This is a genomic window from Antarcticimicrobium luteum, assembly GCF_004358185.1.
Lineage (GTDB): Bacteria > Pseudomonadota > Alphaproteobacteria > Rhodobacterales > Rhodobacteraceae > Antarcticimicrobium > Antarcticimicrobium luteum.
In genome coordinates this window covers 1-55205 of the sequence record NZ_SMUV01000071.1, presented here as the reverse complement: position 1 = coordinate 55205, position 55205 = coordinate 1, and the positions used below count along the sequence as shown (strand labels likewise).

57 protein-coding genes and 1 pseudogene (1 of these 58 running past the window's edge) are annotated in these 55205 nt (G+C 67.6%); 34 read left to right on the top strand and 24 right to left on the bottom strand.

Annotated features, from left to right (window positions below; genetic code table 11):
- The 4 genes in view from pgsA to E1832_RS16000 are tightly spaced (at most 9 nt apart) and all read left to right on the top strand, a layout consistent with a single transcriptional unit that may run on beyond the window.
- On the top strand, window positions 1-337 hold the 3' portion of the coding sequence (gene pgsA, locus E1832_RS16015; protein WP_133360782.1) for a CDP-diacylglycerol--glycerol-3-phosphate 3-phosphatidyltransferase. Its footprint begins 335 nt before the window's first position; 337 of the gene's 672 nt are visible here — the last part of the coding sequence; its start codon lies beyond the left edge, outside the window; the stop codon is at window positions 335-337.
- On the top strand, window positions 337-582 hold the full coding sequence (moaD, locus tag E1832_RS16010) for a molybdopterin converting factor subunit 1 (RefSeq protein WP_133360781.1): 246 nt from the start codon (window positions 337-339) through the stop codon (window positions 580-582). The genes pgsA and moaD overlap by 1 nt, the downstream gene beginning before the upstream one ends.
- Before the next feature lie 3 nt (window positions 583-585).
- Window positions 586-1029 (top strand): molybdenum cofactor biosynthesis protein MoaE, encoded by a 444-nt coding sequence (locus tag E1832_RS16005; RefSeq protein WP_133360780.1) that lies wholly within the window; start codon window positions 586-588, stop codon window positions 1027-1029.
- 9 nt (window positions 1030-1038) lie between these two features.
- Window positions 1039-1596 carry a GNAT family N-acetyltransferase gene (locus tag E1832_RS16000; RefSeq protein ID WP_133360779.1) on the top strand — a complete coding sequence of 186 codons (558 nt, stop codon included), beginning with the start codon at window positions 1039-1041 and terminating at the stop codon, window positions 1594-1596.
- Window positions 1597-1615: 19 nt separating this feature from the next.
- On the opposite strand, the gene E1832_RS15995 is transcribed toward E1832_RS16000, so the two are convergent.
- From E1832_RS15995 to ubiA, 3 genes are all read right to left on the bottom strand, one after another.
- On the bottom strand, window positions 1616-1936 hold the full coding sequence (locus tag E1832_RS15995) for a hypothetical protein (protein WP_133360778.1): 321 nt from the start codon (window positions 1934-1936) through the stop codon (window positions 1616-1618).
- Window positions 1933-4098 (bottom strand): OmpA family protein, encoded by a 2166-nt coding sequence (locus E1832_RS15990; RefSeq protein ID WP_133360777.1) that lies wholly within the window; start codon window positions 4096-4098, stop codon window positions 1933-1935. The genes E1832_RS15995 and E1832_RS15990 overlap by 4 nt, the downstream gene beginning before the upstream one ends.
- Before the next feature lie 64 nt (window positions 4099-4162).
- Complete coding sequence (gene ubiA / locus E1832_RS15985; protein WP_133360776.1) at window positions 4163-5137, bottom strand: 4-hydroxybenzoate octaprenyltransferase; 975 nt, start codon at window positions 5135-5137, stop codon at window positions 4163-4165.
- Window positions 5138-5149: 12 nt separating this feature from the next.
- On the opposite strand from ubiA, the gene E1832_RS15980 reads away from it, so the two are divergent.
- The 4 genes from E1832_RS15980 to lfb1 all read left to right on the top strand — a co-directional run bounded on the left by E1832_RS15980 (window position 5150) and on the right by lfb1 (window position 8302).
- On the top strand, window positions 5150-5872 hold the full coding sequence (locus E1832_RS15980) for a 16S rRNA (uracil(1498)-N(3))-methyltransferase (RefSeq protein ID WP_133360775.1): 723 nt from the start codon (window positions 5150-5152) through the stop codon (window positions 5870-5872).
- The gene (locus E1832_RS15975) at window positions 5869-6408 is read left to right on the top strand and encodes a hypothetical protein (RefSeq protein WP_133360774.1); all 540 of its coding nucleotides are present in this window, start codon (window positions 5869-5871) and stop codon (window positions 6406-6408) included. The genes E1832_RS15980 and E1832_RS15975 overlap by 4 nt, the downstream gene beginning before the upstream one ends.
- A gap of 67 nt (window positions 6409-6475) precedes the next feature.
- Window positions 6476-7846: a glutamate--cysteine ligase gene (locus E1832_RS15970; protein WP_133360773.1), complete on the top strand. Its 1371-nt coding sequence runs from the start codon at window positions 6476-6478 to the stop codon at window positions 7844-7846.
- A 102-nt stretch (window positions 7847-7948) separates the two neighbouring features.
- Window positions 7949-8302, top strand: a complete 354-nt coding sequence (lfb1, locus tag E1832_RS15965) for an LIC10280 family protein (protein WP_133360772.1) — start codon at window positions 7949-7951, stop codon at window positions 8300-8302.
- A 47-nt stretch (window positions 8303-8349) separates the two neighbouring features.
- Here the strand turns inward: lfb1 and plsY are convergent, their stop codons facing one another.
- From plsY to E1832_RS15935, 6 genes are all read right to left on the bottom strand, one after another.
- Complete coding sequence (gene plsY / locus E1832_RS15960; protein ID WP_133360771.1) at window positions 8350-8955, bottom strand: glycerol-3-phosphate 1-O-acyltransferase PlsY; 606 nt, start codon at window positions 8953-8955, stop codon at window positions 8350-8352.
- Complete coding sequence (gene pyrC, locus E1832_RS15955) at window positions 8955-10238, bottom strand: dihydroorotase (RefSeq protein ID WP_133360770.1); 1284 nt, start codon at window positions 10236-10238, stop codon at window positions 8955-8957. Before pyrC ends, plsY begins: the two co-directional genes overlap by 1 nt.
- Window positions 10235-10618: a hypothetical protein gene (locus E1832_RS15950; RefSeq protein WP_133360769.1), complete on the bottom strand. Its 384-nt coding sequence runs from the start codon at window positions 10616-10618 to the stop codon at window positions 10235-10237. Before E1832_RS15950 ends, pyrC begins: the two co-directional genes overlap by 4 nt.
- Window positions 10618-11154 (bottom strand): hypothetical protein, encoded by a 537-nt coding sequence (locus tag E1832_RS15945; RefSeq protein WP_133360768.1) that lies wholly within the window; start codon window positions 11152-11154, stop codon window positions 10618-10620. Before E1832_RS15945 ends, E1832_RS15950 begins: the two co-directional genes overlap by 1 nt.
- Entirely contained in the window at window positions 11151-12092 is a 942-nt protein-coding gene (locus tag E1832_RS15940) for an aspartate carbamoyltransferase catalytic subunit (RefSeq protein ID WP_133360767.1), read from the bottom strand. The genes E1832_RS15945 and E1832_RS15940 overlap by 4 nt, the downstream gene beginning before the upstream one ends.
- Window positions 12093-12210: 118 nt before the next feature.
- The gene (locus E1832_RS15935; protein ID WP_133360766.1) at window positions 12211-14247 is read right to left on the bottom strand and encodes a hypothetical protein; all 2037 of its coding nucleotides are present in this window, start codon (window positions 14245-14247) and stop codon (window positions 12211-12213) included.
- A 137-nt stretch (window positions 14248-14384) separates the two neighbouring features.
- Between E1832_RS15935 and E1832_RS15930 the strand changes: the two genes are divergently transcribed.
- The 6 genes from E1832_RS15930 (at window position 14385) to E1832_RS15905 (ending at window position 21929) form a co-directional block, all read left to right on the top strand.
- Window positions 14385-15194, top strand: coding sequence for a uracil-DNA glycosylase (locus E1832_RS15930; RefSeq protein ID WP_133360765.1), 810 nt, complete (start codon window positions 14385-14387; stop codon window positions 15192-15194).
- Window positions 15195-15200: 6 nt separating this feature from the next.
- Window positions 15201-15800 carry a metallophosphoesterase family protein gene (locus E1832_RS15925; protein ID WP_133360764.1) on the top strand — a complete coding sequence of 200 codons (600 nt, stop codon included), beginning with the start codon at window positions 15201-15203 and terminating at the stop codon, window positions 15798-15800.
- On the top strand, window positions 15797-16417 hold the full coding sequence (locus E1832_RS15920) for a LysE family translocator (protein WP_133360763.1): 621 nt from the start codon (window positions 15797-15799) through the stop codon (window positions 16415-16417). The genes E1832_RS15925 and E1832_RS15920 overlap by 4 nt, the downstream gene beginning before the upstream one ends.
- Before the next feature lie 5 nt (window positions 16418-16422).
- A complete protein-coding gene (gene moaB, locus E1832_RS15915) occupies window positions 16423-16965 on the top strand; it encodes a molybdenum cofactor biosynthesis protein B (RefSeq protein WP_133360762.1) in 543 nt (180 codons plus the stop codon).
- A 107-nt stretch (window positions 16966-17072) separates the two neighbouring features.
- Complete coding sequence (locus E1832_RS15910) at window positions 17073-18530, top strand: efflux RND transporter periplasmic adaptor subunit (protein WP_133360761.1); 1458 nt, start codon at window positions 17073-17075, stop codon at window positions 18528-18530.
- A gap of 3 nt (window positions 18531-18533) precedes the next feature.
- Window positions 18534-21929, top strand: a complete 3396-nt coding sequence (locus E1832_RS15905; protein WP_133360760.1) for an efflux RND transporter permease subunit — start codon at window positions 18534-18536, stop codon at window positions 21927-21929.
- Between the two features lie 140 nt (window positions 21930-22069).
- Here the strand turns inward: E1832_RS15905 and E1832_RS15900 are convergent, their stop codons facing one another.
- Complete coding sequence (locus tag E1832_RS15900) at window positions 22070-22504, bottom strand: NUDIX hydrolase (protein ID WP_133360759.1); 435 nt, start codon at window positions 22502-22504, stop codon at window positions 22070-22072.
- A 6-nt stretch (window positions 22505-22510) separates the two neighbouring features.
- A complete protein-coding gene (locus tag E1832_RS15895; protein WP_133360758.1) occupies window positions 22511-23317 on the bottom strand; it encodes a protein-disulfide reductase DsbD domain-containing protein in 807 nt (268 codons plus the stop codon).
- Between the two features lie 150 nt (window positions 23318-23467).
- On the opposite strand from E1832_RS15895, the gene E1832_RS15890 reads away from it, so the two are divergent.
- Window positions 23468-24025 carry a YqgE/AlgH family protein gene (locus tag E1832_RS15890; protein WP_133360757.1) on the top strand — a complete coding sequence of 186 codons (558 nt, stop codon included), beginning with the start codon at window positions 23468-23470 and terminating at the stop codon, window positions 24023-24025.
- Window positions 24026-24032: 7 nt separating this feature from the next.
- Here E1832_RS15890 and E1832_RS15885 read toward each other — a convergent pair whose 3' ends face one another.
- Window positions 24033-24980, bottom strand: a complete 948-nt coding sequence (locus E1832_RS15885; protein ID WP_133360756.1) for an L-threonylcarbamoyladenylate synthase — start codon at window positions 24978-24980, stop codon at window positions 24033-24035.
- A gap of 130 nt (window positions 24981-25110) precedes the next feature.
- Between E1832_RS15885 and E1832_RS15880 the strand changes: the two genes are divergently transcribed.
- From E1832_RS15880 to E1832_RS15860, 5 genes are all read left to right on the top strand, one after another.
- Entirely contained in the window at window positions 25111-26829 is a 1719-nt protein-coding gene (locus E1832_RS15880) for an acyl-CoA dehydrogenase family protein (protein WP_133360755.1), read from the top strand.
- 4 nt (window positions 26830-26833) lie between these two features.
- Entirely contained in the window at window positions 26834-27880 is a 1047-nt protein-coding gene (locus E1832_RS15875) for an MBL fold metallo-hydrolase (protein ID WP_133360754.1), read from the top strand.
- 5 nt (window positions 27881-27885) lie between these two features.
- Window positions 27886-28338 (top strand): DUF6173 family protein, encoded by a 453-nt coding sequence (locus E1832_RS15870; protein WP_133360753.1) that lies wholly within the window; start codon window positions 27886-27888, stop codon window positions 28336-28338.
- A 129-nt stretch (window positions 28339-28467) separates the two neighbouring features.
- Complete coding sequence (locus tag E1832_RS15865) at window positions 28468-28602, top strand: aa3-type cytochrome c oxidase subunit IV (RefSeq protein ID WP_133360752.1); 135 nt, start codon at window positions 28468-28470, stop codon at window positions 28600-28602.
- A gap of 36 nt (window positions 28603-28638) precedes the next feature.
- Complete coding sequence (locus E1832_RS15860; protein WP_133360751.1) at window positions 28639-29277, top strand: hypothetical protein; 639 nt, start codon at window positions 28639-28641, stop codon at window positions 29275-29277.
- Here the strand turns inward: E1832_RS15860 and E1832_RS15855 are convergent.
- The 4 genes from E1832_RS15855 to E1832_RS15840 form a co-directional block, all read right to left on the bottom strand.
- Entirely contained in the window at window positions 29269-29610 is a 342-nt protein-coding gene (locus E1832_RS15855; protein WP_133360750.1) for an AzlD domain-containing protein, read from the bottom strand. The genes E1832_RS15860 and E1832_RS15855 overlap by 9 nt on opposite strands.
- Window positions 29607-30323, bottom strand: coding sequence for an AzlC family ABC transporter permease (locus tag E1832_RS15850; RefSeq protein WP_133360749.1), 717 nt, complete (start codon window positions 30321-30323; stop codon window positions 29607-29609). Before E1832_RS15850 ends, E1832_RS15855 begins: the two co-directional genes overlap by 4 nt.
- A gap of 205 nt (window positions 30324-30528) precedes the next feature.
- On the bottom strand, window positions 30529-31296 hold the full coding sequence (locus E1832_RS15845; protein WP_133360748.1) for an IclR family transcriptional regulator: 768 nt from the start codon (window positions 31294-31296) through the stop codon (window positions 30529-30531).
- The gene (locus tag E1832_RS15840; protein ID WP_133360747.1) at window positions 31293-31727 is read right to left on the bottom strand and encodes an acyl-CoA thioesterase; all 435 of its coding nucleotides are present in this window, start codon (window positions 31725-31727) and stop codon (window positions 31293-31295) included. The genes E1832_RS15845 and E1832_RS15840 overlap by 4 nt, the downstream gene beginning before the upstream one ends.
- 94 nt (window positions 31728-31821) lie before the next feature.
- Here E1832_RS15840 and E1832_RS23135 point away from each other — a divergent pair, with 94 nt between their 5' ends.
- The 6 genes from E1832_RS23135 to E1832_RS15810 all read left to right on the top strand — a co-directional run bounded on the left by E1832_RS23135 (window position 31822) and on the right by E1832_RS15810 (window position 39214).
- Window positions 31822-34542 (top strand): benzoate-CoA ligase family protein, encoded by a 2721-nt coding sequence (locus tag E1832_RS23135; protein WP_133360746.1) that lies wholly within the window; start codon window positions 31822-31824, stop codon window positions 34540-34542.
- 83 nt (window positions 34543-34625) lie between these two features.
- Window positions 34626-35801, top strand: a complete 1176-nt coding sequence (locus E1832_RS15830; protein WP_133360745.1) for an ABC transporter substrate-binding protein — start codon at window positions 34626-34628, stop codon at window positions 35799-35801.
- A 70-nt stretch (window positions 35802-35871) separates the two neighbouring features.
- Window positions 35872-36795 (top strand): branched-chain amino acid ABC transporter permease, encoded by a 924-nt coding sequence (locus E1832_RS15825; protein WP_133360744.1) that lies wholly within the window; start codon window positions 35872-35874, stop codon window positions 36793-36795.
- Complete coding sequence (locus tag E1832_RS15820) at window positions 36795-37769, top strand: branched-chain amino acid ABC transporter permease (RefSeq protein WP_245514011.1); 975 nt, start codon at window positions 36795-36797, stop codon at window positions 37767-37769. The genes E1832_RS15825 and E1832_RS15820 overlap by 1 nt, the downstream gene beginning before the upstream one ends.
- Entirely contained in the window at window positions 37766-38509 is a 744-nt protein-coding gene (locus E1832_RS15815; RefSeq protein ID WP_133360743.1) for an ABC transporter ATP-binding protein, read from the top strand. Before E1832_RS15820 ends, E1832_RS15815 begins: the two co-directional genes overlap by 4 nt.
- 3 nt (window positions 38510-38512) lie before the next feature.
- Window positions 38513-39214, top strand: coding sequence for an ABC transporter ATP-binding protein (locus E1832_RS15810; protein WP_133360742.1), 702 nt, complete (start codon window positions 38513-38515; stop codon window positions 39212-39214).
- A gap of 370 nt (window positions 39215-39584) precedes the next feature.
- Here E1832_RS15810 and E1832_RS15805 read toward each other — a convergent pair whose 3' ends face one another.
- From E1832_RS15805 to E1832_RS15790, 4 genes are read right to left on the bottom strand one after another with little or no spacing between them, the layout of a single operon-like run.
- On the bottom strand, window positions 39585-40358 hold the full coding sequence (locus tag E1832_RS15805; RefSeq protein ID WP_133360741.1) for an enoyl-CoA hydratase/isomerase family protein: 774 nt from the start codon (window positions 40356-40358) through the stop codon (window positions 39585-39587).
- Window positions 40359-40371: 13 nt separating this feature from the next.
- Window positions 40372-41499: a CaiB/BaiF CoA transferase family protein gene (locus E1832_RS15800; protein WP_133360740.1), complete on the bottom strand. Its 1128-nt coding sequence runs from the start codon at window positions 41497-41499 to the stop codon at window positions 40372-40374.
- Window positions 41496-43643 carry a 3-hydroxyacyl-CoA dehydrogenase NAD-binding domain-containing protein gene (locus E1832_RS15795; RefSeq protein ID WP_133360739.1) on the bottom strand — a complete coding sequence of 716 codons (2148 nt, stop codon included), beginning with the start codon at window positions 43641-43643 and terminating at the stop codon, window positions 41496-41498. The genes E1832_RS15800 and E1832_RS15795 overlap by 4 nt, the downstream gene beginning before the upstream one ends.
- A gap of 14 nt (window positions 43644-43657) precedes the next feature.
- On the bottom strand, window positions 43658-44866 hold the full coding sequence (locus tag E1832_RS15790; protein WP_133360738.1) for an acetyl-CoA C-acetyltransferase: 1209 nt from the start codon (window positions 44864-44866) through the stop codon (window positions 43658-43660).
- A gap of 234 nt (window positions 44867-45100) precedes the next feature.
- Here E1832_RS15790 and E1832_RS15785 point away from each other — a divergent pair, with 234 nt between their 5' ends.
- The 8 genes from E1832_RS15785 to E1832_RS15750 all read left to right on the top strand — a co-directional run bounded on the left by E1832_RS15785 (window position 45101) and on the right by E1832_RS15750 (window position 52802).
- A complete protein-coding gene (locus E1832_RS15785) occupies window positions 45101-45769 on the top strand; it encodes a TetR/AcrR family transcriptional regulator (RefSeq protein WP_206021068.1) in 669 nt (222 codons plus the stop codon).
- 43 nt (window positions 45770-45812) lie between these two features.
- Entirely contained in the window at window positions 45813-46880 is a 1068-nt protein-coding gene (locus E1832_RS15780; RefSeq protein ID WP_133360736.1) for a C4-dicarboxylate TRAP transporter substrate-binding protein, read from the top strand.
- 49 nt (window positions 46881-46929) lie between these two features.
- The gene (locus E1832_RS15775) at window positions 46930-47496 is read left to right on the top strand and encodes a TRAP transporter small permease subunit (protein WP_165978912.1); all 567 of its coding nucleotides are present in this window, start codon (window positions 46930-46932) and stop codon (window positions 47494-47496) included.
- The gene (locus E1832_RS15770; protein ID WP_133360734.1) at window positions 47493-48803 is read left to right on the top strand and encodes a TRAP transporter large permease; all 1311 of its coding nucleotides are present in this window, start codon (window positions 47493-47495) and stop codon (window positions 48801-48803) included. Before E1832_RS15775 ends, E1832_RS15770 begins: the two co-directional genes overlap by 4 nt.
- Before the next feature lie 17 nt (window positions 48804-48820).
- Window positions 48821-49597, top strand: coding sequence for a cyclase family protein (locus E1832_RS15765; RefSeq protein WP_133360733.1), 777 nt, complete (start codon window positions 48821-48823; stop codon window positions 49595-49597).
- Window positions 49598-49601: 4 nt separating this feature from the next.
- Window positions 49602-50519 (top strand): fumarylacetoacetate hydrolase family protein, encoded by a 918-nt coding sequence (locus E1832_RS15760; protein ID WP_133360732.1) that lies wholly within the window; start codon window positions 49602-49604, stop codon window positions 50517-50519.
- On the top strand, window positions 50516-51025 hold the full coding sequence (locus E1832_RS15755; RefSeq protein ID WP_133360731.1) for an OsmC family protein: 510 nt from the start codon (window positions 50516-50518) through the stop codon (window positions 51023-51025). Before E1832_RS15760 ends, E1832_RS15755 begins: the two co-directional genes overlap by 4 nt.
- Window positions 51026-51170: 145 nt before the next feature.
- Window positions 51171-52802 (top strand): GMC family oxidoreductase, encoded by a 1632-nt coding sequence (locus tag E1832_RS15750; RefSeq protein ID WP_133360730.1) that lies wholly within the window; start codon window positions 51171-51173, stop codon window positions 52800-52802.
- Window positions 52803-52808: 6 nt separating this feature from the next.
- On the opposite strand, the gene gph is transcribed toward E1832_RS15750, so the two are convergent.
- The 4 genes and pseudogenes from gph to E1832_RS22985 all read right to left on the bottom strand — a co-directional run.
- Window positions 52809-53468 carry a phosphoglycolate phosphatase gene (gph, locus tag E1832_RS15745; RefSeq protein WP_133360729.1) on the bottom strand — a complete coding sequence of 220 codons (660 nt, stop codon included), beginning with the start codon at window positions 53466-53468 and terminating at the stop codon, window positions 52809-52811.
- A complete protein-coding gene (locus tag E1832_RS15740) occupies window positions 53465-54022 on the bottom strand; it encodes a thioredoxin family protein (protein ID WP_133360728.1) in 558 nt (185 codons plus the stop codon). The genes gph and E1832_RS15740 overlap by 4 nt, the downstream gene beginning before the upstream one ends.
- 15 nt (window positions 54023-54037) lie before the next feature.
- Complete coding sequence (locus tag E1832_RS15735; RefSeq protein WP_133360727.1) at window positions 54038-54964, bottom strand: MBL fold metallo-hydrolase; 927 nt, start codon at window positions 54962-54964, stop codon at window positions 54038-54040.
- 81 nt (window positions 54965-55045) lie between these two features.
- A pseudogene (locus E1832_RS22985) lies at window positions 55046-55205 on the bottom strand (ribulose-phosphate 3-epimerase); the annotation flags it as partial.

The window sequence follows — 55205 nt, the reverse complement described above, 5'->3', positions numbered from 1 at the left end:
GCGCGAGTTTCTCGGCGATACCGCCGGCACGCTCAGGGTCACCAAACTCGCCAAATGGAAGACCACGGCGCAGATGATCGCCATCGCCACCCTTTTCTCGCAGGGCATTTTCGAACATCATCTGGTGATGAATTCCTGGGGCATGGACGAGGCGCTGTTGCAGCGGATTCTGAACGGCGAGGTCGAGGATCTGCACAGGCTGCGTCTGATGTACGAGGGCATGATCTGGTCGGGGCGCGCCGGGCTGTGGCTGCTGTGGATCGCGGCGGCGCTGACATTGATCACCGGCCTCGATTACCTACGTAAGGCATTGCCGCATCTGAGGGAGACGCGCTGATGGAGGTTCTGTATTTCGCCTGGGTCCGCGAACGGATCGGCCTGCCGCGCGAACGGGTCGAGACCGAGGCCGCCACCGTCGCCGATCTGGTCGCGGAACTGCGCGCCCGCGAAGAGCGTTATGAAGCCGCCTTCGCCGATCTCTCGGCGCTGCGCGTCGCGCTCGATCAGGAACTTGCGGAGTTCGACGCGCCGCTCGAGGGTGTGCGCGAGGTGGCCTTTTTCCCGCCGATGACGGGGGGCTGAGCCATGCGGATTTCGGTTCAGACCGCCCCCTTCGATCTGGGCGAGGAGGCCAATGCCTTTGCCGCCGGCGTCGCCGGTGCCGGGGCCGTCGTCACCTTCACCGGCGTCGTCCGCGATCTGCCCGGCGGCGGCTTGCAGGCGATGGAGATCGAGCATTACCCGGGCATGACCGAAAAGGCGATCGGCGACATCGCGCAGCAGGCCGCCGGGCGCTGGTCGCTGGCCGATGTGCTGGTGATCCACCGCTACGGGCGGCTGGCGCCGGGCGCACCGATCATGATGGTCGCCACCGCGGCCCCGCACCGCAAGGACGCCTTCGAGGCCGCCGAATACCTGATGGACTACCTCAAATCCCGGGCGCCGTTCTGGAAAAAGGAACTCACGGCCGAGGGGGCCGACTGGGTCGCCGCCAAGGACGCGGATGAAGACGCTCTGCACCGCTGGTGAGGCGGAACGATGAAGCGATGCCCGCTGTCCGTTCGCCCCGCCCGCGCGGATGATCGCGACACGCTGCGCGCCCTGCACTGCGCCGGCTTCGGGCCTGAAGAGGGGCCGGTGATCGCCGATCTGGTCGGGGCCCTGCTGGACGATCCCACGGCCGCGCCGCGGCTGTCGCTGCTGGCCGAACATGCCGGCCAGCCGCTGGGGCATATCCTGTTCACGCGTGCCACGCTCGCGCCCGATCCGGGCGGGACAGAGGCGCGGTTGCTTTGCCCGCTCGCCGTGCGCCCCGACGCGCAGGGCACCGGCGTCGGCGGCAGGCTGATCCGCGACGGGCTGGCGCGGCTGCGGCAGGCGGGGGCCGGGCTGGTCTTTGTTCTCGGCCATCCGGGGTATTATCCGCGCCACGGGTTCCGCCCCTGCCGCGCGGTGGCCGCGCCCTATCCGATCCCGGCTCGGCACGCCGACGCCTGGATGGCGCAGGAGTTGACCCCCGGTGCACTGGAAAGTGCCGCGGGCAGTACCCTCGGCTGCGCCGCGGCGATCGACCGGGCAGAGTACTGGAGCGAATGACGAAGCGTGCGGCGCGGCCCTATTTCGCCCGGCTGACCTGCGCGCGCAGCTCTTCGGCCTCCTGGCGCACATCGCGCAGCCCGTCCATCGCGGCCTTCAGCTCGGCCTCGGTCTGCGCAAGCTGATTGCTCAACTCCGCTTCGCGCTGCTGCAGATAGGTGATCGCCTGATCGCGGGTTTCCTCGGCCTCGTGCAGCTCCTGGCTCATCCGGTCCAGGTCCGCGACGTCGCTCTGCTTCACGCGGGTGAACCGGTGCAGCAGCCAATGGGCAAACCAGCCGACGACAAAGGCGATGAACAGGATGATCGCCGTGGTGATGATGAACTCGGTTCTGTTCATTCGCTTTTCTCCCCGCTGGTGCCGGCCGCTTCGTCCTTCGGCGCCGTCTCAGGCGCTGCGCCGGTCGCATCGCCACGCGCCTCGGCCGTTTCGGCGTCCGCGTCTTCAGAAGGCGCCGCCGTTTCCGGGTTGTCGCTACCCGCCTCACCAGCGCCGGCCTCACCGGTGCCAGTGTCTTCCGCATCCGGCTGCCCGGTGGCGACTTCGGTGCCGGTCCCGTTGCCGGTCCCGTTGTCGGCCCCATTGTCGGTTCCGGTGTCGGTTCCGGCGCCCGTCTCGGTCCCGGACGCCTCCGCCGCGACCGGGGTTTCCTCGGCAACCGCGTCGAGCGTGCTTTCCTCTTCCGCCGTCGGCGCCGGCCGGATCAGCCGGAACTCGATCCGGCGGTTGGCCTCGCGCCCCTCTTCGGTGTCATTGGGGGCGATCGGGCGGTTCTCGCCATAGCCCACCGCGACAAAGCTCGAGGTCAGCACCCGCCGCGCGCGCAGCTCGTTCAGCACCGACTGCGCCCGGGCCTGGCTCAACTTGAGGTTCATCTCCTCGCGGCCCTGGCTGTCGGTGTGGCCCTGGATCTCCAGCCGGATCTCCCTGCACTCGGTCAGAATGTCGGCGATCCGGTTCATGATATCCTGCGACGCCGCCGCGATGGTGGCCGATCCGGGCTCGAAGGTGATCTTGCCGTCCTTCTGCACCACGCTCAGACGGCGCTCGCATTCCTCGGGGTCCGGGGTGGTATCGACCGGCTCGGGCGGCGCGCGATAGGTGATGTCGAGGGTGAAATTCTCGGCCTCGCCCAGCTTGTCCGAGAGCAGCCTGGCGATCTCGGCGCTGGCGTCCTGCTCATGGGAAACGCCGGTCAGCTGCACCGCATCGGGCAGCACGGTGACGACGCCGTTGGCCAGTCTCGACAGCGCCTCAAGCCCGGCCAGCACCCGCACCGGCCAGTCTGCCGGCAGCCCCTCGACCACCCGGGCGGCGGTATAGACGCTTTCCGATCCGAACCGCGCCCGGGCATAGCTGTCGGCCATGCGCCGCAGGTTGTCGTCGCTCAGCCGCCCGCGCAGCTGCACCAGCCCCTCGGGGCTGCGGGTGGCGACGAACTCGGGCGGCCCGCCGGCCCCCTCATCCTTGGGCGCCGGCAGCACCGCATGCAACGCAAAGACCTCCGGCAGGGCGTTTTCCAGCTCGCCCACCGCCTCGTCGAACAGTCCCTCATTGGTGCCCTGGGCGGCCACCAGGGTAATATCGGCATCGGCAAAGGTGACCGACCCCGCGCCCAGTTTCGCCAGCGCGGCCAGGCTTAGCTCGGCGGCGCGCGCCCAGTTGGGCGACGGAACGCCCATGCCGATGGTACAGCTCGCCTCGCCGGTCAGCCCGGCGGCGCGGGCGGCGGTCAGGATGCGGTCGCGCGCGGCCTCGGTCTCGGCCGAACAGGCGTCGAACCGCCCGCCCGTCTCGTCGATGATATAGCGCAGCGAGAACGGCGTAATCACCGGCCGCGGCGCGGCGATCTCGAGCCCCAGTCGCAGTCCCGGCGGGGCGGCGCGGTTCAGCTTGCGTTCCAGTGCCTTCTTCGCCTCGCGGCTGTCGGCGATGGCGGTGATCTTGACCTGTCCGGCGCTGACCGACACTTTCGAGCGCGGCAATTCGGCCAGCGCGACCACGGCGAACTGCAACGCCTCGTCCCAGCCCTCGGGCACCGGGTAATCGGCGCTCTCCAGCAGGTCGGCCACCTTTTCGGCGCCGGCGATGCCGGTCAGCTGCTCGACCAGGTCGGCGCGGTCGGTGGCGGCGGGCACCAGCCCGATGATCGAGATGCCGCTGTCATTGCGCAGCACCTCTGCCGAGAACCGCGGCGGCGTCAGGTCGGCGGTGGGGGCGATTCCCATCTGGTCGATGACGCGGGCGGCGTCGACCACGGTGGCGGCCACGGTGATGGCGTTAAACCGCGTGGCCTCGTCCGGCGCGGTGCCGCTCAGTGTCACCCGCAGCCCGTCGGCCTCGACCTCGGTCCAGTGATGCCCGGCGCCGTCCAGCGATTGGCGCACCCCGATTTCCGTCGACTCCTCCACCGCGGTTACCGCGAACCCTGCCGCGACAAGGCTCAGAATGGCGGCGGCGAAAAAGGCCAGGCCGACGGCGAACAGTGAGGATAGGCGCATCAACGGATCGGTCTTCTGCTTTTTGGGGTGCCGTTGTCATAACGCCGGGGCTGCCCGGGTGCAATCATGCCAGCACCGCGGCCAGAAAGAAGATGAGCGGAATCAAGCCGGTGTCGCGGTTGGCCCGGAACAGACGAAGCAATGTGGGATTGTCGTCCGGGTCGAACCGGCGCAATTGCCAGCCCATGTGCAGGCCCATCGCGCAGGGGCCGGCCAGCGCCACCGCCAGCGCCGCGCCCGTGCCGCGCGGCGCCGCCGCCGCGACCACCGCCAGCGCCAACAGCGCCACCGTCAGCAGCTGAAACGCCCGCAACCACTGCGGGCTGGCCTCGCCGAAGAGGCGCGCGGTGGACTTCACCCCGATCAGCGCGTCGTCCTCGGCATCCTGGTGGGCATAGATGGTGTCGTAGAACAGCGTCCAGCAGATCCCGGCGACATAGAGGATCACCGGCGCCCAGTGCAGCGATCCGGTATGCGCCGCCCAGGCCAGCAGCGCGCCCCAGTTGAAGGCGAGGCCCAGAAACACCTGCGGCCACCAGGTGAACCGCTTGGCAAAGGGGTAGATCGCCACCGGCAGCAGCGACAGAAAGCCCAGCGCGATGGCGGCGGCGTTGAAGGTCAGCAGGATCGCAAAGGCCACCAGCGCCTGCGCGCCCATATAGGCCAGCGCCTGTTTCACGCTGACCTGCCCCGAGGGGATCGGGCGCGAGCGGGTGCGCTCGACGCTGCCGTCGATGTCGCGGTCGGTGATGTCGTTCCAGGTGCAGCCGGCCCCGCGCATCAGCCAGGCGCCGAGGCCGCAGCCGATGAAGATCCACAGATCCTCCCACCTCGGCGACTGGTCCCAGAGCATCCCCAGCGCCAGCCCCCACCAGCACGGCAGCAACAGCAGCCAGGTGCCGATCGGCCGGTCGGCGCGGCTCAGCCGCAGATAGGGCCGCGTCGCCTCCGGCGCCAGCCGGTCCACCCAGTTGCCGCGCACCGCATCGGCCACCTGTCCGCTGGCGGTCGCATCTGGCGTAGGGCTCTGAGGTTGCATATGTAGTCTCGCATGAAGGCAAAGGTCAGGCTGTATGTAGAGCACCCGCTGGGGGCGGGGCAATCGGTTCCTCTGACGCGGGAACAGGCGCATTACCTCTTCGGGGTGATGCGGCTGGGCGCGGGCGACGCGGTGGCGCTGTTCAACGGGCGCGACGGCGAATGGCTGGCCGAGGTGGCCGAGGCGGGCAAGCGCGGCGGCACGCTCGCCTGCGCCGAACAGAGCAAACCCTTGCAGATGCCGCCAGACCTCTGGCTGCTGTTCGCGCCGATCAAAAAGGCGCGCACCGATTTCATCGTCGAAAAGGCGGCCGAGATGGGGGCGGCCAAGATCATCCCGGTGCAGACCGATTTCACCAACTCCGAACGCATCCGCCAGGACCGGCTCCAGGCCCATGCCATCGAGGCGGCAGAGCAATGCGGCGGCACCTATGTTCCCGAGGTGACCGACCTGCAAAAGCTCGACCGCCTGCTGGCCAACTGGCCCGAGGACCGCCACCTGATGTTCTGCGACGAGGCCGAGGCCGGCGCGACCGGTGGGCTGACCGGCGCCGCCCCCGGCCCCTGGGCGATCCTGATCGGACCCGAGGGCGGCTTTTCGGAAGCAGAGCGCAGCCGCCTGACCGCCCTGCCGCAGGCCCGCGTGGTGGCGCTGGGCCCCCGCATCCTGCGCGCAGATACCGCCGCCGTGGCCGCAATGACCCTCTGGCAGCAGGCGCTGGGGGACTGGCGATGAGCTTCATCCGCCCCGAGGCCCGCGCGGCGCTGCACCGCTGGCGCGAGGCGCTGACCGGCGCCGCCCTGGTGGCGCTGGGCCTCTACTGGGCGCTGGTGACGGGCGGGCTGCTGGGTTGGATCGGCTGGCTGCTGATCCCCGCCGGCGCCGGCATCGCGGTTATCGGGGTGCAGCGCGCCCGGTTCCGCGCCACAGGTCCGGGCAGGGGGCAGGGCCCCGGCGTGGTGCTGGTGGACGAGGGCGAGATCACCTATATGGGCCCGCTTTCCGGCGGCTCGGTCTCGGTCCCGGATCTGGAACGGCTGGTGCTCGATCCCTCCGCCCGGCCGGCCCATTGGGTGCTGGAGGAGCCGGGCCGTCCGATCCTGCATATCCCTGTCAACGCCGAGGGCGCGTCGGCGCTGTTCGATGTCTTCGCCGCCCTGCCGGGCCTGCGCACCGAACGGATGCTGGCCGAGCTGAACCGCGGCGGCGCTCATGCGGTTGTGATCTGGGAACGCCGGCCCCTGCGCCCCGCGCACCAAAGGCTGCATTGACAGTCCCGCCATTTCGCCGCACCACTGCCCCCCGGAAACGAGAGCAAAGCAGCAGCGGAGTGCGCGAATGTCCATCCCCCAGTCCGGCGGCGGCCCGATCGAACGGCATGAACAACTGGCCGAATACCTGGCCGACGGCTGCAAGCCGAAATCGGACTGGCGCATCGGCACCGAGCACGAGAAGTTCGGCTATTGCAAGGACACCCACAAACCGCTGCCCTTTGACGGCCAGCGGTCGATCCGCGCCGTGCTTGAAGGGCTGCGCGACCGCTATGGCTGGGCCGAGGTCCGCGAGGGCGGCCACCTGATCGGGCTTGAAAAGGACGGCGCCAACGTGTCGCTGGAACCCGGCGGGGCGCTGGAGCTGTCCGGCGCGCCGCTGGAGACCATCCATCAGACCTGCGATGAGGTGAACGAGCATCTGCGCGAGGTCAAGGATATCGCCGACGAGATCGGCGTCGGCTTCATCGGGCTGGGCGCCGCGCCGATCTGGACCCATGACCAGATGCCGCTGATGCCCAAGGGCCGCTACAAGCTGATGAACGCCTATATGGACAAGGTCGGCACCACCGGCACGACCATGATGCGGCGCACCTGCACGGTGCAGGTGAACCTCGATTTCGGCTCCGAGGCGGACATGGTGCAGAAAATGCGGGTCGCCATTGCGCTGCAACCCGTCGCGACCGCGCTGTTCGCCAATTCGCCGTTTTTCGAGGGCAAGCCCAACGGCATGAAATCCTACCGCTCCTGGGTCTGGCAGCATCTGGACCCGGCCCGCACCGGCATGGTGCCCTTTGTCTTTGACCAGGGCTTCGGGTTCGAGGCCTGGGTCGAGTACATGCTCGATGTGCCGATGTATTTCGTCTACCGGGACGGGCAGTATATCGACGCGCTGGGCCAGTCGTTCCGCGATTTCCTCAAGGGCGAGCTGCCGGCGCTGCCGGGCGAGAAACCCACGCTCAGCGACTGGGCCGATCACCTGACCACCGCCTTTCCAGAGGCGCGGCTGAAGAAATTCATCGAGATGCGCGGTGCCGACGGCGGCCCCTGGCGCAGGCTCTGCGCGCTGCCGGCCTTCTGGGTCGGGCTGACCTACGATCAGGGCGCGCTGGACGCCGCCTGGGATCTGGTCAAGGGCTGGGACACCGAGACCCGCGAGGCCTGGCGCCTGGGCGCGGCCCGGGACGGCCTTCAGGCCGAGGTCGGCGGCCGCCGGATGAACGATCTTGCGGTGCAGGTGCTGGAAATCGCCCGCTCGGGGCTGAAGGCGCGCGCGCGCCCCGGTCTGGGCGGCATGGTGCAGGACGAACGCCATTTCCTGCACGCGCTGGAGGACAGCGTCGAAACCGGCATGACCCCGGCCGACGAGCTTCTGGAACAGTACAACGGCGACTGGAATGGCGACCTCGACCGGATCTACGAGGCTTTCGCCTACTGATCCGCCCCGCCGGGCCGGGCGCTCCGACGCCAGTGGTGACATAGGGCCCGATCCGGGCCACACTGTCGCCGATGTCGGAGTTCCGGAAGGGGAGAGTGTGGCATGAGACAGGCGAAATGGGGCCGCCGTGCGGTCATGGGCGGGCTGGTGGCGGGGCTTGCCATGCTGGCGCCGCCGCTGGCGGCGCAGTCGATTTCCGGCGGCTACCGCGCCGAGGGGCGCAACCCCGACGGCTCGGCCTATCGCGGCACCGTCACGATCCGCGAGGAGGGCGGCATGGTCTATGTCTCCTGGCGCGTCGGCAACCAAAGCTATAATGGCACCGGCACCCGCAACGGCGATATCATCTGGGTCGATTGGGGCAGCAATTATCCGGTGGTTTACGTCCGCATGCCCAGCGGCGAGCTGCACGGTACCTGGGGAAACGGCACCGCGCTGGAACGGCTGATCCCCTGAGGCACGGCCGGGGTGCGACCGGGCCCGTCGCCCGGATCGCGCCGCCGCTATTTCTGTCCGATCTTCGGTTCGGTTCCGGCACGGATGCGGGTGATATTGGCCCGGTGGCGCCAGAACACCAGCAGGGTCAGCGCCGCCCCCGGCACAAACGCCTCGCCATATCCCAGCGCGATCGCCCAGGGGGTCGAGGCCGCCGCCGCCGCCAGCGCCCCCATCGAGGAGATCCGGCTGAGCAGCGCCGCGCTCAGCCAGGTCAGGCAGCAGGCGATCCCCACCGGCCAGGCCAGCGCCAGCCAGAGCCCCAGAAAGGTGGCCACACCCTTGCCGCCCCTGAATCCCAGCCAGACCGGATAGCAGTGGCCGATAAAGACGGCGAACCCCGCCAGCATCACCGCATCCTCCGCCGCAAAGGCCCGCGCCAGCAGCACCGCCGCCGCCCCCTTGCCGCCGTCGAGCACCAGCGTCAGCGCGGCGGCCGTCTTGTTGCCGGTGCGCAGCACGTTGGTGGCGCCGATATTGCCCGAGCCGATCTCGCGCAGATTGCCCAGCCCCATGATCCGCGCCAGCACCATGCCGAAGGGGATCGCGCCCAGTCCGTAGCCGATCACGGCCCACAGGATCAGCGTCGCGGCGGTGGATGTGATCTCCGGCATCAGTCCCTCCGATAGACGGGTGCGCCGCCCACATAGGTCGCCAGCACGCGGCCCTGCATCCGTCCGCCGTCGAATGGCGTGTTCTTGGATTTCGAGCGCAGCGTAAAGCGGTCCAGCACAAAGGGCGCATCGGGATCGAACAGCACCAGATCCGCCGGGGCGCCCTCACTCAGCCGCCCGCATGAAAGCCCCAGACGTTTCGCCGGGTTCAGGCTCATGGCGCGGAACAGGGTCGGCAGGTCCAGATCGCCCGCATGGTAAAGTCGCATCGCCGCCGGCAGCAGCGTCTCCAGCCCCACCGCGCCGCTCGCCGCCTCCTCGAAGGGGAGCCGCTTGCTCTCCTCGTCCTGCGGCGTGTGCATCGAGCAGATCACATCGATCAGCCCGCTGCGCACCGCCTCGATCACCGCCTGCCGGTCGTCCTCGGCCCGCAGCGGCGGCTTCAGCTTGAAGAAGGTGCGGTAGTCGGCGACGTCGAATTCGTTCAGCGTCAGGTGATGGATGCCGACGCCGGCGGTGATGTCGAGCCCGTTGGCCTTGGCCCGCTCCAGCGCCGGCAGCGCCCGGGCGGTGGTGATCTGGTCGGCGTGATAGCGCGCCCCGGTCATCTCCAGCAGCGCGATGTCGCGGTCGAGCCCCATCCGCTCGGCCATCGGCGTGACGGAGGGCAGCCCGCGCAGGCTGGCGAATTTTCCGCTGGTGGCCGCCGCGCCGTCCGACAACCCCGGCTCCTGCGGGTGGCCGATCACCAGCGCCCCCAGTGCCCGGGCATAGCTCAGCGCGCGCGACAGCACCTTGGTGTCGGCGACCACATGGTCGCAATCGGTAAAGGCCACCGCGCCGGCATCCATCAGAAAGCCGATCTCGGTCATCTCGCGGCCCGCGCGCGCCTTGGTCAGCGCCGCCATCGGCACCACGTTCACCGGGGCGTCCGCCTGTGCCCGGCGGGTGACGAATTCCAGCGTCTCGGGGCTGTCGATGGTGGGATTGGTGTCGGGCCTGGTGACGATGGTCGTCACCCCGCCCGCCGCCGCCGCCAGCCCGGCGCTGCGATAGCTTTCCTTGTGCCGCTCGCCCGGCTCGCAGACCTTGACGCCCAGATCGACGATCCCGGGCGCGAGGCATTTGCCGCCGCAATCGACGACGGTCACGTCCTCTTCGGACAGGCCCACCTCCTGGCCCTGCGCCACGATCCGCCCGCCGCGCACCAGCAGAGCGCCGAGCGCGTCGGTGCCGGCCTCGGGGTCGATCAGACGGGCGTTGGTGAAAAGAAGATCGCTCATGCCGCTGCCTTTCTGATGGCCGCCACGGTGGCATCCGGGTCGGCCTGATACTTGATCAGGTGCTTGTCCCCGCCGCAGGTGATGACCTGTACAAAACTGCCCATTTTCCGTACGGTTTCGATCTGGTTCAGCGGCACCCGCCGCCCGCCGGGGCCGGTCAGCGCGCCGTCGCTCACCTCCCAGACCGCCGCCAGTTCCTCCGAGGCCAGATACCAGCCCCGCACCCCGATCGCCGCCAGGCCCGCCACCGCGCCTGTCCAGACATGCGCGTTGCCCATCGCCCAGAGCAATGCCATCGCCCCCGCCATGGCCAGTGCCGCCAGCCAGGCGTTGGTGCGCAGATAGGCGGTGCGGTCGGCGGTGAAACGCTGCTCTGCCATCAGACCGCCACCGCCCAGATCAGCAGCGCGATCAGGATCATCACAACCGCGAACAGCCCGCCGCCGATGCGCCGCGCCCGCGCCCGCGCCGCCCGCGGAGCGGAGCGCGGGGCCGAATAGGGCTCGGCGCTGGCGCTGCGGACCGGTTCGGCCCGCCAGTCGGTGTCCGGTTCGTCATAGCTGGCGATCAGCCGGACCTCGGGGTCCGGTGCCAGCACGGCGGCCGCGCCTTGGAACGCGCGGCTGCGCAGAACCAGAACGTATCCCTCCAGCCCCTCCAGCAGGGCGCGATCCGGCAGGATCTGCTCTTCGGTCAGCCCGCAGCCCTCGGTCAGATACCCGGTCAGCCCCAGACCCTCCAGATCGGCAATGCGGATCACGTCGATCTGCGCCGGGTCCAGCCCGGCCAGCCCCAGCACCTGATCGGCGGCGCCCGGCTCGCGCAGGAACTCGGCCTGTTCCGGCCGCATGTCGAGTGCGAAGACGCGGATGCGTCCATGTTCCCCCTCCGGCACGATCAGCGCGTCGCCGCTCATACCGCCGCCCCCGTCGCAAGGTTGCGCGCCAGAAGCTCCATCGCCGCCATGCGTACGGCGACGCCCATCTCGACCTGATCCTGGATCACGCTGCGGTTGATGTCGTCGGCCAGCGTGCCGTCGATCTCGACGCCCCGGTTCATCGGGCCGGGATGCATCACGATGGCGTCCGGTTTGGCCAGCGCCAGTTTCTCCGCATCCAGCCCGTAGCGGTGATAATATTCCCGCTCAGAGGGGATGAAACCGCCGTCCATCCGTTCCTTCTGAAGCCGCAGCATCATCACCACGTCCACGTCCTTCAGGCCCGCGCGCATGTCGTCAAAGACCTCGACCCCGAACTCGGCGATGCCCGACGGCATCAGCGTCGGCGGACCGATCAGGCGGATGCGGTTTTCCATCTTGCCCAGCAGCAGGATGTTCGACCGCGCCACCCGGCTATGGGCGATGTCGCCGCAGATGGCGATGTTCAGCCGGTGCAGCCGCCCCTTGGCCCGGCGGATGGTCAGCGCGTCCAGCAGCGCCTGGGTCGGGTGTTCGTGGCGCCCGTCGCCGGCGTTCAGCACCGCGCAGTTGACCTTCTGCGCCAGCAGGTCCACCGCGCCCGAATGCGGGTGGCGCACCACCAGCAGGTCGGGATGCATCGCGTTCAGCGTCATCGCGGTGTCGATCAGGGTCTCGCCCTTTTTGATCGAGCTGGCCTGCATCGCCATGTTCATCACATCGGCGCCCAGTCGCTTGCCCGCCAGTTCGAAACTGGCCTGGGTGCGGGTGGAGTTCTCGAAGAACATGTTGATCTGGGTGAGTCCCGCCAGCACATCGGCATGTTTGTCCGATTGGCGGTTCAGCGCGACATAGGTCTCGGCCAGGTCCAGGATCGTGGTTATTTCCTGCGGCTGGAGCGGTTCGATCCCCAGAAGGTGGCGGTGTGCAAAGGTCATGCGGGCGGCGCTCCGGCTTGCTGCTGGCCTGCTTATAGAAAGCCGGGGCAGGCGGGGCAACATCGCGTGCGCCCCGCCGGTCCGGTCGCCGGCGGTTCAGCCGCCATTCCGTCGCCAATCAGTCCGCGCGCGGCCCGCATTTCTTTTCGGGCCGGCATTCCTGATCGGCCTCGCACCAATATCCGCCGCCGCAATAGGTCTTGCCGGCGGGATAACAGTGGTCGTCGCCGCCGCATTCCTCGTCCGGGTCGCAGACCAGCCCGCTGTCGCAGAGCTTGGCGCCCGGTTCGGAGCACTTGCCGCCCTGCAGGCAGATCGAGTCTCTGGGGCAGATCTGGCCCCCTTTGCAGAGCTTCATGTCGGGTTTCGAGCATTTGTTGTCCGGCAGGCACAGCGTGCGCGGCGGGCAGACGCCGCCATCCTCGCAAAGCACCGCGCCGGGTTCCGAACAGCGCCCCTCGCTCAGGCAGATGGTATCCCCGGGGCAGGTGGTGCCGCTGGGACAGACCTTGTGCCCCTCGGGCGCGCAGCCGCCACCCGGCAGGCATTCGCGGCCCGGCGCGCAGACGCTGTTGCTCTCGCAGAGCGTGGCGCCGGGGGCCGAGCACTTGCCGCCCTTGAGACAGATCTCGTCCTCGCCGCAGATCTGGCCGCCGGCACATTTCTTTGCCCCCGGTTCGGAACAGCCGCCGCCCGGCAAGCACAGCCGGCCCGGCCCGCACACCTTGTTGTCGTCGCACAGCGTCGCGCCGGGATCGGAGCATTTGCCGCCCTTCAGGCAGATCGTGTCCTTGGGGCAGGTGCTGCCGCCGGCACAGACCTTGTGTCCCTCCGGCGCACAGCCGCCGCCGGGAATGCACTGACGGCTGGGCGGGCAGATCTTGCCGTCGTCGCATTTCTCCGCGCCCGGTTCCGAGCAGCGCCCGCCCTTGAGGCAGAACGTTCCCTTGGGGCAGGAGGTGCCGCCCTCGCACAGCTTGTGCCCGGGGGGCGAGCATTTCTTGCCCGGCAGACAGACGGTGTCGGGCGGGCAGATCACGCCGCTGCTGCATTTCACCGCATCGGGCTTGGAGCATTTGCCGCCCGCCAGGCAATAGCTGCGCGGCGGGCAACTTTTGCCGTAACCGCAATCGACGCGGTCCTTCTGGACGCAGCCGCCGCCCTTGGAGCATTTTTGCGCCGGGGTGCAGATGTCTCCGCTGGAGCATTTGGTCGATCCGGGGGCCGAACACTTGCGGTTGCCCAGGCAAAAGGTGCCACCCTTGCAGTAGACACCATTGCCGCAGTCGTCGGTGCCGACCGGCACGCAGCCGCGCCCGCGCGAGCAGGTGTAGCCGGGGTTGCAGATGCTGCCGCTGGAGCATTTGACCGCGCCGATCTGCGAACAGCCGCCACCGCTAAGGCAATAGGCCCCCGGCTTGCAGTAGGATCCGCCGCCGCAGTCCAGTACGTTGTTCGGCACGCAGCCGCCGCCCGAGGCGCATTTGTTGCCCGGGTTGCAGATCGACCCGTCGCGGCACTGGATGGCCCCCACCGCCGAGCAGCGATTGCCGGTCAGGCAATAGGCGCCGGGGTTGCACCAGCGGCCGCGGCCGCAATCGACCTTGCCGCGGGGAATGCAGCCGCCGCCGCGCGAACAAAGGGACCCCGGCGCGCAGCTGTTGCCGCGACCGCAATAGCTGTAGCCGGGGCGGATGCACCATTGCCCGTCGCGGGCGCAGCCCCAGCCGTTCGGGCAGCAATAGGTGCCGCCGCCGCAATAGCCCTGACCCGGCGGGCAGTCGAACTGATAGCCGCCGTCCGAGATCCGCAGCAGGCGCGCCGCGCCGGTATTGCCGGGCGCCTGCGGCATCGGCGGCAGCAGGGCGGCAGGGTCGGTCCGGACCGGTTCGGCCGGTGCGGCATTGCGGATCAGATCGACAACCGGAACGACCTCTGCCTCCGCCTCGGCCGCGTTCCCGGTGGTCCGGAGGGCCGGCGCCTTCTCGATCTGGCCTGCGGCGGTGCTGCGGGCGAGGTCATAGAGCTTTTTCAGGATCGGTCCCGGTTCGGCTTGCAGTGGTGCCGCCAGCCCGACGACCAGAATCAGGAGGGCGGACAGAGAGAACAACGGTGCGAATATCGCCGATCGCCGGGCCGGCAATTGGATCTGCATGGTCTGTCCTCCCCTTCGTGTCGGCCCCATGTTTTTGGGTAATCTTTCCCGGCACAAGGATTTTTGCCCCCCGTACCGGCAAAATGCGCTGCGCTATGCGCTTTTTCGGCACCGGTTTCGGCGCTAGGGTCCGGGCTATGGAATCGCAGATCGACTATCATACGGCCCGCGCGCTGCTGGAATGGCAGGTGGAGCTGGGGGCGACGGACGCGGTGGGCGATACGCCGGTCAACCGCTATGAGTTGCCGGACAAGGCGGCGCCCGCGCTCAAGGCGCCGGGCGCGGCACCGGCGGCAGTCGCCGCCAATGCCCCTGCCAGTGCCGCCGCCGCCTCAGGTCCCGCGCCGGCGCCGGCGCTCGACCCGGTGGCTGTGGCGCGCGCCGCCGCCGAGGGCGCGGGTACGCTGGAGGCGCTGCGCGCCGCCATGGAGGCGTTCGGCCACTGCGAGTTGAAGAAGGGCGCGAGAAATCTGGTGTTTTCCGACGGTGTGCCGGGCGCGCCGGTGATGATCATCGGCGAGGCGCCGGGCCGCGACGAGGACCGCGAGGGGCGCCCCTTTGTCGGCCGCGCCGGGCAGTTGCTCGACCGGATGCTGGCGGCGATCGGGATGTCGCGGCAGCAGAACGTCTATATCACCAACGTGCTGCCCTGGCGGCCGCCGCAGAACCGCGATCCGCGCCCGGACGAGATCGCCATGCTGAAACCGTTCCTGGAGCGGCACGTGGCGCTGGCCAACCCACGGGTGATCGTGCTGATGGGCAACATCAGTTGTCAGGCGGTCCTGGGCAGGCGCGGCATCACCCGGCTGCGCGGAACCTGGGATCAGGCTCTGGACAAACCGGTGCTGCCGATGTTCCACCCGGCCTATCTGCTGCGCCAGCCCTCGGCCAAGCGGCAGGCCTGGGCCGATCTGCTCGAGCTGCAGGCCAGGCTCAGGGAGTGTTGAGAGTCGATGAAAATCCTGGCCTTTTCCGATCTGCATCTGGCCCGCCGCGCGGCGGCGGACCTTGTCAGCCACAGCGCCGGGGCCGATCTGGTGATCGGCGCGGGGGATTTCTGCAATGCCCGTCAGGGGCTCGATCAGGCGATGGAGCTGCTCTCGGGCATCGCCGCGCCGATGGTGATGGTGCCCGGCAACGCCGAAAGCGCGGATGAGCTGCGCGCCGCCGTGCGGCCCGGCACCACCGTGCTGCATGGGCAGGCAGCTGAAATCGGCGGCCTGCGCCTGTTCGGCCTGGGCGGCGGGGTGCCGCCGACCCCTTTTGGCGCCTGGTCCTGGGATCTGACCGAAGAGGCGGCGGCAGCGCTGCTGGCGCCCTGCGACGGGGCCGACATCCTGATTACCCATTCGCCGCCCAAGGGTGTGGCGGACTGCACCTCGCAGGGGCAGTCGGTGGGCTCGGCGGCGATCCGTGCCGCGATCGGGCGGATTCAGCCCAGGCTGGCGCTGTGCGGCCATATCCATGACTGCTGGGGCGAGCGGGGCCGGATCGGGGGCTCCGAGGTGGCCAATCTGGGGCCGGCGGGCGCCTGGTTCGAGATCGGCGCATGATGGATCCCCTGATACTCCTGACCTTTGTTCCCGCCGCGCTGGCGCTGAACCTCACGCCCGGAGCCGACATGATGTTCTGCCTCGGACAGGGGCTGCGCTCGGGGCGCGGCCCGGCGGTGGCGGCCAGCGCCGGGATCGCCGCGGGCGGCATGGTTCACGTGACGCTGGCCGGGCTGGGACTGGGCGCGGCGGTGGCGGCGCTGCCCTGGCTGTTCGATGTGATCCGCTGGGCCGGGGTGGCCTATCTGCTCTACCTCGCCTGGGGGGCCTGGCGCAGCGGACCGGCGCGCGACGGCGCCCCGCCGGTTCCGGCATCGCGGGCCTTTCGCGCGGGATTCGTGGTCAACCTGACCAATCCCAAGGTGATCCTCTTCGTGCTGGCCTTCATCCCGCAATTCGTCACCCCGCAGGCCGGGCCGGTGCTGGCCCAGTTCCTGATCTTTGGCGCGGTGCTCTCGCTGGGCGGGTTCGTGGTCAACGCGCTCGTCGGCCTCTTTGCCGGGCAGGCGGGGGAGCGGCTTTTCGCCTCGCCGCGCGTCTCGCTCTGGCTGGGCCGGCTTTCGGGCGGCATATTCGCGGCGCTGGCCCTGCGCCTCGCCATTCTCGAAAGGACCTGAATGCCATGTCGCGTATCGACGAAACCAAGGACTTCATCCCGGTCCGCATCGCGGTGCTGACCGTCTCGGACTCGCGCAGCCTGGACCAGGACCGCTCCGGCCAGGTGCTGGTCGACCGCATCGCGGCGGCGGGCCACACCCTGGCCGACCGCAGGATCCTGCCGGACGAGCGCGACCAGATCGCCGCGCAGCTGCGCACCTGGGTGGCCGATCCCGAGGTCGATGTGGTAATCTCGACCGGTGGCACCGGGCTGACCGGCCGCGACGTGACGGTCGAGGCGCACCGCGATGTCTACGAGAAAGAGATCGAGGCATTCGGCACCGTCTTCACCATCGTTTCGATGCAAAAGATCGGCACCAGCGCGGTGCAGTCGCGCGCCACCGGCGGGGTCGCGGGGGGCACATACCTGTTTGCCCTGCCGGGCAGCCCCGGCGCCTGCAAGGACGGCTGGGACGAAATCCTGTCGCTGCAACTCGATTACCGTCACCGGCCCTGCAATTTCGTCGAGATTTTTCCGCGTCTGACCGAACATCAGCGACGGAAGTAGCGCGGGACGGCGTATAACATCCCGGTTATCCGGCGCATCTTGGCATTTGCCGCGGTGCGGCTACCTTATATATGGGCCAATGATTGCGACCCCGGGAGTAGTTGGACATGCGGTTCTTGCGGCAAAGCCTGACTGGGCTGTTTCTGGCGTCCGTGATGCTGGCGCTGCTGATCTACGCCGGCCAGCTTGTGATGGGCGCGGTGCAAAGCCGCATGGCCGACGATCGCGGCCCGCAGCCGGCGCGCGAGCGGGTCTTTGCCGTCAACCTGCGCACCGCCCGGATGGAAACCGTCACCCCGGTATTGCCCGCCTTTGGCCAGATCGAAAGCCGCCGAACGCTCGAACTGCGCGCCGCCGTGGGCGGGCGGGTGATCTGGCTGGCCGAGGGGTTCGAGGATGGCGGCACCGTCGCCGCCGGGCAGGAGCTGGTGCGGATCGACCCGGCCGACGCGCAATCGACCCTGGACCGGGCCAAGAGCGACCTGCTGGATGCCGAGGCCGAGCAGCGCGACGCCGCCCGCGCCCTGGTTCTGGCGCGGGACGAGTTGTCGGCCGCCCGCGATCAGGAGGATCTGCGCGACCGCGCCTTTCAGCGTCAGAAAGACCTGCAGGACCGCGGCGTAGGCACTGCCTCCACCGTCGAGACCGCCGAGCTGGCGCTATCCGCGGCGCGGCAGGCGGTGTTGGCGCGGCGCCAGGCCGTGGCCCAGGCCGAGGCGCGCGTCGATCAGGCCGAGACCCGGACGGTGCGCACCCGGATCGCGCTGTCCGATGCCCAGCGGGCGCTGACCGACACCACCATCACCGCCGCCTTTGACGGTACACTGTCCAATGTCACCCTGGTCGAGGGGCGGCTTGTCTCGCCGAACGAGAAACTGGCCGAGCTGATCGACCCGGACGCGCTGGAAATCGCCTTTCGCGTCTCGACCGCGCAATATGCCCGGCTGCTGGACGGCGGGGGCGATCTGATCCCGGCTCCGGTGACCGCCACGCTGGATGTCAGCGGTGCCGCGCTGGTCGCCCGCGGCCGGATCAGCCGCGACAGCGCCGCGGCGGGCGAGGGTCAGACCGGGCGCATGCTCTATGCCCGGCTGGACAGCGCGCGGGGCTTCAAACCGGGCGATTTCGTCACCGTCGCGGTCGAGGAGCCGCCGCTCGAGCGGGTGGTGCGGCTGCCCGCCTCGGCGCTGGACGCGGCGGGCACCGTGCTGGTGCTGGGCGAAGAGGACCGGCTCGAGGCGCTGCCGGTCGAGCTGGTGCGGCGGCAGGGCGACGATGTGCTGTTGCGCGGCGCCGGCCTCGACGGGCGCGAGGTGGTGATCGGGCGCACACCGCTGTTGGGGACGGGCATCCGGGTCCGCCCGCTGCGCGAAGAGGCGCAGGCGGCGCCGTCCGAGGCCGCGATGCTGGAACTGAGCGACGAGCGCCGCGCGCGGCTGGTCGCCTTTGTCGAGGGCAACACGCGTATGCCCAGGGAAATGAAGGACCGTGTGCTGGCCCAGCTCGGCGGCCCGCAGGTGCCCGCGCAGCTGGTCGCGCGGATCGAATCCCGGATCGGGGGCTAGGCGATGGTGCGCGACCTTCCGCAGCAGGCGGGCGGCATCCTCAGCTATTTCACCCGCCACAAGACGGCGGCGAACCTGCTGCTGGCGGTGCTTCTGGTGCTGGGGTTGGCGGCGATCCCGAACATGCGCGCGCAGTTCTTTCCCGATGTGATTATCGACACTGTCACGGTGTCGGTGGAATGGGAGGGCGCCGGCCCGGAGGATGTCGACAGCGCCATCGTGCAGGTGCTGGAACCCGCCCTGCTGGTGGTCGACGGGGTCGAAAGCAGCGCCTCGGTCTCGCGCGAGGGGCGGGCCAGCATCACGCTGGATTTCGAGCCGGGCTGGGACATGGCGCGCGCCGCCGACGATGTGCAGACGGCGATCGATGCGGTGACCACCCTGCCGGAGGAGGCCGAGGAACCCTCGGTGCGCCGCGGCGTCTGGCGCGACCGGGTGACCGATGTGGTCATCACCGGTCCTGCGGCGCCGGAACAGCTGGCCCAGTTCACCGATGAGCTGGTCGCGCGGCTGTTCGAGGCCGGCGTGACCCGGACCACGATCCGCGGCGTCGCCGCCCCCGAGACGCTGGTCGAGGTGCCGACACGCAAGCTGATCGAACATGATGTGGCGATGGCCGATATCGCCGCCGCCATCGCCGCCGAGGTCACCGCCAGCCCGGCGGGCGATGTGACCGGAGCCAATGCCCGCGTGCGCACCGGCACCGAGAAACGCAGCCCGGAGGATCTGGCGCGGATCGTCCTGCGCTCGAACCCGGACGGCTCGAAACTGACCATCGGCGATCTGGCGACGATCCGGGTCGAGGGCGTCGACCGCAGCCGGGCCTATTTCGTCGGGGAAAATTCGGCGATGTCGATCCGGATCGACCGCTCCGACGCCGGCGATGCGATCCGGATCCAGCGCCAGGTCGAGGAGGTGGCGGCGCAGATGCAGCTGAGCCTGCCGCGGGGGGTGACGATCGATCTGATCCGCACCCGGGCCGAGGCGATATCCGACCGGTTGAACATCCTGGTGGACAACGGGCTGATGGGGCTGGTGCTGGTGCTGGTGCTGCTGTTCCTGTTTCTCAATGCCCGAACCGCCCTCTGGGTGGCGGCCGGCATCCCGGCCTCGATGCTCGCGGCCATCGCGCTGATGTATGCCTTTGGCATCACCATCAACATGATCAGCCTGTTCGGTCTGATCATCACGCTGGGCATCGTGGTCGACGATGCCATCGTGGTGGGCGAGCACGCCGATTTCCGAGCCCGCCGGCTGGGCGAACATCCGGTGACGGCCGCCGAGAATGCCGCGCGCCATATGGCGATGCCGGTGCTGGCCTCGACACTCACCACGGTGATCGCGTTTTTCGGGCTCGAGGCCATTGGCGGCCGCTTCGGCGACCTGATCAAGGATGTACCTTTCACCGTGATCGTGGTGCTGCTGGCCTCGCTGGTTGAATGTTTCCTGATCCTGCCCCACCACATGAGCCACGCGCTGGCCCATACCGCGCGCGAACACTGGTACGACCTGCCCAGCCGGGTGGTGAACCGGGGGTTCCGCTGGGTGCGCGACCATGTGTTCCGCCGGGTGATGGCCTGGGTGGTCTGGGCGCGCTATGTGGTGCTGGCGGGCGCCGTGGTGCTGCTGGCGGGGCAGGCGGCGCTGTTCATCCGGGGCGATGTGCAATGGCGGTTCTTCAACGCGCCGGAACGCGGCTCGGTCACTGGCAATTTCGCCATGGTCGAGGGCGCCACCCGCGCCGACACGCTGGCGATGATGCGCGAGTTGCAGCGCGCCACCGAGGATCTGGGCAAGCAATACGAAGAGCGCTACGGCCGCAATCCGCTGGATTTCGTCATGGCCGAGATCGGCGGAAACGCCGGTCGGGCGCTCGACGGGGCGGACACCAAGGATCCCGATCTGCTGGGCGGCATCAGCATCGAACTGATCGACGCCGACCTGCGTCCCTATTCCAGTTTCGCCTTCGTCGCTGAGTTGCAGGACAGCGTCCGCCGGCATCCGATGACCGAGATCGTCAGCTTCCGCGGCTGGCGCTCCGGGCCCGGCGGCGATGCGCTGGACGTACAGTTCTACGGCGCGAATGTACAAACCCTGAAGGCCGCCAGCCAGGATCTGCAGGCGGCCCTGCTGCGCTATCCCGAGGTCTCGGCGGTGGAGGACAACCTCGCCTACGACAAGGAGGAGCTGCTGCTGGATCTCACCGCGCAGGGGCAGGCGCTGGGCTTTACCATCGACACGCTGGGCCGTGCCCTGCGCCACCGGCTGAACGGGATCGAGGCCGCGACCTATCCCGACGGGCCGCGCAGCGCCGCGATCCGGGTCGAGCTGCCGGAGGGAGAGCTTTCGGCCGATTTCCTCGACCGGACCCGGATGCGCGCGCCGGGCGGGGCCTATGTGCCGCTGTCCGATATCGTCAGCGTCGCGCAGCGCACCGGGTTTTCCACGGTGCGGAGGGAAAACGGGTTGCGGCTGATCAGCGTGACCGGCGACATCTCGGAGGACGACCCGGCCCGCGCCGCCGACATCCAGGCGGCGCTCAAGGACGAGATCCTGCCGAAGATCGCCAGCGAGCGGCAGGTGGAATGGGCGCTGTCCGGGTTGAGCGAGCAGGAGAATGAATTTCTGTCCGACGCGCGCACCGGGCTGATCCTGTGCCTGACGGGGATCTATCTGGTCCTGGCCTGGGTGTTCGCCAGCTGGACAAGGCCGCTGGTGGTGATGGCGGTGATCCCCTTTGGCCTGATCGGCACGATCTGGGGCCACTACATCTGGGACGTGCCGATGAGCATGTTCACGGTGGTGGGCCTTCTGGGAATGACCGGGATCATCATCAACGACTCCATTGTCCTGGTCTCGACCATCGACGAATACGCGCGCGAGCGTGGGCTGATCCCCTCGATCATCGACGCCGCCGCCGACCGGCTGCGGCCGGTGCTGCTGACAACGCTGACCACGGTCCTGGGGCTGGCGCCGCTGCTCTACGAGCAATCGCAGCAGGCGCAGTTCCTGAAACCGACGGTGATCACGCTGGTCTACGGGCTGGGCTTTGGCATGGTGCTGGTGCTGATGGTGGTGCCGGCGCTGGTGGCGATGCAGCGTGACGTGTCGCGGCCGCTGACCGCGCTGCGCCGCGCGCTCTACAGTCCCAACCGCGCGATGAAGGGCGCGGTGCTGGCCACGGGCGCGCTGCTGCTGGGCTGGCTCGGGGCGACGATGGGCTGGGTTCTGGTGCAGGGCGTTCTGGCGCCGCCGCTGCTGGGGGCGCTGCCGGGGCTGGCGGGGGTGGAGGCGTTGCGCGCCGCCCTGGCCGTCTTCGTCGGCGGCGCGGTGGCGATCGTGCTGGCGGTCTATCTGATCTCGGCGCTGTTTTTTGCACGGCCGGCCGGGCGGGCCTGAGGCCGCCTCGAAATCCGGAATCGGCTTGACGGCTCCGGTCTCCTGGCTGGCGTTCGATCAGCAGAGAGAGACGCGCAAGGGCCGGACCCTTCGGGCTTGATGCTGCGCAGGCGCGCGTTCAGCGGGTGCCGCGCCGCCGCCTAGGGCGCCAAGGCACGGTTGCGCGCGAGCGCCAATTCCATCACCTCGTCCACCTGCGCGCTCATCGGCAGGCTGCCCGCGCGCACCACCTCGACCGGAAACCACGCCACGTCCTGGGCATCGTCATCGGCCCTCGGCGTGCCCACCGGATCGGCGCAGAGCACGGCGGCCAGCAGGTAATGCACGATCACCCGGCCCGCGTCGTCGCGGCGGATCACATCGATATTGGTCAGGTATTCCACCGCCCGTGCCGCCAGCCCGGTCTCCTCGCGCAACTCGCGCCGGGCAGCCTCGAGCGCGGTCTCGCCGGGCTCCACATGGCCGCCGGGGAAGCCCCAGAGCCCCTTGTCGGGCGATTTGCCGCGCTGCGCCAGCAGCACCCGGTCGCCGTCGACCAGAACCGCGATGGCGCCGAGGCGGGGCGTTGCCGTCATCGCCGCTCAGCCTGCGTCGCAGCCGCGGATGTCCACCGAATGCCGCGCGCCCAGCACGGTGATGCGGATACCGGAACGGTCGAGCGCAAAGGCGGCGCCGGTTTCGCTCATCAGATCGCTGGCCGCGATCAGGGTGTCGCCCTGGCGGTGGGTCCGGGTTTCGGCGGCCCAGATGCCGGGCGCCCCCGACTCGATCACCGCGATTTCCTCGCCGCCGGCGGAGGGCATGGTGATCCGCGCCTCGACCCTGAGGCCGCCCTTGACCGGCGACAGGCGGCAGGTGGCGGCGCGCACCCCGGCCTCGGCGGCCGAAAAGGGGCGCTGGGCAAGGGCGGCGGCGATGGCCGGGCTGCGGCGGGCCTGCGGGTCGAGTTCCTGATCGAAATCCAGAACGCCGGGGATGCAGACATCGCTGCACAGGCCAAGTTCGATCCGGCCGCGCAGGCGCACCGGCTGGCCATCGCTGGCCGGCGTCACCTCGACCGGCAGGACGAGCTGATGTTTGTAACCGATGGTGCGCAGGCCATTGGCGCTGAACACCTCAGGCGCGGGCCAGGTGATGTCGATGCCGCGCAGGTTGCGCGAGCCGTGCCAGTCGAAGCTGGGGGGAATGCCGGCGTCGCCTGGGGCGCGCCAATAGGTTTTCCAGCCGTCCGACAGCGTCAGCCGCAGGGCGGCCATATGGGTGCCGCGCGCGGTCGGCCCGCCATCCAGCACCTCGACCCGCACGAGATTGTCGAGCGCGCCGCCGGCATGGGCGGGGGCCGCAAGCGTCGTCAGCGCGACCAGAAGCGAGGCGAGTGTCCTGAGCATGAACCCTACATGGCGATTTTCCCTCCCAATGCCAAGTCACGACCCCGTCAGAGCGATCCATTTGCCGCAGGGGCGGCGGCGTGACCTTGCACCCGGGCGGCGCGGGGGCCATGTTGAAATCGAATGATATAAAAGCCGGAGCGCCGTAACATGGACCTGACCGGAAAACTTCTGATCGCAATGCCTGACATGGGCGATCCGCGTTTCGAGCATTCGGTCGTTTTCCTGTGCAGCCACGGCGGCGACGGCGCCATGGGTCTGATCGTCAACAAGCCGGCCTCGGATGTGCGGCTGGCAGATCTGCTCAGACAGCTGGAAATCAAACCGGACCGGCCCGAGCGCGGGCAGATGCCGGTGCATTTCGGCGGCCCGGTGGAAATCGCGCGCGGTTTCGTCCTGCATTCGGACGACTACGATGCCAATCTGCATTCGATGGAGGTGACGGATGCCTTTCGGATGACCGCGACGCTGGACATTCTGGAGGATATCGCCAACGGGCAGGGGCCGAAACGTGCGCTGCTGATGTTGGGCTATGCCGGCTGGGGGCCGGGGCAGCTCGAATCCGAAATTGCGATGAACGGCTGGCTGACCACGGATGCCGATCCCGATCTGGTCTTCGGCGAGCCGGACGGCGGCAAGTGGGAGGCGGCGTTGAAGACGCTGGGCGTCGATCCGCTGACGTTGTCGGCGCGCGCCGGTCGGGCCTGAGCCGCCGTTATTCGCGCGGTGCCGCAGCCCGCCGCAGCCGGTCGTTGATCGCCGCGCCCAGCCCATCGCCGGGGATCGGGGCGACGGCGATTGGTCTGCCGCGCGCATCGAGCCTGTGCAGGTGACCAAAGAGATTGGCCGCCGCCTCGGCCAGATCGCCGTTGGCCGAGAGGTTCAGATCGCAGTCCATCGGGCCGAAGCCAAGGAACAGCTCGTCCGGCCGGGGCGACCCGGCGTTCAACCGTACCCGCGCGGCGGGGGCATAGTGCGAAGCGAGCTGACCGGGCGCGCTGATTGCGCTGCCCGCCTCGGGCCGGACGAGGTCGGCGCCCAGAACCGCCTCGATCGCCTCTGCCGCCACGCCGCCGGGGCGCAGGAGCGCCGGCGCGCCCGCCAGCCCGACGATGGTGGATTCCAGCCCCACCGGGCAGGGGCCGTCGTCGATCACCGCGGCGATGCGGCCCGAGAGCCCGGCCAGAACATGCGCCGCCGTGGTCGGGCTGATCCGCCCCGAGAGGTTGGCCGAGGGCGCCGCCACCGGCCCGCCGAATTCGCGCAGCAGGGCGCGCGCCGTGGGATGGGCGGGCACCCGCACCGCCAGCGTTTGCAGCCCGGCGGTGACCAGATCGGAGATGCCGTGGCCGGGCCGCAGCGGCAGCACCAGTGTCAGCGGACCGGGCCAGAACGCCCCGGCCAGCTTCTCGGCCGTATCGCTCCACTCTACATATAACCGTGCGGTCTCTGCGTCGGCCACATGCACGATCAGCGGGTTGAAGCTGGGCCGCCCCTTGGCCTCGTAGATTGCGGCCACGGCGCGGCCGTTGCGCGCGTCGGCGCCCAGCCCGTATACTGTCTCGGTCGGGAAGGCGACCAGCTGCCCCTCGCCCAGAAGGGCGGCGGCGCGGGCCAGATCGGCGGCGCTGGCGGTCAGGTGCAGGGTCTCGGTCGGGGTCATGGCAATGACGCGGCGTTTTGGTTGCTTGTGGGCCGTATGCGGATAGGTATCAGTCGGATATCAAGCCATAGCCGTGCCACCGGCGGAAGCCAAGCCTGCCAGGTTCCGCCCCGCAGACAAGAGGACGTCCATGCCCTACCGCGCGCCCGTATCCGAGTATGAATTCCTGTTCCGCCACGTGGTGGGCTATGATCAGGTTTCTGCCACAAACCGGTTCTCCGAGGCCGACGGCGAGACCGTCAGCGCGATCCTGACCGAGGCCGGCAAGATGTGCGAGGAGGTCATGGCGCCGATGCAGCGCGACGGCGATCTGCACCCGGCACGGCTGGAGAACGGGGTTCTGCGCACATCGCCCGGTTTCGCGGACGGCTGGCGGGCGATCGCCGAGGGGGGCTGGATCGGCATGAGCGCGCCCGAGGACCACGGCGGCATGGGGCTGCCGATGACGCTGACCATCTCGGTGAACGAGATGATGAGCGCGGCGTGCCTTTCGCTGCAACTGGCCCCGCTGATGAGCCAGGGCCAGATCGAGGCGCTGGAGCATCACGCCTCCGACGCGCTCAAGGAGCTTTACCTGCCCAAGCTGATCAGCGGCGAATGGTCCGGCACCATGAACCTGACCGAACCGCAGGCGGGTTCGGACGTCGGCGCATTGTCGTCGAAGGCGGAGCCGAACGGCGACGGCACCTATGCGATCACCGGGCAGAAGATCTATATCTCCTGGGGCGACAATGATTTCACCGAGAACGTTTGCCACCTGGTGCTGGCGCGGCTGCCCGACGGGGTGCCGGGGACCAAGGGGATCAGCCTGTTCCTAGTGCCGAAATATATCCCTGACGACAACGGCAACCCGGGCAAGGCCAACGCCCTCAAGGTGGTGAGCCTGGAGCACAAGATGGGCCTGCACGGCTCGCCCACCTGCGTGATGCAGTACGACGGCGCCACCGGCTGGCTGGTCGGCGAGGAGCACGGCGGCATGGCGGCGATGTTCACCATGATGAACAACGCGCGCCTTGGCGTCGGCGGTCAGGGTGTCGGCGTGGCCGAGGGCGCTTATCAGCACGCGCTGGCCTATGCGCTGGAGCGCAAGCAGGGCCGGACGCCCGCCGGAACGCAAACCGGCACCATCGTGGATCATGCCGATGTGCGCCGGATGTTGATGGAAATGAAGGCGGATCTCTTCGCCTCGCGCGCGATCCTGCTGGCCTGCGCCGTGGCGATCGACATGCAGACCGCGACGGGCGAGGCGGACTGGGGCGCGCGCGCCGCGTTGCTGACCCCCATCGCCAAGGCCTTCGGCACCGATACCGGTATCCGCGTGGCCGAGACCGGCGTGCAGGTGCATGGCGGCATGGGTTTCATCGAGGAGACGGGGGCGGCGCAATACTATCGCGACGTGCGAGTCACCGCGATCTACGAGGGCACCAACGGCATTCAGGCGATGGATCTTGTCGCGCGCAAGATGATGGACGGCGGCGAGGCGGCCTGCCGGCTTCTGGAAGAGATCCAGAAACAGGCCGAGCGTGCCCGCTGCACCCTGCCCGAACTGGCCGAGCCGGTCTGGCAGGCGGCCGAGACCATGCGGGAGGCCACTGAATGGCTGGTGTCGCAGAGCGATATGAACAACCGCTTCGCCGGCGCGGTGCCCTATCTGCGGGCCTTCGCGCGGGTGCTGGGCGGGCATTTTCACCTGACCGCCGCCGTCGCCGACAAGGATGGGCCGCGCGCCGCGCTGGCGCGGTTCTATATCGAACGGCTGCTGCCCGAGCATAGCGCGCTTCTGGCCCATGCGCAGGCGGGGGCCGAAGGGCTCTATGCGCTGGGCATCGACGATCTGGCGCGGGGCTGAGCGGATGGATGGAGGCCCGAGTTTGACCCTGCGCTATCCCTGGGAAACCCCGCCGGAGCCGGGCGAAGCCGTCGGGGTGGCCGAGGGCGTTCTGTGGATGCGCCTGCCGCTGCCGATGAAGCTGGATCACGTCAATGTCTATGCGCTGGATGACGGCGACGGCTGGACGGTGATCGACACCGGCTTTGACACCGGCAAGTCGCGCGCGATCTGGGGCGATCTGCTGTCCGGTCCGCTGGCGGGCAAGCCGGTGCGGCGGGTCGTGGTCACCCATCACCACCCCGATCATATCGGGCTGGCCGGCTGGTTCCAGACCGAACACGGCGCCGAGTTGGTCACCACCCGCACCGCCTGGCTGTTCGCGCGGATGCTGACGCTGGACGTGCAGACGACCCTGCCGGAAGAAACCCGCGCCTATTACCGCGGCGCCGGGATGGACCCGGAGATCCTGGCCGAGCGGATTGCCGAGCGTCCGTTCAACTTTGCCGATATGGTGGCGCCGATGCCGCTGGGATTTACCCGCATCCAGCAGGGCGAGACGATCCGCATGGGCGGGCGCGAGTGGGACGTGCACATGGGCAACGGCCACGCGCCGGAACATGCCACTTTCTGGAGCCGCGACGACAATCTGGTGATCACCGGCGATCAGATCCTGTCCTCGATCAGCCCCAATATCGGCGTCTATGCGACCGAGCCGGAGGCCGACCCGCTGGCCGACTGGCTGGAAGCCTGCGAGCGGCTGAGCCTGCTGGCGCGGGCCGACCAGCTGGCGCTGGGCGGGCACAAGCTGCCCTTTGTCGGGCTGCCGCTGCGGATGCGGCAGCTGATCGACAACCACCACGGCGGCTTGCGCCGCCTGCTGGCGTATCTGGACGAGCCGAAACCCGCCTCGGCCTGTTTCCCGCCGCTGTTCAAGCGGACCATCGGCAAGGGGGAATACGGGCTGGCGCTGGTGGAGGCGGTGGCGCATGTCAATCACCTCTATCACACCGGAGAGGTGATCCGGACGCGGGGCGGGGACGGCGCCTGGCTCTATCAGCGCAGGGAGTGAGCGGAATGGATGGCAAGATCAGCACCGCCGCCGAGGCCGCCGAAGGCGATGCCATCCCCCACGTGCACGAGGTGCATGCCGATCCGAAATCCGAACCCTGCCTGGACGGGCTGCGCGCCGGTGCCACAAGGCCGGTCGCGGGCAAGAGCCCGGCGCGCTGGGCCTATGAGCGGATCATCCTTTATATCCGCAATTTCGAAGACCAGCTGGACAATTCGCATGAGGTCGCCATGGGGTTTACCGGCGGCGATGCGGGTGTGGTGCGGATCGAGGGAATTGGATATTTCGACCCCGATATCGTCACCTTCTACGGCAGCGATTCGACCGGCGCGCGCACCCAGCTGATCCAGCATGTAAGCCAGCTCAACGTGATGCTGCGCGCCCTGCCCAAGCCGCAGCCGGACAGACCGCCGGCGCGGATCGGCTTTCGCCTGGCGGTCGACCTGGATCAGGACTGATCCCGGACGGGTGCGGTGTGCAGAAAAGCCGCGGTCGCGCCCGAATGCCCGCATTGACCCCGTGACAGCGGGCGGCAAATTCAGTATCCAAAGCATCGACAAGATAACTTTCTGACAGGACGGACACAGATGGCTGAACATAAACACGGGGACATGGACATCTCGGTCCAGACCGAAACCTTCAACGGTTTTGTGAAATTCGTCACCTGGTCGGTGATCGTGCTGCTGGCGCTGCTGGTATTCATGGCGATCTTCACAACTTGATTCTGTTGTCGTCGGCTTGAACGAGGGCTGGTTTCCGTGTTGCGATTTTTTTGCCTGTGCGCGGTGCTTCTGGCGGTTGCCGGATGCGCCACCAAACAACCCTTTGCCGATGGCGAAACCATCGCGGCGGTCTCCTACCGCAATCCCGGGCCGCCGACGCTGGCCCTTTACACGATGGTCAGCAACCGTACCGGCAAGGGCGGGCATACCTCGCTGATGATCAACGCCTCGGAACGGGTGATTTTCGATCCGGCGGGCTCGTTCTATTCCGAAGTGGTGCCAGAGCGGAACGACGTGCTTTTCGGGATCACACCGGGGGTGGAACTGGCCTATCGCGGGGCGCATGCGCGCAGCACCTATCACGTGGTGATCCAGACAGTGGAGGTCACCGCGGAACAGGCCGAGATCGCCTATCGGCTGGCGCTGAGCAACGGCGCGGTGCCGGGGGTCTATTGCACCAACGCCACTTCGAGCCTGTTGAAGAAGGTGCCCGGCTTCGAGAAGATCGACATCACCTTCTATCCGACCCGGCTGCAGCAGCAGTTCGGCCGTATCCCCGGGGTGCGGACCGAGGAATATTTCGAGAATGACAGCCCCGATCTGGACAAGGGGCTGGCCGAGGGCAATGCGCGCCTGGTCGCGCTGCGCCAGCAGGAAGCCAGCGCCTCAGAGTAGGTAGAGCAGCCCGTAGAGCGTTGCGGCCCCGGCAAAGATCGCGGCCAGCACGTTCTTGGTGAGCGTTCCGACCCCGACCGTGACCAGCGCCGCCAGCAGCCGCGGCAGATCCAGCGCGCCGCCGGTTGCCTTGGGCCAGACCACCAGCGGGGTGACCAGCGCCGGCAGGATCGCCACGGCGGTATAACGCAGGTGTCGCAAAAGCCAGTCCGGCATCGGCCGGTCGCCGACCAGCCCGATGAAGACGAAGCGCAGCGCGAAACTGCCGACCGCCATGCCGGCAATCACGATCCACAGGGTGGCGCTGTCAAAGCCGTTGTGGTCCGGGGTCATGTCCACAGTCCCTTCTTGCGCAGAACCAGTTCGACGCGGGCGCCGGTGATCATGCCGGCCAGCCCGGCGACCATCAGCCCGAGGTTATAGGGCAGCCCGGCCGCCAGCAGCGCCACCACCACAGAGACCGTCGCGGCGACGACATGGGCAGAGGTGCGCAGCATCGGCGTGGCCATGGCCAGAAAGGCGATCGGCAGGGCGAAATCCAGCGCCCAGCTCTCGGGGATCTGCGCCCCCAGCAGCGCCCCCACCAGGGTGAAGGCATACCAGGCGGTGGTGACCGGGGTGACCGAGCCCATGAAATACCCCATGCGCTGCGGCACGGTCAGGTCCGGCTCGGTCTCGAACCGGACGATCGAGCAGGCATAGGACTGATCCACCGTCAGATAGGCCGCGAAAGCCCGCTGCCAGAGCGGTGCCTTGCCGAGAAAGGGGGTGAGCGAGGCCGAATACATCGCCATCCGCAGGTTCACCGCCAGCGCGGAGGCCAGAACGATGATCGTCGGCGCATGCTCCTGCATCAGCTGCAGCGCGGTCAGCTGCGCCGCCCCGGCGAACACCGTCGCGGTCATCACCATCGTTTCCGTCAGGTTCAGCCCGGCCTCGGTCGCCAGGACGCCGAAAAGCATGCCGAAGGGGCCGGCCACAAGAATGAACGGGGCGCCGTCGCGGAAGCCTTTCCAGTAGTAGGAACTGGCAGGGGAGAAAGCCATGGACTGTCCTTAACCTGTATATCGTCTGCCCTATACGCGAATGGGCACGGGTTCAATCGGGCGGGGGCCACAAGTTCGTGCAAGGCAGTCAAGGCGGCGTGGGTGGCATCTGCCGGGTGGCCGGGCGGCGCGGCGAAAGGCCCGGGCGGCAGCCTCCGGCGGGGGTATTTGCGGTGAAAGGAAGCGGGCACGCGGAGCTGCCCGCTCAGCCGGGATCGGCGGGCAGCGAGCGGTCGGCGCAATAGCGGGTCAGCGCAGCGATGGCGGCGCTGCCGGGGGCGGTGATCGCGGCATCGGTGCCGATCAGGGTGACCACCGCCTGCGCCTCGCCCTGCCAGTCGAGCACCGGGGCGGCGAGCGCCGAAAGCCCCAGCAGCAGATCGCCCGAGACGGTGGCGTAGCCCGCCGCGCGCACCTGCTCGACCGTGGTGCCGGGGTTCACCTGCGGCGCGGACTTGCGGTCGATCTTCACCCGGGCTGCGGTCAGCGGGCGCGGCAGAAAGGCGAGGAAGACATGGCCGGTGGCCGAACCCACCACCGGCAGGGTGGAGCCAAGCCCAAGCGTGGTGACCATGAAATTCGCCGCCCGTTCCCAGCGCACCACAGTGGGCCCGGAGTTACCCCAGACCGAGAGCAGCGCCGTCAGCCCGGTTTCGGCGCAGAGGTCGGGCAGGCCGTCGGCGGCGATGTTGATCGCGTCGTTGCGCGCCATCGCGGCCAGGCCGAGCCGGACCGCGGCGGGGCCGAGATCGTATTTTCCCGATTTTCCCGCCTGCCGCACCAGTCCGGCATGGGCGAAGGAGGCCAGATAACGATGCGCCTTGCTGACCGGCATGGCGCAGTCGCGGGCCAGATCGCTGAGCGCGGTGGGGCCGGGGCGTCCGGCCAGCGCCAGGAGCAGCCGCAGCGCCGAATCGAGCGACTGGATGCCGCCGCTCTGGGTTTGGTCCTGCCCCTTGTCCGCCTCGCTCATGCCTGCCCCGCGTCCGGCAGTCCGGCGTCCAGCAGCGCTCGCAGCGGCGCCATCTCGCCCGCGCGCAGCCGGCCGTCGCGCCTTACGAACATACCGCGCAATTCGGTCCCCTCGACCACCGCGCGTTCGCCGATACGGCCCAGATAGCCAAGGGTCAGCGTTTTGTGCCCCCAGTCCCGGATGGTCATTTCCAGAGTCATCAAATCCCCGTCCAGCGCGGGAGAGATGAAATTCGCCCGTGCATCCATCAGGCCGATTCCCTGTGCCTCCAACACCCGGCACAGCCGCCGGTGCCCGCCCGCCGTCTTTAGCAGATAGGTGTGAAAGCAGCGATCGAACCAGCGGAAGTAGTTGGGATAAAATACAATTCCGGCCGGATCGCAATGGCCGAAACTGATCTGGATCTCCATCGAGAAGTCGGGCTGGGACATGCAGATTTTTCCATTCTGTGATAGTTATTGCATAATAAGGAATTCCAACCTAAAAGAACAGGCAGTAAGCATGCTTCTTTTAGGGAGGGGGGTCATGGCGCATCTTTCCAAGGTCGATATTCTGGGCGGTGGTCCCGGTGGTCTCTATACCGCAATTCTGCTGCGGCGCACCTTTCCGGATTTGGATGTCCGGGTGACAGAGGCGGCGCCGCGCGGGGTGACCTGGGGCTTTGGCGTGGTGTTCTCCGACCGGGCGCTGGATTTCCTCAGGGCAGACGATGTCGAGACCCATGACCTGATCGCGCCGCGAATGGAGCGGTGGCAGAACATGACGCTGAACCACCCCGAAGGGCAGGTGGTGCTGGACGGCATCGGCTTTGCCGCCATCGGCCGGCTGGAGTTGTTGCAGATCCTGCAGGGCCGGGCCGAGGCGCTGGGGGTCGAGATGCGATACGGCCATACGGTGTCGGACCTCTCTGACCTCACGGGCGACGTGATCGTCGGGGCGGACGGACTCAATTCGCTGATCCGCGCCTCTGATCCCGTGGGGTTCGGCGAGACGATCAGCCATATGTCGAACCGCTTTGCCTGGTTCGGGGCCAAACGCCCGTTCGACACGCTGACCCAGACCTTCCGCCGGACGGCCAAGGGCGCGATGAACGCGCATCACTACCGCTATGCGTCGGATATGAGCACCTTTATCGTCGAGGCGGACGAGAACACGTTCTTTGCCCATGGCTTCGACCGGATGGACGAGGCAGAGACCGCGCGGGTCTGCGAGGAGGTATTCGCCGATGTGCTGGAAGGCGCGCCGCTGGTCGCCAACCGCTCGATCTGGCGGCAGTTTCCCAAGCTGTGGTGCGAGAACTGGGTGAGCGGCAACCGGGTGCTGCTGGGCGATGCGGTGCATACGGCGCATTTCTCGATCGGGTCGGGTACGCGGCTGGCGATGGAGGACGCAATTGCGTTGGTGCAGGCGCTGAAGGCAGAGGCGGACGTTCCGGCGGCGCTGGCGGCCTATCAGGTCAGCCGCCCGCCGATCGCCAAAAAGATCGTGACGGCGGCCAATACCTCCTGCGCCTGGTACGAGGACTTTGCCACCAAGATCGGCAAGCCGCCGCTGGATTTCGCGTTTGACTATGTGACCCGGTCGGGCCGGGTGGACATGGACCGGCTGCGGGCGCTGTCGCCGCAGTTCATGGCCGATTACGAGGCGCATCACGCGGCGCGCGCGGTGACCGATCCGGTGGGCAAGGACACGCCCGGCGCGCGTGAGATCGGCTTCGACAAGGCGCAACACACCAATTGCAGTGCGGTGCTCTGGGATAACCTGGAGCGCAACCCGGGGAAGCTGGCGCTGACCGGGCCGGCGGGGGATGTAAGCTATGCCCGGCTCTGCGCCCGGGCGGCGCGCTGGGGCAATGCGTTCAGGGCGCAGGGGCTGTCGCTGGGCGACCGGATCGCCATGTTCCTGGACGACACGCCGGAGTATCCGGCGGCCTTCTTCGGCGCGGTGCGGGCCGGGTTCGTGCCGGTGCTGCTGAACACGCTGACGCCGCCCGACCTGCTGAAGTTCTTTGTCGAGGACAGCGGCGCGCGGCTGGTGCTCTGCGAGGCCGATCTGGCGGCGACGGTGGCGGCCTCGGGGCTGGACGCGGGGGATTTGCCGGTGATCGCGGTGAACGGTGCGGCCGAAGGCGCCCGCGCGGCGGAGGATGTCCTGGCCGGGCAGCCGGAGGATCTCGCGGCGGCACCGACCGGGCCGGACGACATGGCGTTCTGGATGTACTCTTCCGGCTCGACGGGGCGGCCCAAGGGGATCGTGCATCTGCATCACGACATGGCCTATACGCAGGAGAGCTTTGGCGCGCAGGTGCTGAAGCTGCAGGATGACGACATCTGTTTTTCCGTGCCCAAGATGTTCTTTGCCTATGGCTTTGGCAATTCGGTGACCTTCCCGTTTTCGGTGGGGGCCACCACGCTGCTGATGCCGGGGCGGCCCGACCCGGGCAAGATCGCCGATCTGATCGAGACCTGGCGGCCGACCGTGTTCTTCGGCCTGCCCACGCTCTACACCGCGCTGTGCCGCTCGGAGGGGATCGGGAACCGCGATTTCTCCAGCCTGCGGCAGTGCATGTCGGCGGCCGAAATCCTGTCGGAGGACGTGTTCAGCCGCTGGAAGGCGCTGACCGGGATGCCGCCGATCGAGGGGTTGGGTTCGACCGAGATGCTGCATGTCTATCTGTCGAACAGCGCGGAGGAGCAGCGGCTGGGCGCGGCGGGCAAACCGGTGCCGGGCTATGAGGTGGAGCTGCGCGGTCCCGATGGCGCGCCGGTGGGCGATGGCGCGGACGGGGTGATGTATGTGCGCGGCCATTCCTCGGCTCCGTGCTACTGGAACCGGCCGGACAAGACGGCGGAGACGATGCAGGGCGACTGGATCTGCACCGGCGACCGCTTCGTGCGCGAGGATGGCTATTACTATTTCCAGGGGCGGGCCGACGATCTGGTCAAGGTGTCGGGGCAATGGGTCTGGCCGCTCGAGGTGGAACGCTGCCTGAACGAACACGAGGCGGTCCATGAAGCGGCTGTCGTTGCCCATGAAATGGCCGACCGGCGCATGACGCTGAGCGCGCTGGTGGCGCTGCGCGGCGGGGTGGAGGCCGAGGCCATGCAGCTGCAGGATCATGTGAAACATGCGCTCATGCCGCATAAATACCCGCGCCGGATCCTGTTCGTGCCCGAGCTGCCCAAGACCGGCACCGGCAAGATTGACCGAAAAGCCGTCGCCGATATGCTGGCTGCGGGAGGATAGGCGTTGATCGAACGCCCCGGAGCGGGCACATAAGGTTAACAAAACAAACGCGGCCAAGCTGCGTAAACATCTGGGAGGATACCATGAAGAAATTCCTGACTTTGACACTTGCCGCCGGGCTTATGTCCACGGCGGCCTGGGCCGAAACGGTCAAGATCGGCTTTGTCACCACCCTGACCACCGGGGCGGCGGTGATCGGCAAGGACATGCAGAATTCCGTCAATCTGGCGGTGGAGCATCTGGGCGGCAAGGCCGGCGATCTGGATCTCGAGGTGATCTTTGCCGATGACGGGTTCGCGCCCGAGACCGGCAAGCAGGCCACCGACAAGCTGGTGAAGCAGGACGACGTTGATTTCGTTGCCGGCTATATCTGGAGCCACGTGCTGCTGGCCTCGCGCAAATCGGTGCTTGATGCGGGCAAGTTCCTGATCTCGGCCAATGCTGGCCCCAGCCAGATTGCCGGAAAACTCTGCGATCAGGACTTTTTCTCGACCTCCTGGCAGAACGACCAGACGCCGATGGCGATGGGCGAGGTGCTGAACCGGCAGGGTGTGAAATCGCTTTACGTGATGGCACCGAACTATGCCGCGGGCAAGGATATGGTCGCCGGCGTCGAGCGCACCTTCAAGGGTGAGATCGTCGGCAAGGATCTGACCAAATGGGGCGCCGACGCGCAGCTCGATTTCTCGGCGGAACTGGCCAAGGCCAAGGCCAGCGGCGCGGACGGCATCTTTGTCTTCTATCCCGGAGCCGCGGGCGGTGCTTTCATCAAGCAGTACGACCAGGCCGGGTTGAAGGACACGCTGCCGCTTTACTCGGTGTTCACGGTGGACGCGCTGTCGCTGCCCAAACTGCAGGCGGCCAATCTGACCGGGGTGATGGGCTCGCGTACCACGCAGGAGTGGGATCCGTCGCTGGACAATGCCGCGAACAAGAAGTTCGTGACCGACTACAAGGCGAAATACGGCGCCTACCCGTCCTACTACGGGGCGCAGTCCTATGACGCCATCATGCTGATCGCCAGCGCGGTCGCCAAGGTCGGCAATACCACCGACAAGGACGCGCTGCGCGCCGCGCTGAAAGAGGCCGATTTCGAGTCGGTTCGCGGCAAGTTCAAGTTCGGCAGCAACAACTTCCCGATCGAGAATTTCTATCTGCGCGAAGTGGTGACCGATGCCGACGGCACCTGGACCACCAAGGTGGTCGAGACGGTCTTTGAGGATCACATCGACAGCTATGCCGCCGAATGCAAGATGTGAGCTGAGCTCCTGACACGGACCGGGCCGGACGGCACGCCGTCCGGCCCCCACAAGACATGGGGCGCCTGACTTGGACCTTTCTCTGCTGATCATTCAGGCCCTGAACGGGGTGCAGCTTGGGCTGCTTCTGTTCCTGGTGGCCTCGGGGCTGACGCTGGTGTTCGGGATTCTCGATTTCGTGAACCTCGCCCACGGCTCGCTTTATATGCTGGGGGCGTTCCTCTGCGCCTCGCTGACTTTTGTTTTCGGAAATTTCGTGCTGGCGGTGCTGGTGGCGCTGCCGCTGACCGGGGTGATCGGGTTCCTGGTCGAACGGTTCGTGGCCCGTCCGCTTTACGCCCGCGATCACCTCGATCACGTGCTGGGGACCTTCGGTCTGATCCTGGTGCTGGACACGCTGGCGCATCTGATCTGGGGGCCGGCGGGGATCGCCGTGCCGCTGCCCGAATGGCTTCAGGGACAGGTCGCACTGAGCGAGACGCTGGTGATCCCGAGCTTTCGGCTGGTGATCATCGGCGCCGGGCTCTCTGCCGCCGCCGGCCTGTTCTGGCTGGTGAACTACACCCGGCTGGGCATGCTGATCCGCGCCGGCGCCTCGAACCGCACCATGGTGTCGGCGCTGGGCATCGACATCCAGACCCTGTTCGCACTGGTCTTTGCCTTGGGCGCGATGCTGGCGGGCCTCGCCGGGATGCTGATCGCGCCGATCACCGAGGCCTCGATCGGCATGGGCAACAACATCATCATCACCGCCTTTGTCGTCATCATCGTCGGCGGTATCGGGTCGATGAAGGGGGCCTTCATCGGCGCGCTGCTGATCGGGCTGATCGACACGCTGGGCCGGTCGTTCCTGGATGACCTGTTCAAGGTGTTCATGTCCTCGGATGCCGCCGAAACCTCGGCGCCCGCGGTGTCGGCCATGCTGATCTATATCATCATGGCGCTTGTTCTCTCCCTGCGCCCGCAGGGACTTTTTCCGCCAAGGACGCGCTGATGACCTCGATGACACGTCGCGGCTGGATGACGGTCGCAGTCATGGCCCTGTTGGCCATTCTGCCGCCGGTTTTCTACCTGACCGGCAATCCCTTTTACCTCGATCTGGCCACGCGGCTGTCGATCCTCGGCATCGCGGCGGTCAGCCTGAACCTGATCCTGGGCTATGGCGGGCTGGTGTCCTTTGGCCATGCCGCATTCGTGGGCCTCGGGGCCTATGCGGTAGGAATCCCGGCGCATCACTGGCTTTACGGCGGCATGGATTTTCTGGCCACCACCAGCGGTCTTGTGCAGATCCCGTTGGCGGTGGCGGTCTGCGCGCTGTTCGCGCTGGTGACGGGGGCGGTCTGCCTGCGCACCAAGGGCGTCTATTTCATCATGATCACCATGGCCTTCGCGCAGATGATCTATTACCTCATCGTCTCGATCGAGGAATACGGCGGCGACGACGGGCTGGTGATCGACACCCGCTCCGAGCTGCCGTTCGTGAACCTCGACAATCCGCTGCAACTGTTCGGCTTCTCCTATGTCGCGCTGCTGGTGGCGATGGGTCTGGTGCGAATGATCACGCGGTCCCGCTTTGGCATGGTGCTCAAGGGCGCCAAGGGCAATGAGGAGCGGATGGTGACGCTGGGCTTCAATGTTTATGCCTACCGGCTGACGGCCTATGTGATCTCTGGCGCGATGTGCGGATTCGCCGGGGCGCTGCTGGGCAATTTCACCACCTTTATTTCCCCCGAGATGATGGACTGGTCGCGCTCGGGCGAGCTGATGTTCATGGTGATCCTCGGCGGCGCCGCCACCACGCTGGGTCCGATCCTGGGCTCGATCGCGTTCATCGTGGTGGAGGAGATCCTTTCCTCCTTCACCATCTACTGGCACCTGCCCTTTGGGCTGATGCTGATGGCGGTCGTGCTCTATGCGCGCGGCGGTCTGGTGGGGCTGCTGCGCGGCCGCGGGGAGGATGCAGAATGAGCGCAGTTCTGGAAATCTCCGGCCTGAACAAGAGCTTTGGCGGCATCAAGGCCACCGACGATCTGAACCTGAGCGTCGAGACCGGGGAACTGCACGCGGTGATCGGCCCCAACGGCGCAGGCAAGACGACGCTGATCAGCCAGCTCACCGGCATGCAGAAGCCCGACAGCGGGCGCATCCGGTTCAAGGGGCGCGACATCACCGGGATGGCGCCCTATGCCCGCGCGCATCTGGGCATCGCACGGTCGTTCCAGATCACCTCCTTGATCCTGGAAATGAGCGTTTTGGACAATATCGCGCTGGCGCTGCAGGCGCGCGAGGGGCATTCGTTCCGCTTCATCCGCCCGGCGCATTCGCTGACCCATCTGCGGTCGGAGGCGCTGGCACTGCTGGACCGGGTCGGGCTGGCCGACAAGGCGGAGCAGCCCACCGTGGCGCTGAGCCATGGCGAGCATCGGCACATGGAGATCGCCATCGCGCTGGGGGCGCAGGCCGAACTGATGCTGCTGGACGAGCCGATGGCGGGGCTTGGCATCGAGGAAAGCGCCCAGATGGTCGAGCTGCTGCGCGACATCAAGGGTAAACATTCGATCCTGCTGATCGAACATGACATGGACGCGGTCTTTGCGCTGGCCGACCGCATCTCGGTGCTGGTCTACGGCCATATCATCGCCACCGGCACTCCGGACGAGATCCGCGGCAACGAGGCGGTGCAGCACGCCTATCTGGGCGAGGAATAACCGATGCTGGTACTGGACAACCTGACCACCCACTACGGCTCCAGCCAGGCGCTGTTCGGCGTCAGCCTGCGGCTGGAGGCGGGGCAGGTGGCGACGCTCCTGGGCCGCAACGGCATGGGCAAGACCACCACGATCAACTCCATCATGGGGATCGTCAAGGCCAGCGGCGGCTCGATCAAATTCGACGGGCAGGAGCTGGTCGGACGACCCAGCTTCAAGACCGCCAATCTCGGGCTGGGGCTGGTGCCCGAGGGCCGGCAGATCTTTCCCAACCTGACGATGATGGAGAACCTGGTGGCGACCGCCAGCAACCATTTGGGCGTCGCCGATCCCTGGACGGTGGAAAAGGTGTTCGGCCTGTTTCCGGAGCTGGAGACGCGAACCTCCTCGATGGGCAACCTGCTGTCGGGCGGCGAGCAGCAGATGCTGGCCATCGGGCGCGCGCTGATGACCAATCCGAAACTGCTGATCCTCGACGAGGCGACCGAGGGGCTGGCGCCGCTGGTCCGGCAGAAGATCTGGCACGCGCTGAGCGAGATCGCGGGCGAGGGGATGTCGATCCTTGTGGTGGACAAGAACCTCAAGGACCTGCTGCGCATCGCCGACCGCCATTTCATCATCCAGCGCGGACGGGTGGAATGGGAAGGCAGCAGCGAGGAACTGGAAGGCAACGACGAGGTGCGGCAGAAATACCTCGGGTTCTGAGGTACTGCACGCGGAGGAGGGGGCCGTCTGCCCCCTCGCGGCCCGGGGCTTGTGCCGGGGCTCCGCCCGTTCGGCGCTGAAAAAGGTCCTCAGGACCTTTTTCCGGGCGCGCCTCACCCCCTAGGATATTTTCGGCCAGAAGAAGACGGGGGTGTATCGGGCTCGCCCATGGCGGATGGTGTGGAGATTGCGCAAAGCGCTGCCCCGCCCGAATAGCGCCGAAGGCGCCGGGCGAGCGCCTGCCCGGTCCGGCGGGCTGGCGCTTTCGCAGCGTGGCGCGCCGTTCGCATCTAGGATGTATTGGGCTGGGATAATACGCGCGGCTCACCTGTTGCGGGCGCCATCCCCCGGTCAGGCGCCCGACCGGCTCTCAGCGCCCCCTGAACACCGGTTTGCGCTTTTCGCGGAAGGCCATGACGCCCTCGGCGAAATCGGCGCTTTGGCTCAGCGCGGTTTGCTCCATGCCCTCGGCGGCGATGGCGTCGCCGTAGGAGAGCCCATCCATCCGCCGTATCAGCCGTTTGGCGGCGGCGGCGGCCAGCGGGGCGCCGGCGACGATGCGGGCGGCCATGCCCCGCGTGGCCGCGTCGAGCGCATCGGCGGGGTGCAGCTCGTTGACGAGGCCCAGCTCCAGCGCCTCGGTTGCCGGGATCTTGCCGCCTTCGAGGATCGCCTGCAGCGCCCGGCGCGGGCCCATGGCGCGCTCCAGCAGCCAGACGTTGCCGCCGTCGGGGATCAGGCCGATGGCGGCGAAGGCCATGTAGAGCGTGGCGTCTTCGGCCATCGACACCAGATCGCAGTTCATCGCCAGTGCCGCGCCGATCCCGGCGGCGGAGCCGTGCACCTGGGCGATCCAGATCTTCGACGAGGCGGCGATGCCGGTCAGGATCGGGCGGTATTCGGTCTCGATCTGCTGGTGCACCGGCGGGTTGAGCCCCTCGGTCAGATCGGCCCCGGCGCAAAAGCCGCGGCCCTCGCCGCGGAGGATCACCACGCGGACGCCTGCGTCCACCTCCAGCTCGGAGACGGCGCGGCGGAGGTCTGCGCGCAGTGCGCCGTTAAGGGCATTGAAGGCGGCGGGGCGGTCCATGGTGACGGTGGCGATCATGCCGTCGCGGGTGATGGTTACGGGCGTGTCGGACATGGTCTGTCCCTCCTCAGGTCAGGGCGCCGGCGGCGCGCAGGCGCGCCAGCGTTTTGGCATCGTAGCCGGCCTCGGCCAGCAGCGCCTCGGTATCGGCGCCGGGGGCGGCGGGGCGGCCGGGCGTGGCGGGCGGCGTGCGGTCGAACCGGGGCGCCGGGGCGGCCTGGGTCACGCCGCCGATGTCCGTGAAGGTGCCGCGCGCGGCAAGATGGGGGTGCGCAGGCGCCTCAGACCAGGTCAGGATCGGAGCGACGCAGGCGTCGGAGCCGGCGAAGATCTCGGCCCATTCGTCGCGGGTCTTGCGGGCGAAGACGCGGGCGTATTCGGCCCGGCGTTCAGGCCAGCTTTTCGCGTCCATCTGGGTCGCCTTGTGGTCCTCGGGCAGCCCGGCAAGGCGAACCAGTTCGGCAAAGAACTGCGGCTCCAGCGGGCCGACCGACAGGAACTTGCCGTCGGCGCATTCATAGGCGCGGTAGAACGGCGCGCCGCCGTCCAGCAGGTTGGATTCGCGCGCCTCGGACCAGTGGCCGCGGGCGATCCAGGTGTGAATCAGCCCCATCAGCGCCGAGGCGCCATCGACCATCGCGGCATCCACCACCTGGCCCTTGCCCGAGGTCTGGCGCTCAAAGAGCGCGGCCATGATGCCGAACAACAGGAACATGGTGCCGCCGCCGTAATCGGCACCGATGTTCAGCGGTGGGCTCGGCACATCGTCGGCGCGGCCTATGGCGTGCAGGAACCCGGTGAGGCCCAGATAGTTGATGTCATGGCCCGCCATCTGCGCCATCGGCCCGGTCTGGCCCCAGCCGGTCATGCGGGCAAAGATCAGGCCCGCATTGCGCGCGTGGCAGTCTTCGGGGCCCAGCCCCATCCGCTCCATCACGCCGGGGCGGAAGCCTTCGATCAGCACGTCGGCGCGGTCGATCAGGGTTTGCGCCGCTTCGACCCCCTCCGGCGTCTTCAGGTTCAGCGCGGCGGAGCGTTTGCCGCGGTTGTTGATGTCGGTGGGATCGGCGGGGCCGGATTTGCGGGTGATCAGAATGACCTCCGCCCCCAGATCGGCAAGGAACTGCCCGGCCAGAGGGGCCGGGCCGATCCCGGCCATCTCCACCACGCGGAGGCCCTTGAGCGGCCCACTCACGCGGCAAGCTCCGCGCTGTCACGCAGCCGGTCCAATGCGGCGGGAGAGACCTTGAAACGGTCGCCCCAGGCCTCGGCCAGTTCCTTGGCGCGGGCGGCGAACCTGTCGATGCCGATGCCGCGAATGAACTGGATCGCGCCGCCGGTATAGGCGGGGAAGCCGATGGCGAAGATACCGCCGAGGTTGGCCTCTACTTCCGTGGTCAGCACGCCCTCGTCGAGGCAGCGCAGCGTCTCGATGGCCTGACGGTAGAGCAGCCGGTCGACGGCCTCCTCGACCGCGACGCTGCCGTTGCCCTTGGCGAATTGCGAAAGCCCGGACCAGAGCGATTTCGACCCGTCGGCGGCATAGTCGTAGAAGCCGCCGCCGTAATGGCGGCCGCCGCGGTCCTGCGCGATCATCGCATCGACGATGGGATTGCCGGCCTCCATGTCGATGCCGAGGCCGTTATCGACGCCAAGCCGCTTGTCCAGCGCCTCATGCGTCTTGCGGATCTTCTGGCTGAGCACCAGCGAGGTTTCGTCATGCACCGCCAGCGGGCCGACCGGCATGCCGGCGATCCAGGCGGCGCGTTCGATAGCGACCGGGGACATGCCGTCGCGCAGCAGCGCCATGCCTTCGTCGAGATAGGTGGAGAACACGCGGCTGGTGAAGAAGCCGCGGCTGTCGTTCACCACGATGGGCATATAGCCGATCTGCTGGACGTAATCGTAGGCCTTGCGCAGGGTGTCCTGGCTGGTCTTTTCGCCCATGATGATCTCCACCACCTTCATCTTGTCGACGGGGCTGAAGAAATGCAGCCCGATGAAGCGGCTGGGGTCGGGGCAGAACTCGGCGAGGATGGAGATCGGCAGGGTCGAGGTGTTGGAGCCGTAGATGCCGTTCTCGGAAAGCTGTCCAAAGGTGGCGCCGATCACCTTTTCCTTGAGGTCGATATCCTCGAACACCGCCTCGATGACGATGTCGGCACCGGCGAAGGCGGCGTCCTCGGTGGCGGGCGTGATCTGCGCCAGCAGCGCGTCTTTCTGCGCCTCGCTCATCCGGCCGCGCTGGACGCGCTTTTCGGCGAGCATGGCGGAATAGGATTTGCCTTTCTCGGCCTTCTCCAACTCCATGTCCTTCAGCACGGTCGGCAGCCCGGCCGAGGCATGGGCCCATGCGATACCGCTGCCCATCATCCCGGCGCCGAGGATGGCGGCGGATGTCGCCTGCCATTTCCCGCCCTCGGGGCGCACCTTGCCCGATTTGATCGCCTGCGTGCCGAAGAAGAAGGTGCCGATGGCGGCCTTGGCCTGCGGCGTGACCGCCAGCGCGCAGATGCCCCGGCTTTCCACCCGCAGCGCGGCGTCAAAGCCCATCCGCATGGAATTGACTGCGATGTCGAGGATCTTTTCCGGCGCCGGCATCAGCCCGCGCGTTTTCTTGTAGAGCATGGCGGGCGCCGCGACGATGGTCTGGCGCACGCGGGGATGCAGCGCGTCGCCGCCGGGATAGCGGAACCCCTTCCGGTCCCAGGGCTGGGTATGGGCGTCGGGGTTGGCCTTGATCCAGGCCTTGGAGGCGGGAATCAGATCGTCCCGTGCCTCGACGATCTCATCGACCATGCCTTCTTTCAGCGCGGCCTGCGGCTTTGCCGGCTTGCCCTCCAGCAGATAGGGCAGAGCCTTTTCCAGCCCCAGCAGGGCGGTCAGGCGGACCACGCCGCCGGCGCCTGGCAACAGGCCCAGCGTGACCTCTGGCAGACCGACGACGGCAGAGGGGTAGTTCACGACAATGCGGTGGTTGCAGGCCAGGCACAGTTCGTATCCACCACCCAGCGCGGCGCCGTTGATCGCGGCGACGATGGGCACGGGCAGTTTTTCCATCGCCCGGAACGGCGCCTTGTTGGCCTCGAACATCGCCAGAGACTCGGGGCCGGCACTGTCGATCCGGCGCAGGCCGTTGAGATCGCCGCCGGCGAAAAAGGTCTTCTTGGCCGAGGCGATGACCACGCCGGTCAGACCCTCTTCGGTCTGCAGCCGGGCCAGAATCTCCTCCATCATCGGGATGTAGCGGGCGTTCATGGTGTTGGCCGACTGGCCTGCCATGTCGAGGGTGACGGTGACGATGCCGCTCTCGTCCTTGTCGTAGGTGTAATCGCTCATGTCCGTTTCCTCCCTCACACGCGCTCGATGATGCTGGCGATGCCCATGCCGCCGCCGACGCACATGCAGATCAGCGCGCGTTTCAGATCCCGCCGCTCCAGCTCGTCCAGCATGGTCGAGACCAGGCAGCCGCCGGTGGCGCCCAGCGGGTGGCCCATGGCGATGGCGCCGCCGACCACGTTCAGCTTTTCGTCCGGCACGTTCAGATCCCTTTGCAGCCGCAGCGCGACCGAGGCAAAAGCCTCGTTGATCTCAACGAGGTCGATGTCGTCGATGCTCAGCCCGGCCTTGGCCAGCGCCTTTTTCGACGCCGGGCCGGGGCCGGTCAGCATGATGGTGGGATCGGTGGCGGTCAGCGCGATCGACACCACCCGCCCGCGCGGGGTCAGGTCCAGATCCCTGCCCGCCTGCGCGTTGCCCAGCAGGATCAGCGAGGCGCCGTCGACGATGCCCGAGCTGTTGCCGGGGGTATGGACGTGGTCGATGCGCTCCACCTCCGGGTATTTGGCCAGCGCCACGGCGTCGAACCCGATGGCGCCGGGCATGGCGAAGGAGGGTTTCAGCGCGCCCAGCTTCTGCATGTCGGTGTCGGGCTTGATGAAATCGTCGCGCTCCAGGATGGCGATGCCGTTCTCGTCGCGCACCGGCACGACCGAGCGGTCGAACCAGCCCGCGTCACGGGCATGGGCCGCGCGTTTCTGGCTTTCCAGCGCAAAGGCGTCCACATCGTCGCGGCTCCAGCCTTCGATCGTGGCGATCAGGTCGGCGCCGATGCCCTGCGGAACGAAGCCGGTCTTGATCGCGGTCTCCGGATCCTCGGCAAAGGGGCCGCCGTCGGCGCCCATGGGCACCCGGCTCATGCATTCGAACCCGCCGGCGCAGACCATATCCTCCCAGCCGCTTGCGATCTTGGCGGCGGCGGTGTTGAAGGTATCCAGGCCGGAGGCGCAGAACCGGTTGAGCTGCGCGCCGGGAACGGACTCGTCCCAGCCGGCCTTTTGCAGCGCGATCTTGGGCAGCACCGCGCCCTGTTCCATCACCGGGGTCACGCAGCCCAGCATGACGTCATCGACGCGCGCGGTGTCGAGATCGTGGCGCCTTTGCATTTCGGTCAACAGGGTGGTCACCATGTTGACGGGTTTCACCTCATGCAGGGAGCCGTCGGGCTTGCCCTTGGAACGGGGCGTGCGGATCGCGTCATAAATATAGGCTGTCTCGGTCATCTTGGCCTCCTCCCGGATTGGCGTGCGCGGCCCGGCGCGGCCGGACAGGCGTTGTGGCGGATTTGAACAGGGCCGCCGGAATCAAGTCAACGCCGCCCCGGCGGCACTCCGCGGGCGTGACGCAACGATGTTTTCGCCCGGCGGCCGCCGGCGAACCGAACAGGGCGCTTGACAGACAGGCGGCGGATGGAAATCCTGACTGGGCGATCAGTCAGGATTCGGGGAGGGATTCTGGTGCCATCAAATGCCGCCCGCATCGGCCCCCGGACCGGCCAGGGCGAAAGCCGGCAGGACGCGATCCTGGATGCCGCCGAGCGCGTCTTTGCCGAGGCCGGCTATCAGGGGGCGCCGATGCGCGCCATCGCCGAGGCGGCGGGCGTCGCGCAGGGGTTGATCCACTACCATTTCAAGACCAAGGAAAAGCTGTTCGAGGCGATGGTCGCCCGCCGCTCGGACCAGATCAACGAGCGCCGCGCGGCGCTGGTGGCGGCGCTGTTCGCGCACAGCGATCCGCCGCGGCTGGACCAGATCGTCGAGGCGCTGTTCCGGCCCACCATCGAGACCGGGCTGGACCTGGCCCGCGACGGCGGCGCCTTCGCGCGCATCCTGGTCAGTTTCGCCAATTCGGCGGACCCGCGCGATCAGAAGCTGATCGAGATTCACTACGACCCGATCGCGCAAACCTTCATCGACGCGCTGATGCGGGTCGAACCGGGGCTTGGCCGCGCGGATGCGGTCTGGGCCTATATGTTCGCGATCGGCGTCGGCATGACGATGATGGCCAAGACGGGCCGCCCGGCGCGGCTGTCCGGCGGGGTCTGCGACGATGGCGACGCCGAGGCGATGCTGGACCGCATCGTGCCCTTCATCTGTGGTGGGGTGCGGGCACTGGTCGGGGACTGACGGACGACGATAATTTCATCCAATACGGGAGGAGAGGATGATGATGCAGATCAGACAAGGGATGCTGGCCGCCGCGCTGGCGTTGGGCGGACTGGCCGCCGCGTCGCAGGCCGGGGCGGAGGCGTTGAACGTGACCATCGTGGCGGGACATCCGCCGGTGTTCCGCTGGGTAAAACATGCCAGCCAGACCTTCATCCCCGCGGTGAACGCGGCGCTAGAGGGGACCGACTACTCCATCGAGTGGTCCGAGCAATACGGCGGCTCGCTGGCCAAGGTGGGCGACGAGCTGGAGGCGGTCGAGGAGGGGCTGGCCGAGATCGGCCTGGTCTCCAGCCTGTTCGACCCGGCCAAGCTGTCGGTGCAGAACGTGACCTATTTCACCCCCTTCGTGTCCAGTGACTCCACTGCCGTCTCAAGCTGGATGGACAAGCTGCAGGAGACCAACGCCGACATGAAGGCGGCCTGGCACGAGAACGGGCTGGAATACCTCGGCGGTGGCATCGGCATCGACGACTATCTGTTGATGACGACCTTTCCGGTCAATTCCATCGCCGATCTGGAGGGGCACAAGATCGCCGCGCCCGGCCCGGCTGTGAACTGGCTGGAGGGCACCGGCGCGGTCGGCGTGTCGGGCAACCTCACCACCTATTACAACGAGATCAAGACAGGCGTGTATGACGGGGTGATCGTCTTCGCCAGCGCCGCGCTGCCGGGCAAGCTGCACGAGGTGGCGCCCTATATCACCAAGGTGGGGTTCGGCGCCCAATATGCCGGCGGTCTGGCGGCCAACAAGGACTGGTTCGACGGGCTCGACCCCGCGGTGCAGGCCGCGCTGAAGGACGCCGCCAGGGCCGACGCGGTGGCCTATCAGCAGGATCTGGATGCCTCGGTCGAGAAATTCCTGGGCCTGATGCAGCAGCAGGGGGCCACCGTGACCGAGGTGGACGAGGCGTTCCGCCAGCAATGGGCCAGCGGCATGGACAATGTCGCCCGGCTCTGGGCTCAGCGGCTGGATGGCGAGGGCAAGGCGGGCAGCGCCGTGCTCAAGGCCTATATGGACACCATGCGCGCCGCCGGGGCGACCCCGGTGCGCAACTGGGATCAGGAGTAAGGGACGCGGCGGCGCCCCTGTTTCGGGGCGCCGCACGCCCGATCCGCACATGAGCGATTTTTCATCCCATCACGCCGGCGGCGCGCTGCCGCGCTGGTTCCGCGCGCTGCGCCGGGCGGTCGATCTGGTGACCGGCGGGCTCAACGTGGCGGGCACGCTGCTGATCCTGGCGCTGATGGTTCTGGTCAATGCCGATGTGATCGGGCGCGGGGCGTTCTCCGCGCCGATCTCGGGGGTGCCGGAAATGGTGTCGATGTCGATCGTCGCCATCGTCTTTCTGCAGATCGCCCAGACCTTTCGCAGGGGGCGGATGACGCGGGCCGAAGCGCTGCTGAACACGCTGGATCGCGCCGCGCCGCGCCTGCGGCTGGGGCTGGATCTGCTCTTTGCCATTGCCGCGGCGACACTGGTCTGGGTGCTGTTCTCGGCCTCGCTGCCGCTGTTTGAAAAGGCCTGGGTGCGCGGCACCTACGAGGGGACGGTGGGCGATTTCACCGCGCCGGTCTGGCCGGTCAAGCTGATCATCCTTGTCGGCTGCGCCGCGCTCTGGGTGCAACTTGTCCTGTCGGCCTGCGAGACCCTGCTGCGCCTGATGCCCGGAAAGGACCGCACATGACCCCGTTCGAGATCGGGCTGACCTCCTTCGGGGCAATGGTGGTGATGGTCTATCTGGGCTTCTGGGTGCCCTTCGCGCTGATGCTGTCCTCCTATGTGGGGGTCTGGATGATCAAGGGCTCGCCGGTGCTGGCCGGCAAGCTGCTGGCGCTGGCGGCGTCCGAGACGATCTCCAGCTATTTCTTCGGGGTGGTGCCGCTCTTTGTGCTGATGGGCTATCTGGTGTCGGTCACAGGCATGGGGCGCGACGCCTTCGACGTGGCCAACCACCTGTTCCGTCGCTTTGCCGGCGGGCTGGGGATCGGCACGGTGGGGGCCAACGCGATCTTTGCCGCGATCACCGGCATCTCCATCGCCTCGGCCGCCGTCTTCACCCGCATCGCGGTGCCCGAGATGATCCGCCATGGCTATTCGCCGCGGTTCTCGGTCGGTGTGGTCGCCGGATCGTCGGTGCTGGGGATGCTGATTCCGCCCAGTTTGCTGCTGATTTTGTACGGTCTGCTGACCGAGCAGTCGGTGGGCGATCTGTTCATCGCGGGCGTCCTCCCCGGGCTCTTGCTGGCCGTGATCTTCGGCGGCAGCATCTGGCTGACCGCGAAATTCCGCCCCGCCGCGCTGGGGTCGGCGCATGACGCGGATGACATGGCGGTCCTGAGCCGGGCGGAAGTGACGCGCAAGGGCCTGCCCATCGCGGCGCTGATCGGGCTGGTGTTGGGCGGCATCTATGGCGGCTTCTTCACCCCGATCGAGGCCGGCGCGGTGGGCTGCCTCGGCGCCATCGTCATCGGGCTGGCGCGCCGCAGCCTGTCGGCAGGCGATTTCTGGCAGGTGCTGACCGATACCGGGCTGGTGACCGCCGCGATCTCCTTCCTGATCATCGCCGCGCAGATGTATTCGCGGATGTTGGCGCTGTCGGGGGTGCCGCTGGGCTTCGGGCAGTTCGTGGCCCATGCCGATATCGGGTTCTGGGGCGTGATGCTGGCCTATGTGGCGCTGGTGATCGTGATGGGAACGATCCTGGACAGCTCCTCCATCATGCTGATCCTGGTGCCGCTGATGCTGCCGGTGCTGACCCAGCTGGGGGTGGATCTGATCTGGTTCGGCATCGTCACCATCGTTGCCGTCGAGATCGGGTTGCTGACGCCACCCTTCGGCATTTCCGTCTTCGTCATCAAATCCGCGCTCGACGATCCCGATATTCCGCTGGGTGAGATCTTTCGCGGCGCCGCCCCCTTCGCGCTGATGATGCTGGTGCTTCTGGCGTTGGTGATGATCTTTCCCGCCCTCGCAACCGTTCTTGTCCATTAGAAAAGAGGAGGCCGCCCATGGCACGCCGTTTTGTCGACCTGTCCGTCCCGCTGGAAATGGGGATCGTGTCGGATCCGCCGATCATGCTGCCGCAGATCGAATATATGACCCACGAGCAGACCGCCGAGCAGGTGATGGCGTTTTTCCCGGGTCTTCAACGCGAGGATCTGCCGGGCGGCGAAGGCTGGGCGGTCGAACGCCTGACCATCGCCACCCACAACGGCACCCATCTGGACGCGCCCTATCACCATCATTCGACCATGAGTAACGGCGAACGGGCGATCACCATCGACGAGGTGCCGCTGGAGTGGTGCCTCAACCCCGGGGTCAAGCTGGATTTCCGCCACTTCGAGGATGGCTATGTTGCCACCCCGGGCGATGTCGAGGCGGAGCTGAAGCGGATTGGCCATGAACTGCGGCCGCTGGATATCGTGGTGGTCAATACCTCGGCGGGGGATCGCTATGGCCAGGACGATTACCTGATGAAAGGCTGCGGCATCGGGCGGGCGGCGACGCTCTATCTGCTCGAACGCGGCGTGCGGGTGACCGGCACCGATGCCTGGTCCTGGGACGCGCCCTTTGCGCTGACCGCGCGGGAATATGCCAAGACGCACGATCCCTCCATCATCTGGGAAGGGCACCGCGCCAGCATGGATATCGGCTATTGCCACATGGAAAAGCTGACCAATCTCGACCAGCTGCCCGGCGACGGGTTCGAGATTTCCTGCTTTCCCTACAAGATCAAGGCCGCCAGCGCCGGGTTCACCCGCGCCGTGGCGATTTTCGAGGAGTGAGACGATGAGGCTTGCAACCGTCTGTTTTGAAACCCGCGAGCGCGTGGTCGCCGCGCTGCCCGACGACCGGCTGGTGGACCTGCACCTGGCCGCCGAACTGGCGGGCGAGGATGCGGCGTTTTTCGTCGACATGATGGCGCTGATCTATGGCGGGGACGAGGCGCTGGCGGTGGCCCGGGTGCTGGTCGACACCGCCGATGACCGGGTGATCCTGCTGCAGGATGAGGTCGAATTCCGCCCGCCGGTCATGCCTGTGCAGTACCGCGACTGTCTGGTGTTCGAAGAGCATCTGTTCAACTGCCTGCGCGCCTTTGGCCAGGCCGAGCCGCAATTGCCCCCCGTCTGGTATGACCAGCCGATCTACTACAAGGGCAACCGGCTGTCGTTCATCGGTCATGGCCAGGATGTGATCTGGCCGAATTACGCCGAGCATCTGGATATCGAACTGGAGCTGGCCATCGTCGTCGGCAAGAAGGGCGTGAACATCAGGCCGGAGGAGGCGGAGGACTATATCTTCGGCTATACCATCCTCAACGACGTCTCCGCCCGCGATGCGCAGATGAAGGAGATGCCGGGGCAGCTGGGTCCGGCGAAGGGCAAGGATTTCGACACCGGCAATATCCTCGGACCTTACATCCTGACCGCCGACGAGGTGGCGCATCCGGTCGCCCTGGACATGGAGGCGCGGGTCAACGGGGAGCGTTGGGGCGGCGGCAATTCGCGGCAGATGCAGCATGATTTCGGGCGTATCCTGGAACATATTTCGGCCTCCGAAACGCTCTATCCGGGTGAGGTGATCGGCTCCGGCACTGTCGGCACCGGCTGTGGGCTGGAGACCGGCAAACGGCTGGCGCCCGGAGACAGGTTCGAGCTGGAGATCGAAAAGATCGGGGTGCTGGCCAACCGGATCGTGAAACCGTGAACGCGGGGGTCACGCCGGAAACCGCCCCGCCGCGCGCGGTGGTGCGGTTCGACTGCTCCGGGCGGGCGGTGGGCAAGATGCGCAATGAGCTCGACGTGCACATGGTCCAGCCGATGCAGGAGCGGTTCGAGCTGGCCACCGACGAGGGGCCGTTTCACGGTGGCGACGCGACCGCGCCGCCGCCGCTCGCGCTGTTCGTCGGCGGGCTGACGGGCTGCATCATGACCCAGATCCGCGCCTTTGCGAAACGCATGGACGTGGCGCTGAACGATCTGAAGGTGGAAACCCGCGTCGCGTGGGATTGGGAAAAGGCGGGCCGACTGTACGAAACCGCGCCTAAATCCTTCGAAATCGACGTGATGATCGACAGCGACGCGCCGTTGGCGCGGCAGCGGGATCTGGTGCAGGCGGCCAAGAAGGGCTGTTTCATCGAGCAGACGCTGGGCCGGGAGAACAAGATCACCCACCGGCTGAAGACGCCCGAAGGGTGGGTGTCGGCGGATTAGGGTCGGCCCGTCCTCCTGGCCGGGCAAGCCGCCTGATAGAACCGGCTGCGCCCGGTGCGGCCCGGTGCCAGACTGACGCCAAGTTTCTCTGGACAGACGCGGCGGTTTTTCCCTTGCTGGTGGGAACAGTGCAGGGGAGGGCGCCATGAGCTATGATTACGTGATCGTCGGCGGCGGCTCGGCGGGGTCGGTTCTGGCCGCACGGCTGAGCGAGGATCCCACCGTCAGGGTCTGCCTGCTGGAGGCCGGCGGCACCGGCAAGCATATCCTGATCCGTGCGCCCGCCGGCGTGGTGGCGATCCTGCCGGGATACGGCAAGATCAGCAACTGGGCCTATGAAACCGTGCCGCAGGCGGGGCTGAACGGGCGGCGGGGCTATCAGCCGCGCGGCAAGGCACTGGGCGGCTCCAGCGCGATCAACGCCATGCTCTATGTGCGCGGGCATCGGTCGGATTACGACGGCTGGGCAGATCTGGGGTGCGAGGGATGGTCCTGGGACGCGGTGCTGCCGTATTTCCGGCGGGCCGAGAATAACGAGCGCGGCGCCGATGCGCATCACGGCGATGGCGGTCCGCTGCAGGTGTCGAACCAGAAGGATCCGCGCCCCATTTCCGAGGCTTTCGTCGAGGCGGCGGGGCAGCTTCAACACCGCCGGCGCGAGGATTTCAATACCGGCGACAACGAGGGGGTGGGCCTCTATCAGGTGACCCAGTTCCACGATCCCGCGCGTAGTGGCGAGCGGTGTTCGGCGGCGGCGGCCTATCTGCATCCGGTGATGGACCGGCCCAACCTGACAGTGATCACGCGGGCGCATGCGACGAAGGTGCTGTTCGAGGGCAAGCGCGGAACCGGTGTGGCCTATCGGCAGGGGCGGGCGGAGAGAGAGGTGCGCGCGGCGCGCGAGGTGATCCTCTGCGGCGGGGCGTTCAATTCGCCGCAACTGTTGCAGCTTTCAGGCGTGGGCAATCCGGACGATCTGCGGATGCACGGAATCGAGACGCTGCATGAATTGCCCGGGGTCGGGCGCAACCTTCAGGACCATCTGGATTTCATCCTGGCCCACAAGAGCCGGGACAAGGACAATTTCGGCATCGGCGCGGCGGCGACGGCAAATCTGGTCAAGCATATCCTGCGCTGGCGGCGCGACGGCGGCGGCATGGTGGCGACGCCCTTTGCCGAGGGGGCGGGATTTCTCAAGACCGATCCGTCCCTGGACCGGCCCGACATCCAGCTGCATTTCGTGATCTCCATCGTCGACGATCACGCGCGCAAGCTGCATCTGGGGCATGGGTTCAGTTGCCACGTTTGCGCGCTGCGACCCTTCAGCCGGGGCACCGTGACACTGCAAAGTGCCGATCCGCTGGCCGCGCCGGCGATCGATCCGCGGTTCCTGTCGGACCCGCGCGATCTGGAGGTGACCATCAAGGGGGCGAGAATGGCCCGCGAGATCCTGCAGGCCCCGGCGATGGCGCACTATCGCGACAAGGAGCTGTTCGGGGTCCACGACGGGATGAGCGATGCGGAGTGGGAGGGCCATATCCGCGCCCGGGCCGACACCATCTATCACCCGGTCGGCAGCTGCAGGATGGGGCTGGACGAGATGGCGGTGGTCGATCCCCGGCTGCGGGTGCGCGGGATGGAGGGCCTGCGGGTGGTCGATGCCTCGGTAATGCCGACGCTGATCGGCGGCAATACCAATGCGCCGACCATCATGATCGCCGAAAAGGCCGCCGACATGATCCGCGAGGATACCGGACGGATCGACCGGATCGCGTGACCCGGGTCAGCCCGCCGCGCGCGCCAGCGCCTGCGCCACCAGCCCGGGCAGCGCGTCAAAATGGTCGAACCGGGCCAGATGCGGCAGCGCCTCTACGGGCTGTTTCCGATAGCCTTCGGTGAAGAGCAGGAAGGGCACGCCGGCGCGTTCGGCGGTCTCGGCATCCACCTCGCTGTCGCCGACATAGAGCCCGCCGCGCGCCAGCGCGTCGAAGGCGGCCCGCAGCGGCGCCGGATCGGGTTTTTTTACCGGCAGGGTATCGCCGCCGATCACCACCTCGAAATGCCGGGCGAGATCGAACTGGTCAAGGATGTCGCGGGCGGGCGCGGCCGGCTTGTTGGTGCAGATGCCCAATGCGAACCCCTGCGCCCGCAGGGCATCCAGCGCAGCGACCAGCCCCGGATAGGGCAGGGTGCGTGCGGTGCTCTCGGCGTTGTAGAAGGCCAGCGTGCGCGCGGTCAGCTCGGTGTGCCGGTCCATCGGCAGGTCGCGGGCGCCCATGGCCCGTTCGACCAGTTTGGGCAGGCCGTTTCCGATAAAGCCGATCACCGTGGGCAGGTCGAGCGGCTCTGCCCCCTCGCCCTCCAGCATCCTGTTGGCGGCGGCCTGGATATCGGGGGCGCTGTCCACCAGCGTGCCGTCGAGGTCGAAGATGATCGCGGTCATGCCGCCCCTTTCCATTTGATCGAGCACCCCATCGAGGGGATCTGGTCGCGCGGCCCCTGGCCGGTCTCGGCGATCTGTTTCATCGCCTCGAAGAGATCGCGGCGCAGATCCGGGGGGCCGGCCTCCCGGCGCGAGGCATCGAGACGACCGCGATATTGCAGCTCCAGATCGGAATTGAAACCGAAGAAATCCGGCGTGCAGGCGGCGTCATAGGCGCGCGCGACGCTCTGATCCGCGTCATGGAGATAGGGAAAGGGAAACGCCTGCTCCTCGGCCAGTTTGCGCATGTTGTCGAAACTGTCGGCCGGATAGGCCGCGGCGTCGTTGGCGCTGATCGCCGCCACGCCCACGCCCATCGCCATCAGCTCGCGCGCGTCGCGCAGGATGCGGTCGCGCACGGCGATGACATAGGGGCAATGGTTGCAGATGAACATGATCAGCGTGCCCCGGGGACCCGCCACCTCCGCCAGCGACAGCCGCCGCCCGTCGGTCGCGGGCAGGGTGAAATCCACGGCCTTCCAGCCGAAATCGCAAACGGGTGGGGTGGCGGCCATGGTCTCTTCCTTTGGTCAGGCGCCTTCCGGCACGAAGCGGTAGCCGTCGCCGTCCCGCTCGGCGCGGCCGATCCCGCCCTGCGGCAGGTGAAAGCCGATCAGGCGGGTCTGCTCGTGGGCGAGCTGGTCCAGAAGTTTGCTGCGGGTGGCCGCGGCCATCTCCTGATCCTGGTCAGAGCCGGAGTTCCAGCCGGGACGGGCGAAGGCGACATGGTGATTCCCGATGGAATCGCCGACCACCATCACCGCCTCGGTCCCCGAGCGAAGTTCGAACGCCATATGGCCCGGCGAATGGCCAAAGGTGGCGCGCGCCGCGACGCCGGGCAGGATCTCTTCCCCGTCGTCGAAGAAGGTGATCGCGTCCTCCAGCATCTCCAGCCGCCGCCGCGCGCCGACGGCAAAGGCGGTGCGCCCGCTGTCGATGGTGTTCACGGTCTCGGGGTTGTACCAGTAGTCCCACTCGGCGCGGCCCATCATGTGCTCGGCTTCCGAGAACAGCGGGTCGTCGAAATCGTCGAGCACACCCCAGAGGTGGTCCGGGTGGCCATGGGTAAAGACCACATGGGTCACATCCCCGGGGGCGACGCCGGCTGCGTCCAGCGCGTCGAGCAGCTCTCCGGCAGAGGGTTGGAAGGCATTGCCGGCACCGGTGTCGAACAGCACCACCCGCTCGCCGTCGCGCAGCAGCGTCACGTTGCACTCCGGCGTCAGGGGATCGCCCGGATCGATGCCGCGCTCGGCCAGCAGCGGGGCCAGCTCGGCCTGCGGCATCGGGCCAAAGATGAAATCGGGCGGCAGGACCAGATGGCCGTCCGACAGGCTCTGCACCTGCATGCCGCCGAAGCTCAGGCTGGTTTCGGCCCAGGCGCGGTGCGCGCCGATCCCGCTCAGCGCCAGCCCCGCGCCCGCGCCATGCAGGAATGTCCGACGGGTAATGTCCATGATGTGCTCCTCCGATCCGCAACAGATGTCATACATATGATCGCATTCGCACATATGAATGACAACGGCGGAAAACGACCCTCACGCAGGGGCGCCCTGCGCCGCCTCACGGATGGCGCGGATGTTCTGGCCGTAGACCTCGGGGCGCTCGACCGAGCCGCCCCTGAACACCGCCGAGCCGGCCACCAGCACGTCGGCGCCGGCATTGGCCACCAAGGGCGCGGTGGTGGCATCGACGCCG

Excerpts from the sequence above, each read along its gene's own strand:
- E1832_RS15930 (WP_133360765.1), top strand. The coding sequence starts at position 14,385 with ATGGAATCGCAGATCGACTATCATACGGCCCGCGCGCTGCTGGAATGG.
- E1832_RS15945 (WP_133360768.1), bottom strand. The coding sequence starts at position 11,154 with ATGAGCGGCGACGCGCTGATCGTGCCGGAGGGGGAACATGGACGCATC.
- E1832_RS15895 (WP_133360758.1), bottom strand. The coding sequence starts at position 23,317 with ATGCTCAGGACACTCGCCTCGCTTCTGGTCGCGCTGACGACGCTTGCG.
- E1832_RS15855 (WP_133360750.1), bottom strand. The coding sequence starts at position 29,610 with ATGACCCCGGACCACAACGGCTTTGACAGCGCCACCCTGTGGATCGTG.
- E1832_RS15810 (WP_133360742.1), top strand. The coding sequence starts at position 38,513 with ATGCTGGTACTGGACAACCTGACCACCCACTACGGCTCCAGCCAGGCG.
- E1832_RS16005 (WP_133360780.1), top strand. The coding sequence starts at position 586 with ATGCGGATTTCGGTTCAGACCGCCCCCTTCGATCTGGGCGAGGAGGCC.
- E1832_RS15910 (WP_133360761.1), top strand. The coding sequence starts at position 17,073 with ATGCGGTTCTTGCGGCAAAGCCTGACTGGGCTGTTTCTGGCGTCCGTG.
- E1832_RS15925 (WP_133360764.1), top strand. The coding sequence starts at position 15,201 with ATGAAAATCCTGGCCTTTTCCGATCTGCATCTGGCCCGCCGCGCGGCG.
- moaB (WP_133360762.1), top strand. The coding sequence starts at position 16,423 with ATGTCGCGTATCGACGAAACCAAGGACTTCATCCCGGTCCGCATCGCG.
- moaD (WP_133360781.1), top strand. The coding sequence starts at position 337 with ATGGAGGTTCTGTATTTCGCCTGGGTCCGCGAACGGATCGGCCTGCCG.
- E1832_RS15940 (WP_133360767.1), bottom strand. The coding sequence starts at position 12,092 with ATGACCTTTGCACACCGCCACCTTCTGGGGATCGAACCGCTCCAGCCG.
- E1832_RS16000 (WP_133360779.1), top strand. The coding sequence starts at position 1,039 with ATGAAGCGATGCCCGCTGTCCGTTCGCCCCGCCCGCGCGGATGATCGC.
- gph (WP_133360729.1), bottom strand. The coding sequence starts at position 53,468 with ATGACCGCGATCATCTTCGACCTCGACGGCACGCTGGTGGACAGCGCC.
- E1832_RS15845 (WP_133360748.1), bottom strand. The coding sequence starts at position 31,296 with ATGAGCGAGGCGGACAAGGGGCAGGACCAAACCCAGAGCGGCGGCATC.
- E1832_RS15735 (WP_133360727.1), bottom strand. The coding sequence starts at position 54,964 with ATGGACATTACCCGTCGGACATTCCTGCATGGCGCGGGCGCGGGGCTG.
- E1832_RS15840 (WP_133360747.1), bottom strand. The coding sequence starts at position 31,727 with ATGTCCCAGCCCGACTTCTCGATGGAGATCCAGATCAGTTTCGGCCAT.
- E1832_RS15770 (WP_133360734.1), top strand. The coding sequence starts at position 47,493 with ATGACCCCGTTCGAGATCGGGCTGACCTCCTTCGGGGCAATGGTGGTG.
- E1832_RS15865 (WP_133360752.1), top strand. The coding sequence starts at position 28,468 with ATGGCTGAACATAAACACGGGGACATGGACATCTCGGTCCAGACCGAA.
- E1832_RS15775 (WP_165978912.1), top strand. The coding sequence starts at position 46,930 with ATGAGCGATTTTTCATCCCATCACGCCGGCGGCGCGCTGCCGCGCTGG.
- E1832_RS15760 (WP_133360732.1), top strand. The coding sequence starts at position 49,602 with ATGAGGCTTGCAACCGTCTGTTTTGAAACCCGCGAGCGCGTGGTCGCC.
- E1832_RS15780 (WP_133360736.1), top strand. The coding sequence starts at position 45,813 with ATGCAGATCAGACAAGGGATGCTGGCCGCCGCGCTGGCGTTGGGCGGA.
- E1832_RS15870 (WP_133360753.1), top strand. The coding sequence starts at position 27,886 with ATGGATGGCAAGATCAGCACCGCCGCCGAGGCCGCCGAAGGCGATGCC.
- E1832_RS15850 (WP_133360749.1), bottom strand. The coding sequence starts at position 30,323 with ATGGCTTTCTCCCCTGCCAGTTCCTACTACTGGAAAGGCTTCCGCGAC.
- E1832_RS15815 (WP_133360743.1), top strand. The coding sequence starts at position 37,766 with ATGAGCGCAGTTCTGGAAATCTCCGGCCTGAACAAGAGCTTTGGCGGC.
- E1832_RS15875 (WP_133360754.1), top strand. The coding sequence starts at position 26,834 with ATGGATGGAGGCCCGAGTTTGACCCTGCGCTATCCCTGGGAAACCCCG.
- E1832_RS15890 (WP_133360757.1), top strand. The coding sequence starts at position 23,468 with ATGGACCTGACCGGAAAACTTCTGATCGCAATGCCTGACATGGGCGAT.
- E1832_RS15805 (WP_133360741.1), bottom strand. The coding sequence starts at position 40,358 with ATGTCCGACACGCCCGTAACCATCACCCGCGACGGCATGATCGCCACC.
- lfb1 (WP_133360772.1), top strand. The coding sequence starts at position 7,949 with ATGAGACAGGCGAAATGGGGCCGCCGTGCGGTCATGGGCGGGCTGGTG.
- E1832_RS15885 (WP_133360756.1), bottom strand. The coding sequence starts at position 24,980 with ATGACCCCGACCGAGACCCTGCACCTGACCGCCAGCGCCGCCGATCTG.
- E1832_RS15820 (WP_245514011.1), top strand. The coding sequence starts at position 36,795 with ATGACCTCGATGACACGTCGCGGCTGGATGACGGTCGCAGTCATGGCC.
- E1832_RS15880 (WP_133360755.1), top strand. The coding sequence starts at position 25,111 with ATGCCCTACCGCGCGCCCGTATCCGAGTATGAATTCCTGTTCCGCCAC.
- pyrC (WP_133360770.1), bottom strand. The coding sequence starts at position 10,238 with ATGAGCGATCTTCTTTTCACCAACGCCCGTCTGATCGACCCCGAGGCC.
- E1832_RS15790 (WP_133360738.1), bottom strand. The coding sequence starts at position 44,866 with ATGACCGAGACAGCCTATATTTATGACGCGATCCGCACGCCCCGTTCC.
- plsY (WP_133360771.1), bottom strand. The coding sequence starts at position 8,955 with ATGCCGGAGATCACATCCACCGCCGCGACGCTGATCCTGTGGGCCGTG.
- E1832_RS15995 (WP_133360778.1), bottom strand. The coding sequence starts at position 1,936 with ATGAACAGAACCGAGTTCATCATCACCACGGCGATCATCCTGTTCATC.
- E1832_RS15740 (WP_133360728.1), bottom strand. The coding sequence starts at position 54,022 with ATGGCCGCCACCCCACCCGTTTGCGATTTCGGCTGGAAGGCCGTGGAT.
- E1832_RS15900 (WP_133360759.1), bottom strand. The coding sequence starts at position 22,504 with ATGACGGCAACGCCCCGCCTCGGCGCCATCGCGGTTCTGGTCGACGGC.
- E1832_RS23135 (WP_133360746.1), top strand. The coding sequence starts at position 31,822 with ATGGCGCATCTTTCCAAGGTCGATATTCTGGGCGGTGGTCCCGGTGGT.
- E1832_RS15970 (WP_133360773.1), top strand. The coding sequence starts at position 6,476 with ATGTCCATCCCCCAGTCCGGCGGCGGCCCGATCGAACGGCATGAACAA.
- E1832_RS15920 (WP_133360763.1), top strand. The coding sequence starts at position 15,797 with ATGATGGATCCCCTGATACTCCTGACCTTTGTTCCCGCCGCGCTGGCG.
- E1832_RS15950 (WP_133360769.1), bottom strand. The coding sequence starts at position 10,618 with ATGGCAGAGCAGCGTTTCACCGCCGACCGCACCGCCTATCTGCGCACC.
- E1832_RS15830 (WP_133360745.1), top strand. The coding sequence starts at position 34,626 with ATGAAGAAATTCCTGACTTTGACACTTGCCGCCGGGCTTATGTCCACG.
- E1832_RS15980 (WP_133360775.1), top strand. The coding sequence starts at position 5,150 with ATGAAGGCAAAGGTCAGGCTGTATGTAGAGCACCCGCTGGGGGCGGGG.
- E1832_RS15750 (WP_133360730.1), top strand. The coding sequence starts at position 51,171 with ATGAGCTATGATTACGTGATCGTCGGCGGCGGCTCGGCGGGGTCGGTT.
- E1832_RS15795 (WP_133360739.1), bottom strand. The coding sequence starts at position 43,643 with ATGAGCGATTACACCTACGACAAGGACGAGAGCGGCATCGTCACCGTC.
- E1832_RS15765 (WP_133360733.1), top strand. The coding sequence starts at position 48,821 with ATGGCACGCCGTTTTGTCGACCTGTCCGTCCCGCTGGAAATGGGGATC.
- E1832_RS15990 (WP_133360777.1), bottom strand. The coding sequence starts at position 4,098 with ATGCGCCTATCCTCACTGTTCGCCGTCGGCCTGGCCTTTTTCGCCGCC.
- E1832_RS15905 (WP_133360760.1), top strand. The coding sequence starts at position 18,534 with ATGGTGCGCGACCTTCCGCAGCAGGCGGGCGGCATCCTCAGCTATTTC.
- E1832_RS15935 (WP_133360766.1), bottom strand. The coding sequence starts at position 14,247 with ATGCAGATCCAATTGCCGGCCCGGCGATCGGCGATATTCGCACCGTTG.
- E1832_RS15975 (WP_133360774.1), top strand. The coding sequence starts at position 5,869 with ATGAGCTTCATCCGCCCCGAGGCCCGCGCGGCGCTGCACCGCTGGCGC.
- ubiA (WP_133360776.1), bottom strand. The coding sequence starts at position 5,137 with ATGCAACCTCAGAGCCCTACGCCAGATGCGACCGCCAGCGGACAGGTG.